This window comes from Sphingomonas sp. PAMC 26621 (assembly GCF_000251145.1).
In the GTDB taxonomy this organism is placed as follows: Bacteria; Pseudomonadota; Alphaproteobacteria; order Sphingomonadales; family Sphingomonadaceae; genus Sphingomonas.
This window is the reverse complement of sequence record NZ_AIDW01000019.1, coordinates 1-57,671: the sequence shown is the minus strand read 5'-3', so window position 1 is coordinate 57,671 and position 57,671 is coordinate 1. Positions and strand designations below refer to the sequence as shown.

The following is a 57,671-nucleotide window of genomic DNA, read 5'->3' as shown; positions in this document are numbered from 1 at the left end:
ACGCCTTTGGTAGCAAGCGCCGGGCCAATGGCGGTTTCGCGCGCTGTCGCGTTACCGGAGATGGTTACCTGTAACTTAACGCGACAGCTTCAGTCGAGCACGCCCTCGAGCGCCAGCACCCGCAGCAACGCCGCGCGCGCGCTGGAAACCGTCTGAACCAACGCCAGATCGGGAGACGTGCCGACGATCTGATCCGGGACGATCGTTTCCGGCCAGTGCTCGGACACGACCGCCGCGATCGAATCGAGCTTCGCCGCGTCGACCAGGAACCGCGGATCGATCGTCTTCGGATCGGCGACCACCCGCAACCGCAGGCACGCCGGACCCCCGCCGTTCGCCATCGACTGTCGCACGTCGACGGTCTCGACCCGGCGGATCGGCCCGTTCCCGGCGAGCATCGTCTCCAGCCATGCCGCCACGCGCGGATGCCCGGCGGCTTCGACTGGAACGATCAACGTCATGACGCCATCGGGTGGCGTGACCAGTTGCGCGTTGAACAGATAGGAGGAAACCGCGTCCGCCAGCGATACGGCGTCGGCGGGTACCTCGACGATCTCGACCCACGGTGCCGCCTGCCGGATCTCGGCGTAAGCGGCGTTGCGATCGGCGAGCGCATGTTCGTGGACGAACAGCACCTGTTCGTTCGCGACCGCGACGACATCATTGTGGAACGCCCCCGCCGCAATCGCATCCGGCGACTGCGCGAGGAACAGCGTTCGCGCGGGGTCGAGCTCATGCGCACGCGCGACCGCCGCGCTTGCCACGCGCGACTGGCGTGCGGGAAAGGCCCCGCCCGACTTGCCGTAGACGAACAGTTCGACCCCGGGCTCACCGTGGCTTCGCGCAAGCCGCATGTGGTTCGCCGCCCCCTCGTCGCCGAACGGCGCGGGGATCGGCGCGTGATGCGCGAAATGCGCCGGGTCGGCAAAGGCGATCGCAAGCTGCCGCGCTGTCTCGTGCGCCTCATGGCTGCGGTGTGGCATCGTCAGCAGGTTCGCGGGCGTGAAGTGGCAGCGCCCGTCGGCGGTGTCGGTGCCGGGCGAGACCGTCGCCGCATTCGCCGCCCACATCGCCGAGGCGGACATTGCCTGTGCGCGCAGCAATGGCGGCGCGCTGGCATAATCGGTCGACAGCGACGCGAGCCAGCGCCGGTTGGGCCGGTCGTGCGGGAGCAGGATCCCCTGCGTCAGCCCAAGCGCGAGATTGGCGCGCATCTTGGCGATCCCCTCAAGCGCGGCATGGCGCGGCCAGGACGTCGTCCCGGCATTCTGCGTCGCGGCGAGGTTGCCCGGGCTGAGGCCTGCGAAATTATGGCTCGGCCCGACGATTCCGTCGAAGTTGATTTCGATTGGCATCACACCCTCGGGACATGGCAGATGGTGGCATCCTCGATGATCTCGAGCGCGCGCGCGACGGTCGGGGAGATCACCACCCCGCCGGTGCACGCGCGCACGTCGCCATAGACGCAGCGGAAGTCGGCCAGCCGTCCGCTCGCGATCAGCGCCTGGTCGCCGCCGTCGAAATCGGTCGCGACCACGGTGGAGGTCTGGACGTCGCGGATCGTGCGGACCGCGTCGGTCTTGGCGATCATCGTCGGGCCTCCATCGAAGATGTCGACGTAATTCTCATACGCAAACCCTTCGTTTTCCAGCATTCTCATCGCGGCCCGGCCCGACGGGTGCGGCAGGCCGATCACCGCGCGCGCGGTTTCGGGGAGCATCGCGGTGTAGATCGGGTGTTTGGGGAACAGGTCGGCGATGAACTGGTGGCCCTGCACCGCATTGAACTGGTCGGCGTCCTGGAAATTCATCCCGAAGAAGCGGCCCGCGAGCCCGTCCCAGAATGGCGAGCCGCCCGCTTCGTCGATGATCCCGCGGAGTTCCGCCAGAACGCGGTCGGCAAAGCGCGCGCGATGCTTGGCGATGAACAGATAGCGGCTGCGCGCGAGCAACAGCCCCAGCCCGCCCGCGCGTTCGCCCGGATGGAGGAACAGCCCGCCGACTTCGCTGCACCCTTCGAGATCGGTCGTCAGCCCGAGCATGTCGGCGCGGAACGTCCGGCCGAGTTCCTTCGAATGCTGCGTCAGCGTGCCCAGCCGATAGCTGTAGAACGGGTAGCTCTGTCCGACATGCGTGAAGATCTGGCAGGTGCCGCGGACCTCGCCGGTCTCGGTGTTCTCCAATACCAGCACGAACAGATCGTCCGCCTTGGTATCGTCGTCGCGCGCGAAGGCGGCGGCGCTGCGTTCGAGTTTTGCGGTCAGCGCGGTCCGGTCAGGCGGAAGATTGGTGAAGCCGCCGCCGGTCAGCTTCGCCATTTCGTATAGCGGCTTGAGGTCGGAGTCGCGCGCGGCGCGGATACGGTAGGTCACAACTGGCCCTTTTCGGCGATACGCAAGATGGCGAGCGCGGACAGCGCCGCACGCTCGGGGAGGGACTCGACGATCAGATATTCGTCCGGGGAATGGATCGCGCCGCCGCGTGCGCCCATCGTGTCGACCACGGGGATGCCACAGGCGGCGATGGTGTTGCCGTCGCACACCCCGCCGGTCGCGCGCCAGCCGATGGCGAGGCCGAGATCCGCGCCGCACGTTTTCACCAGCTCGAACAGGCGAGCCGCGCCCGCGTCAATCGGCTTGGGCGGGCGGTTGAAGCTGCCGTGGAGCGCGATGGTGACGTCATGATGCGCCGCCACTTCCGCGATCGTGGCGTTGAGCAACGCCTGCGCGCGCGCGATCGCGGCGTGATCCGCGGGGCGGAAGTTGATGCGGAGGACGGCGTGGTCGGGAACGACGTTGTTCGGGCCGCCACCCTCGATGCGCGCCGGATTGACCGCGAGCCCATCCCCGCGCGCCGCGTGGAGGCGGACCGCGAGATCGGCGGCGGCGACGATCGCGTTGCGGCCATCCTCCGGGTTGCGCCCGGCGTGCGCGCTGCGCCCGGTGACGACGATCGAGAAGTTGCCGGTGCCCCCGCGTGCGCCCGCGAGCGTGCCGTCGGGGAGCGCGGGTTCGTAGGTGAGCGCGGCGATCTTGCCCTGCGCCATCCGGCGGATCAGCGCAGAGGAGGAGAAGGAGCCGGTTTCCTCGTCGGAATTGATGACGACGTCATAGCCGATCCGCGCCGCGAGCGAGCTCGTCTCTACTGCGACCAGCGCGGCGAGCATTACCGCAAGGCCACCCTTCATGTCTGCGACGCCGGGGCCGTTGAGCGTCCCGTCGTCGCGCATCGTCAGCGTCTGGAACGCGTGGTCGACCGGATAGACGGTGTCCATATGGCCGGTCAGCAGCAGTTGCACGGGCGCTTCCGGGCGAACGCTCAGATGCAGATGGCGACCATGATTCAGGATCGCGACACTTCCGTCAGAGCCTACACTCTCGGCCGTATCCCCTTCAATCAAAACGACTTTCCCTGGAAGCGCACCGAATGCCGCACCCAGCATGTCCGCAACCTCGGACAATCCGGCAAGATTGCGTGTTCCCGAATTGACCGCCGACCATTGCTCGACCTGCCGCAGCATCGGCTGCGCGCGCGCGACCGCGATCGCTGCGCTTTCGTGTTCGTTTAATCCCCTCATCGAAGCAGCCTAGCTTGGGTTTGCGATCGGCTCCAGTCCGTTGCGACGGAAACGATTTACCACCTCAGCCGAGATGGTCTGCAAACACGGCGAGGACCTCGCGGTAGAGCGGCGCCTTGAACGGGACGATGATCTCAGGAAGGGTCGCGGGGTCGACCCACGCCCATTCCTTGAACTCCTCATGTTCGGTAGCAATGTCGATATCGCTGTCCAGGCCCTTGAACCGATACAGAAACCACCGCTGCCGCTGGCCGCGCCACTTGCCCTTCCAGACACGTCCGACGAGGTCTTCGGGCAGATCGTAGAACAGTTCCTGCGGAGATACGGCAATCAGATCGACCTTGTCGGGCGTGATCCCAGTCTCCTCGCGCAACTCGCGCAAAGCAGCGGTTTCGGCATCCTCGCCGTCGTCGATCCCGCCCTGCGGCATCTGCCACGCCTCGACCTTGGTATCGATCCGCTGGCCAACGAAGACCTTCCCTTCGGCGTTCAGGATCATCAGCCCGGCACAGGGACGATAGGGCAGCGTCGTCGGATCGGTCATGCCGCTGCCTGTGCCATCACGCGCTGCGCCTCAGCCTCGGCGATCAGCGCCTTGGCCGCAACGAGCGCCCCGGCGACGTCGCCCGCCGACGACGGGATCGCCTTGCGCAGCGTGACGAAGCCGTGGATGTTGCCGACGGCTTCGCGGAACACGACCGCGACGCCAGCTTCCGCCAGCGCGGCGGCATAGGCCCGGCCCTGATCGCGGATCGGATCGAGGCTTGCGGTGACCACGACGGCGGGGGGCATCCCGGCCAGGCCACCCAAAAGCGGCGAGGCGCGGACATGCTCGGCCTCGGCCTGATAGGCGACGTTGAACCATTCCATCGTCGCGCGGGTGAGCAAATAGCCCTCGGCGAACTGGTCGTAGGATGGGTACGGCTTGCTCGTATCGGTCGCGGGGTAGAAGGGCAAATGCGCGATCACGGGCACCGCCGCAGGCTCGTCCCGCAACGCTGCGGTGACGACGATCGCGAGGTTGCCCCCCGCGCTGTCGCCGCACGGCACCAGCGCAGTGACGCCGCGCCCCAGTTCGGCCGGTCCGCTTGCCGCCCAGCGCGCCGCTGCCTCGCAATCGTCGGGCGCGGCGGGCCAGGGCTGTTCGGGCGCGAGCCGGTAATCCACCGCGAGCACGGGAAGATCGAGCGCGCGCGAAATCTCGGCGCAGAAGCTCGCATGTGTGTCGAGGTCGCCGATCACGAACCCGCCCCCGTGATAGAACAGCACGAGCGGCCCGGGTACGCGGTCCGCCTGCACGTCGAACAGCCGCGCGGGGATCGTGCCCGCCGGACCCGGAATCGCAATATCCCTGATCAACCCGAGCTCGCCGACCGGCGGATCGGCGATGTCCTTCATCGCTGCATAGGCAGCGCGCGCGACGGGGGGCTCCATCTCGTGCGTGCGGGGGCCGGGGAGGTTGTTTAGGAATGCGAGGAAGCCCGCGACGTCCGCGCGAACATAGGGGGTAGGGGTCTCGGGCGGGGTGCTGCTGTCGGTCATGCGGCGCTCTCCATTGGTCTCTGCCAGTCTCGCACCTACCTAGGCAGGATGATCGCGGTCGTCCATCACCCCGCCTATGTCGCTTCGGGACAGGCGAACAACCCCCGCCAGCTCAGCAAGAATGCGGCGATCCGCAATCGTCTCGAGGCGGAAGGGGCAGGGGTCGCGTGGCATGTGCCGGACGCAATGCCGCTCCATTGGCTCGAAGCGGTGCATGACGCCGATTATGTAGCAGAGGTGCTCGAGGCACGTGTCCCCCGCGAGAAGGAGCGACGCATCGGTTTCGCGGTGACCGAGTCGGTCGCGGCGCGCGCGGCGGTGGTGCCCGGCGGCACATGGCTTGCCGGCAAGATGGCGCTGGAGCGGGGGTTCGCTGCCAATACCGCAGGCGGCAGCCATCACGCGCTGGCGGCGACGGGGGCGGGCTATTGCGTCTTCAACGATCTCGCGATCGCGGCGGTTCGGCTTGCGGAGGAAGACGGCCTGCGCGTGCTGGTGGTCGATTGCGACGTCCATCAGGGCGACGGCACCGCCGCGCTGACCGCCGGCTATCCCCAGATCGCGACCTATTCGATCCATGCCGAAAAGAATTTCCCGGTTCGCAAGGCGCGCTCGACGCTCGATGTCGGCCTGCCCGATGCAACCGGCGACGCGGACTATCTCGCGACGCTCGAGTCGACGCTGGGGCCGATGCTCGACGAGGTTCGACCGCAGATCATTCTCTACCAGGCCGGGATCGACCCGCTCGCGAACGACCGGCTCGGGCGGCTCGCACTGACCGACGAAGGACTGGTCGCGCGCGAGAATCTCGTCGCGCGCCTGGCGATCGATCGGGGCATTCCGCTGGCGAGTACGGTCGGTGGCGGCTATGGCGCAGACACGGTCGCGCTTGCCGAACGGCATGTGCGGGCGATCCTGACGCTCGGCGCGGCCTTCGCTGCTGCCGGGTGACCGGAAAGCAGCGGTTGCACCGCCCCTTATTGAAACTACCTTGGCCCTGCGCCGTTCGAGGCATAAGGGCATGACAACGATTACCCGTAGGACAAGACGCTGATGGCGACCGCCGCGCACGAAGTTACCCCCCAAGAAGCCTCCGCCCACCCCACCGCAGAGTCCGTCGTCGTCCGGTTCGCCGGCGACTCGGGCGATGGCATGCAGCTCACCGGGGGGCAGTTCACGCTGTCGACCGCGCTGTCGGGCAACGATCTGGCGACCTTCCCGGATTTCCCCGCCGAGATCCGCGCGCCGCAAGGCACGCTGTTCGGCGTGTCCGCGTTCCAGATCAACTTCGGCTCGACCGCGATCGAAACCGCGGGCGATGCACCCGACGTGCTGATCGCGATGAACCCGGCGGCACTCAAGGTGAACGCGCCCGCGCTCAAGGCTGGTGGCCTGATCATCGCGGACGAAGGCGAGTTCGGCGAACGCAACCTCGCCAAGGCGAAATACGCCGCCAACCCGCTGACCGACGGCAGCCTCGCCAAGTGGCAGCTGCTCAGCTTCAACATCTCGCAGCTGACGCTCGATGCCGTGAAGCCGTTCGGCCTTGGCAACAAGGAAGCGCTGCGCTGCAAGAATATGTGGACGCTGGGGCTCGCGCTCTGGATGTTCGACCGTGACCGCGCGCCGATCGTCGACTGGCTCAAGACCAAGTTCGCCAAGGCCCCCGTGCTGGCCGAGGCAAACATCGCTGCTTTGAACGCAGGCCACGCCTACGGCGAGACCGCCGAGCTGGCGGGCCCGATGAAGCAGCATCACATCGGCGTCGCACCGACCGCGCCCGGTCTGTACCGCACCGTCACCGGTGCTGAGTCGATCTCGCTTGGGCTGGTCGCGGGCGTCCAGCTTGCCGATGTTCCGATGTTCTTCGGCGGCTATCCGATCACGCCCGCCTCGGCGATCCTCCACTTCCTGTCGCGCCTCAAGGAATATGGCGTCACCACCTTCCAGGCGGAGGACGAGATCGCGGCGATCGCTTCGGCGATCGGCGCATCCTATGCCGGGCAGCTTGGCGTCACCTCGTCGTCGGGCCCGGGCATCGCGCTCAAGGGCGAGGCGATGGGTCTCGCGATCATGACCGAGCTGCCGCTCGTCATCGTCAATTCACAGCGTGGCGGCCCTTCGACCGGCCTGCCGACCAAGACCGAGCAGTCGGATCTGTATCAGGCGGTCTATGGCCGTAACGGCGATGCGCCGATGCCTGTCCTCGCCGCGCGTTCGCCGTCGGATTGCTTCGACGTCGCGATCGAGGCGGTGCGGATCGCGGTTCAGTACATGACCCCGGTGATGCTGCTGACCGACGGTTACATCGCCAATGCCGCCGAGCCGTGGCTCGTCCCCGACATGTCGACCTATGCGCCGTTCCCGGTCGAGTATCTGGAAGAAGTGCCCGAAGGCGGCTTCCTGCCATATGCGCGCGACGAGAACCTCAAGCGTCCGTGGGTCAAGCCCGGCACGCCCGGCCTGCTCCACCGCATCGGCGGGATCGAGAAGGCGATCGGCACCGGCAACATCGATTATGGTGCCGAAAACCACCAGAAGATGACCGAAATTCGCCGCGATAAGGTCGCGAACATCGCGGTGCCCGACCAGACCGTCGAGCTCGGTGAGACCTCGGGGAAGCTCGCGATCGTCGGCTGGGGTTCGACCTTCGGGCCGATCCACCAGGCGGTCCGCCGTGCACGTGCCAAGGGCCGTGACGTCGCACACATCCACATCCGTCACATTTGGCCGATGCCTGCAAATCTTGGTGATCTGCTGAAGGGTTACGACACGATCGTCGTTCCGGAAATGAACACCGGGCAGCTCAAGACGGTGCTGCGCGACCAGTTCCTGGTCGACGCCAAGCCGCTCAACAAGGTGTCGGGCCAGCCGTTCCTCATCTCGGAGATCGAGGACGCGATTGACGGCCATCTCCCCGCCGAGGGCGAGCTGCTCCCGGCCGACAACCAGCAACTGACCACCGATCAATCCGGCCATGACGACGGCACGCTGCACGGCCATGCCGACGCGCCACCGTCGCTCGACGCCGTTACCGCCCTGTCCGACAAGGGACCTTTCGCATGAACGACATGACCCCCATCGCCAAGACCACGCCGAAGGACTGGGAAACCGATCAGGAAGTCCGCTGGTGCCCGGGCTGCGGCGATTACGCAGTGCTCAAGGCGGTCCAGCGTACGATGCCCGAAATTGGCGCGCGTCCGGAAAACACCGTGTTCGTCAGTGGCATCGGCTGCTCATCGCGTTTCCCGTATTATATGGAAACCTACGGCTTCCACACGATCCACGGTCGTGCGCCGGCGGTGGCAACCGGTGTCAAGCTGGCGAACCCCGATCTCGATGTGTGGATCATCACCGGCGACGGCGATGCGCTGTCGATCGGCGGCAACCACACGATGCACCTGATCCGTCGCAATCTCGATTGCCAGGTCCTGCTGTTCAACAACGAGATCTACGGCCTGACCAAGGGGCAGTACTCCCCGACGTCGCGGGTCGGCACGCGTACGCCGTCGACTCCGTTCGGCTCGGTCGACACCCCCGCCAACCCCTGCGCCTTCGCGCTCGGTGCAGGCGGCCGCTTTATCGCGCGCGCGATCGACATCCACAAGAATCTCGTCGGCGTCCTGAAGGCAGCACATGCGCACAAGGGCACCGGGTTCGTCGAGATCTTCCAGAACTGCATCGTCTACAACGACGACGTCTTCGCGCCCTTCACCGAGAAGAAGAACGCGGGCGCAAACCAGCTCTGGGTTGAGCATGGCAAGCCGCTGCTGTTCGAGGCCGGCACCAAGGGGCTGGCAATGGATATGGAGCGGCTGGTGCTCAAGGTCGTCGACGTGGTCGACGGCGACTGGGCGGCGGCTGGCGTGATCGTGCATGACCAGACCAACCGTGGGCTCGCGCACATGCTGGTCGAGATGCCCTTCGGGACGTTCCCGATGGCGCTTGGCGTGCTGTTTGACGATCCGCGTCCGACGTTCGAGAGTGCTGTCGTGACGCAGAATGCGGAAGCGGCGAAGGGCAAGACGCCCGACCTGCAGAAGCTGCTATCGCAGGGGCAGACTTGGCAGGTGGAGAAGGAACCGCGAGTCGAGTAAGAGGATCTCGCACGAAGCCACAAAGGCACGAAGAAGGGTGATAGATGCGCGGCGCGCTGGAGGATATTGCCCGGATCTCGGTCGACTGTGGCTTCAAGCTGCATCAAGCGCTTGGGCCGGGACTCCTTGAGTCGGTGTATGAAGTCTGTCTTGCGTCCAGCCTGACGGACCGAGGGCTGGCGGTGGAACGGCAGCGGCCGATCCCCATCCGGTTCAACGGGTTGCATTTCGAGGAGGGGTTCCGGGCAGACATTCTCGTCGAAGGAATGTTGTTGATCGAACTGAAATCCACGGAACGATATTCCCCTGTCCACGCTAAGCAGGTTCTAACCTACCTCAGGTTGATGGACCTGCCGCTGGGCCTGCTGATGAATTTCGGAGCACCGACATTCAAGGATGGCGTGAGGCGGCTCATCAACGATTATGTAAGTCCGTATCCATGATCCCCTGCTTCGTGCCTTTGTGGCTTTGTGCGAGTCACCCTTCTGCTTCGCTGGCTGACTCGAAGTGAGCGACACCGTTTCGCTCCTCTGGCTCCGCCGAGACCTCCGCCTGGCCGACCAGCCCGCTCTCCTTGCCGCGATCAACGAAGGCGCGGTGATCCCGGTCTACATCCTCGACGACGACACCCCGAAAAAATATGCTATGGGCGGTGCCTCGCGCTGGTGGCTGCACAACAGCCTCGAAAGCCTCGATGCGGCGTTCCGCGAGAAGGGCTCGCGCCTCATCCTCCGCCGCGGCACATGCGACCAAGTGCTCCGCGAACTCGCCGAGGAAACCGGCGCGACGCAGGTCCATTGCATCCGCCACTTCGAACCCTGGTGGCGCAATGCCGAACGCGCGGTCGCCAAGCACCTCGACCTCGTCTGCCACCATGGCAACTACCTCGCGCCTCCCGGGTCGATCACGACCGGCACCGGCGGCCAGTACAAGATCTACACCCCGTTCTGGCGCGCGCTGAAGCAACACATGCCGCCCCCCGAGCCGATCCACAAACCCGCCAAGATCCCGTCGCCGTCCAATTGGCCAAAGAGCGACAAACTCGCGGACTGGGGCCTGCTACCGAGCAAGCCCGATTGGTCGACAGGCTTCGCAGACGACTGGACCCCGGGCGAGAACGCCGCGCACGACCGCCTCGACGCCTTCAAAAGTCATGCCGCCAAATACGACGAGACCCGCAACCTGCCGTCGGAAGAGGGCAGCTCGCGCCTGTCGCCGCATCTCCACTTCGGCGAGCTCTCGGCGGCGCAGGTGTGGCACGCCGTTGCCGACGTCGGCGGATCGGTCGATGTCTTCCTGAGCGAAATCGGCTGGCGCGACTATGCGCAGAACGTCATCCTGCAATATCCGGAGTATGGCTCGAAGAACGCCCGCGAGAATATGACGCGATGCCGTGGCGCAGCGGCGAGGATGCCGATGCTGACCTCAAGTCGTGGCAGCAGGGCCGCACCGGTTATCCGATCGTCGACGCCGGGATGCGCCAGCTCTGGAAGACCGGCTGGATGCACAACCGCGTCCGCATGATCACCGCGAGCTTCCTGATCAAGCATCTGCTGATCGACTGGCGCGAAGGCGAGCGGTGGTTCTGGGATTGCCTGGTCGATGGCGATTACGGGTCCAACTCGGTCAACTGGCAATGGACCGCGGGCACCGGAATCGATTCGAACATGTTCGTCCGGATCATGGCGCCACTGGTCCAGTCGCCCAAGTTCGACGCGGCCGCGTACATCCGCCACTGGGTGCCCGAGCTCGCCGACGTGAAGGGCGACGCGATCCACGACCCCGAGGAGGCCGGGTGCCGCCCCAAGGCTTATCCGCCCAAGATCATCGGCCACCGCGAGGCGCGCGAGCGCGCGTTGCAGGCGGTGAAACAGGTGCGCTGAGCGGGTTGGCAACCACGCCCCGGAATGCGAGGGGGGCGCGATGTTTGGGGTATTCGTAAAATCGTTCAACGCCGTGCTCGACCGGATCGATTCCGGTCTGGTCGAGGGATCGCTCGCGGCAACCTTGCCGGGCGGGGGCAAGCGGCTGCTCGGCGGGCGGGCGCCCGGACCCGCAGCGGTGGTCGACCTGCGCCGCTGGCGTGCGTTGGTGCGGCTGGTGACCGGGGGCTCGGCGGGCTGGTACGTCGCCTGGTCCAGGGGTGAGTGGACCAGTCCCGACCCGACCGTGCTGTTCGAGCTGTTCATGCGCAACCGGCGCTCTTTGGGTGGGACGGCGCGGTCGGGTGGAATGATCCGCATGCTGCGCGGCTGGCGCAACGGCCTGCGCCGCAACTCGCGCGCGGGGTCCCGGCGCAACATCCATTTCCACTACGATCTGGGTAACGACTTCTACAGCCTGTGGCTTGATCCGAGCATGATGTACTCGGCCGCTTTGTTCGACGAAGCGGCGATGACGACCGAGGACCTGACGGCGGCACAGGCGCGCAAGAACGATGCGATCCTCGATCGGCTGGAGTTGGCGCCCGGGCAGACCGTGCTCGAGATCGGCTGCGGCTGGGGTGGCTTTGCCGAGGCGGCGGCGTGGCGCGGAGTGCGGGTCGAGGCGATCACGCTGTCGAGCGAACAGGAACGCGCGGTCAACGACCGGATCGCGGATGCCGGCCTGTCGGGCGTGACCGTCTCGCGCACCGATTATCGCGACGTCTCCGGCCAGTATGACGGTATCGCCAGCATCGAGATGGTCGAGGCGGTCGGACAGGACTATTGGGGGACGTATCTCGCCGCCATCGCGCGCGCGCTCAAGCCCGGCGGGCGTGCGGCGATCCAGTATATCACGATCGATGACGCGATCTTCGAGGCCTATGCCGCGAACGTCGATTTCATCCAGCGGTTCGTCTTCCCCGGCGGGATGCTGTTGTCGCAAAGCCGCTTCCGCGCACTCGCCGAGACGCATGGGCTCGCGTGGCGCGACAACCGCAGCTTCGGGCTGCACTATGCCGAGACGCTGCGCCGGTGGCGTGTCGCGTTCGACGAAGCAGCGGCTACTGGGCGTCTTCCGGCGAAGTTCGACAGTAAGTTCATCGCCTTGTGGCGCTATTATCTGATGTACTGCGAAGGCGGGTTCCGCGGGCAGGGGATCGACGTCGCGCAGGTCACGCTGGTAAAGGTCTGACGGCTAGCCGGAAGGTGCGCGGAAACGCGACACCCACGCTGCGCCGGGTTTCTCGGTCACGCTCGAAACGAACGGTCGCGATCAACCCGGCACATCGACCGCCATCAGTGCGGCACCACGCCAAGCTCGAAGCCGGTCTTGTCGTGCAAGGCATAGCGATCGACGAGATCGGCGCTCGCGCGATTATAGCCGATCACCTCGACCGCCGACCCGTCCCGCCGCAACCGGGCGATGATCTTGTCGAGCGCGCCGACCCCCGAAATGTCCCAGAAGTGCGCGTCGCTTACGTCGATCGTCACCGGCGCGCCCTGCTCGGGCAAGAAGGCCTTCGTGACGCGGTCGACCGAGGCAAAGAAGACCTGCCCGCTGACCCGGTAGATCACACCGTCCGCGCCCGTCGTGCGCGCGACGGACACCATCCGCCGGACCTTGCCCGCGAAGAAGATGCCCGACAGCAGCACCCCCGCGAGCACGCCCTGCGCGAGATCATGTGTCGCGACGACGACCGCGACCGTCACCAGCATCACCGCGGAGGACGTCGGCGGATGCCGGCGGAGGTTGCGGATCGAATTCCAGCTGAACGTCCCGATCGAAACCATGATCATCACCGCGACCAGCGCCGGCATCGGGATCCGCCCGACCACAGGGCCGGCTACCGCGAGCAGGAACAGCAGGAACGCGCCGGCGATGAAAGTCGACAGCCGCTTGCGACCGCCCGAGGTCACGTTGATCACCGATTGGCCGATCATCGCGCACCCGCCCATCCCGCCGACCAGCGCGGCGACGATGTTCGCGCCGCCCTGGCCCGCGCATTCGCGGCGCTTGTTGCTTTCGGTGTCGGTCATGTCGTCGACGATCTGCGCGGTGAGCAGCGATTCGAGCAGCCCGACCGCCGCCATCGTCAGCGAATAGGGCAGGATGATCCGCAGCGTCTCCCACGTCAGCGGAACCTGCGGCAGCGCGAAGGACGGCAGCCCGGAAGGCAGGCGCCCCATGTCGCCGACGGTGCGCACCGGCAGCGCGAGCGCAATGCTGATCACCGCGAGCACGACGATCGCGACCAGCGGGGAGGGCACCGCCTTGGTGAGGCGCGGCAGCAGATAGATGATCGCCAGACCGCCCGCGACCAGCGCGAAGCTATGCCAGGTCACTCCCGTCAGTTGCGGCAACTGAGCCATGAAAATGAGGATTGCCAACGCGTTGACGAACCCCGTTATCACCGAGCGGGAAACGAACTGCATCACCAGGTCGAGCCGCAGCACCGCCGCGAGGATCTGGAACACGCCCATCAGGATGGTCGCGGCGAAAAGATACGGTACGCCGTGATCGCGCACCAGCGGCGTCACCACCACCGCGACCGCCGCGGTCGCGGCCGAGATCATCGCGGAACGACCGCCGATGAAGGAGATGACGATTGCGATCGCGACCGAGGCGTACAGCCCGACCTGCGGATCGACGCCCGAGATGATCGAGAAGCCGATTGCTTCGGGAATGAGCGCGAGCGCGACGACGACGCCGGCCAGCGTCTCGCGCCGCACGTCGGCAAACGAGGAGAACCATTGGGTTCGAAAAGTTGAAAATGTCATGAGATACCAAACGCAGGCACATGGCACCGGACCGCTTGCGAGGTCGGTGACGTCGCTATCCATGTGTTCTGTTATCCAGCGGATCGGCGGCTGGAAGAGCCACCCGGATTTGCACCGGGTCCATGCGAGTGGGGTTGCCTTAGCGGCGTATCAGCGAGCGATCAAGCTCGTACCATCCGCTACTACCGTCATTCCCGCAAAGGCGGGAATGACGGCTGAAGGTGGCCCAGCGACGAAAGCCGTCACCCGAAGCGTTCGAAATGCCCCGTTGCGAAATCCTCGGTCAGCAGCGCGACGATCCGCTCCGCCACTACGCTCGGTTCCTTGACCGACTTGGGTTCCTCGCCCGGATAGGCGCGGCGGCGCATGTCGGTGCGGGTCGCGCCGGGGTCGAGGATCGCGGTGCGGATATTGCTGATCCGCTCCATTTCGTCGCCGTATGCCGATACAATCGTCTCGAACGCCGCCTTGGACGCGCCGTAAAGCCCCCAATACGCCCGCGGCTTGCGCCCGACGCTCGAGGTGATGCCGATCACGCGCGCGTGGCTCGACTTGCGCAGCATCGGATCGAACGCCGCGATCAAGGCCGCTTGCGCGCTGACGTTGAGCGTCAGGACGTTCGCCATTTCCTTGGGGTCGATTGCGGGCACGGGTGCCAGTGTCCCGAGCATCGCTGCGTTGAGCACGATAATGTCGAGCGCGGGCCAGCGTTCGCCGATTGCCGAACCCAGCCGCGCGATCGCCTCCGCCTGCGTCAGGTCGAGCGGCGCGATCGTCGCCGACCCGCCCGCATCGAAGATCGCATTCTCGACGCTCTCGAGGCCGGCGCTAGTCCGGGCGGTGAGGACGACATGCGCCCCCGCTGCGCCAAGTGCGATGGCAGTCGCGGCACCGATGCCCTTGGAGGCACCGGTAACGAGCGCGACCCGGTCGGCGAGCGGGCGGTTCCCATCAGTCATCGTCTTGCGATCCTCAGCTGACGCGTTCGGCCAGTAGCGCGAACTGATCGACCGACGAAACATCGTCCTGGTCGGTCAGCGTCGTCGGATAGTCCCCGGTGAAGCAGGCATCGCAATGGCTCGGGCGGATCGCGTTACGCTGCGGCTCGCCGAGTGCCTTGTACAGGCCGTCGATCGAGACGAACGCGAGGCTGTCGGCCTTGATATACGCCGCCATCTCCTCGAGGTTCTTGGTCGCGGCGAGCAGCTTGGCGCGCTCGGGCGTGTCGACGCCGTAGAAGCACGAATGCCGCGTCGGCGGGCTCGCGATCCGCATGTGGACCTCGGCCGCGCCTGCTTCGCGCATCATCTCGACGATCTTGAGGCTGGTCGTCCCGCGCACGATCGAATCATCGATCAGCACGATCTTCTTGCCCGCGATCAGCGCGCGATTGGCGTTGTGCTTGAGCTTGACGCCGAGGTGACGAACCTTGTCGCCCGGCTGGATGAAGGTACGCCCGACATAATGCGAGCGGATGATCCCGAGTTCGAACGGAATGCCCGATTGCTGCGCATAGCCCAGCGCCGCCGGGGTGCCCGAATCGGGAACCGGAATGACGAGGTCGGCATCGACCGGGCTTTCGATCGCGAGCTGTGCGCCGATCGCCTTGCGGACGGTATAGACGCTGCGGTCCTCCGAGATCGAATCGGGGCGCGAGAAATAGACGAATTCGAAGATGCACGGGCGCGCAGACACGGGCGCGAACGGGCGATGCGAGGTGATCTCGCTGCCCTTGACCATCACCAGCTCGCCCGGATCGATCGAGCGGACGAAGGTCGCGCCGACCACGTCGAGCGCGACCGTCTCGGAGGCGAAGATCACCGCCTGGCTGCCGTCCGACTGTTCGATCCGGCCCATCACGAGCGGACGAATGCCGAGCGGATCGCGGCAGGCGATCATGCCTTCGGGGGTCATCACGATCAGCGAATAGGCGCCTTCGACGCGCTTGAGCGCATCGATGAACTTGTCGACGACGGTCCGGTAGTTAGACGTCGCGACGAGATGGATGATCGTCTCGGTATCGCTGGTCGACTGGAAGATCGAGCCGCGCCGGACGAGATCGCGGCGCAACCGCATCGCGTTCGAGATATTGCCGTTATGCGCGATCGCGAACCCGCCCGAGGCGAGGTCGGCATAGAGCGGCTGGACGTTGCGGAGCGCGGTCTCGCCGGTGGTGGAATAGCGCACATGACCGCAGGCGACGGTGCCGCGCAGCGGAACCATGATGTCCTCACGGTCGAAATTGCCAGCGACGTGACCCATCGCACGGTGGGTATGGAATTCGGCACCGTCGAAGCTGGTGATACCAGCCGCTTCCTGTCCGCGATGCTGGAGCGCGTGGAGCCCCAGCGCAACGAGCCGGGCGGCGTCGGCCGCGCCGGAGATACCAAAGACACCGCATTCTTCATGCAGTTTGTCCCCGTTTTCGGGGGCTTCGAACGGATTGGTTGTGAGCATTGGCGCCCTTCGGGGGAGGGTAGAGCTTCGAGCCCGCATATAGGGACGGCGATCGGCTTTGTCGCGCTTTTGTAACATCCTCCGGAGCGATTGGTCGCATTGTTCGTTGCGGCGGCGATCGGGGATCGAATGTTGTTGCGCGCAAGGAGTTGAGCATGGCGAAGGATCACGGGCCGAGTATCAAGGACGACAAACTCTACGAGGATCTGCGCAAGGACGGTGCCTCGCCGGAGAAGGCTGCGCGAATCGCCAACGCGCATGCAGCGGGGACGATCGACCATCGCGGCGGCGGGACGCTCGAGGATCGCACCAAGGACGACCTGCTTGACGAAGCGCGCAAGATCGGGATCGCGGGACGGTCGACGATGACCAAGGACGAACTCGTCGAAGCCATTCGCAAGGGGTGAGCGCACACCCTCACCCCGGGAGGGGCCGGGCCACGGTGCGACAGGCGCCCGGTTGGGCCGGAAAGCCCACGCCGGGGTGACGACGCCCATCTCTCCCGCTACACCGCCCCGCATGGCAGACCTTCGTGAAACCGGCCTCGTGCTCGACCCAAAATATGATGCCGCCGGCCTCATCACCGCGGTCGCGACCGACCGCAATAGCGGCGAAGTCCTCATGCTCGCGCACATGAATGCCGATGCGCTGAAACTGACGGTGGAGACCGGCGACGCGCATTTCTGGTCGCGCAGCCGTGGCGCATTGTGGCGCAAGGGGGAGACGTCGGGGCATGTCCTGCACGTCCACGACATCCGGATCGACTGCGATCAGGACGCGGTCTGGCTGATCGTCGATCCCGCCGGTCCCGCGTGCCACACCGGCGAACGCAGCTGTTTCTACCGGCGGGTGGAAGGCGATGCGCTGGCGCGAGTCGGTTGAAACGCCTGCTGCTCGCGCTGTGCGTCCTCACCGGCTGCCAGAAGGAGAACGCGCCCGGGGAGAAGGCGACCCCGCCAGCCACCGCGCTCGAGGCGGCCGCGATCCAGGCAGGCGTCATTCCCGACCCGAACAGCACTGACATCACGGGTCTTTATGTCCGCGAGGCCGACCGAGTCTGCGTCGTCCCGAGCGCGACCGGATACCGGATCGGCGTCACGGTCGATTATGACGACCGCGAACATTGCGGCGCCACCGGCGTGGTGACCCGCTCGGGCGAAACGCTGCACGTCGCGTTCGACACCAGCCGTGGGGGCGGCTGCAGCTTCGACGCACGCTTCGACGGCGACCGGATCGTCTTTCCGGGGCGTTTGCCCGCCGGCTGCCAGGCGCTGTGCACCGAGCATGCGGCGATCTCCGGGCTTGCACTCGACCGGCTCAGCGAATCGGCGTCGGAAGCGTCCACCTTGCGCGGTCCGCGCGGCACACTGCTGTGCGGAGACGATGTCCATCCATGATGCGCACCGTCTTGACGTTCACGTAAAGGGCAACTATTTGACGGTGCATGAGCACCGGTGCCGCCTATGCCCTCATCGATCGCCACCCGACGCGCGATCATTTCTCCATCTCCGACCTGTCGGCGGAATTCGACGTCACCGCGCGGGCGTTGCGTTTCTACGAGGATGAAGGCCTGATCGCGCCCGAACGGCGCGGGACGACCCGCATCTATTCGCAGCGCGACCGCGCACGGCTGGCGTGGATCCTGCGCGGCAAGCGCGTGGGGTTCTCGCTCGGCGAGATCCGCGAGATGATCGACCTGTACGACATTGGCGATGGCCGGAAGATCCAGCGCCAGACGACGATCGAGCGCTGCCGCGACCGGATTTCGCTGCTGACCGCGCAGAAACGCGACATCGACGCGGCGATCCACGAACTCGACGACTTTGTCACCTTGCTCGAAACCCATGGCTCATCCGGCCAGATGAAGGACTGAACCCATGCCCCAGTATACGCCCCCCGTCCGCGACACGCGCTTCATCCTCGATCATGTGATCGGCCTGCAGAGCCACGCCAATCTCCCCGGCTTCCAGAACGCGACCCCCGACGTGGTCGACGCGGTGCTCGACGAGGGCGGCAAGTTCGTCGCCGAAGTGCTGTTCCCGCTCAACTATTCGGGCGACCAGGAAGGCTGCGTCCGGCATGAGGACGGTTCGGTCACGACGCCCAAGGGTTTCAAGGAAGCCTATCAGGCGTTCGTCGAATCGGGTTGGGGCACGCTCAGCGCACCCGAGGAATTCGGCGGGCAGGCGATGCCGCACGTCGTCTCGACCGCGTTCCAGGAATATATGATTTCCGCCAACATGGCGTTCGCGATGTACCCCGGCCTGACGCACGGCGCGATCGCGGCGTTGCTGGTCAAGGGTTCGGACGAGCAGAAGGCCAAGTACGTCCCCAAGATGGTCAGCGGCGAATGGGGCGGGACGATGAACCTGACCGAGCCGCAATGCGGCACCGACCTCGGCCTGATCCGCACCCGCGCCGAGCCGCAGGCCGACGGCTCCTATGCGATCACCGGCACCAAGATCTTCATCTCGTCGGGCGAGCATGACCTGACCAGCAACATCATCCACCTCGTGCTCGCAAAGACGCCGGGTGCGCCGGAAAGTTCGAAGGGCATTTCGCTGTTCGTCGTGCCGAAGTTCATGGTCGGCGACGACGGGTCGATCGGGGAGCGCAACGCGGTCACCTGCGGTTCGATCGAGCACAAGATGGGGATCCACGCCAATTCGACCTGCGTGATGAACTATGACGGCGCGATCGGCTGGCTCGTCGGCGAGGAAATGAAGGGCCTCGCCGCGATGTTCATCATGATGAACGCCGCACGCTTGGGCGTCGGCCTGCAGGGCCTCGGCGTCGCCGAAGTCGCCTATCAGAATGCAGTCCAATATGCACAGGACCGCCGCCAGGGCCGCTCGCTCACCGGCGCGAAGGAGCCGGGCGAGAAGGCGGACACTTTGTTCGTCCACCCCGACGTCCGCCGCATGCTGATGGAGTCGAAGGCGTTGACCGAAGGCCTCCGTGCATTGTGCCTGTGGGGCGCGCTCCAGGCCGATCTCGAACATGCCGCGGTCAGCGATGAAGAGAAGCAGCTCGCGGGCGATCTGCTCGGGCTGCTCACGCCGGTCATCAAGGGTTATGGCACCGACAAGGGCTATGACATCGCGACCAACGCGCAGCAGGTCTACGGTGGCCACGGCTACATCGCCGAATGGGGGATGGAGCAGTACGTCCGCGATGCGCGGATCGCGATGATCTACGAGGGCACCAATGGCGTGCAGGCGATGGATCTGGTCGGCCGCAAGCTCGCGCAGAACGGCGGACGCGCAGTGCAGTCGCTGTTCAAGGTCGTCGCCGAGGAAGTCGCCGCCGCCAAGGCCGACCCCGCCACCGCGACCTTCGCGGGCGCGCTGGAAAAGGCGAATGGCGAGCTCCAGCAGGCGACGATGTGGTTCATGCAGAACGGCATGCAGAACCCCGACAACGTCGGCGCGGGCGCGCACAGCTACATGCACCTGATGGGCATCGTCGCGGTCGGGCTGATGTGGCTGCGGATGGCGGTCGCCGCGACCAAGCTCAAGGCAGCGGGCGAGGGGGATGTGAAGTTCCTCGACGCCAAGCTGGTGACGGCACGCTACTTCGCCGAGCGCGTGATGCCCGAGGCTGGCGCGCTCCGCCGCAAGATCGAGGGCGGGTCCGAGGCGCTGATGGCGCTTTCGCCGGAGATGTTCGAGGCGGCTTGAGGGTCGCGCTTACCCTTAACCTCGTGTCACCCCGGGCTTGGCCCGGGGTCCACCGGGTCTTGTTCGACCATGCTTGGATGCGCACCGCGGTGGATCCGGCCCGTCGCGGGGATGACGGTGGGGTGACGGAATTCCCTCATTCTGTCCGTCATTCCCGCGCAGGCGGGAATCCATTAGCACCGTCCATCCTGTACTGCGCAGTCAGGCAGTATAGATCCCCGCCGTCGCGGGGATGACGGAAGCGCGGAGGCGTGCCCCTTAAATGTTCGCAACCGACGCATCAGGCTGAACGTCGAAAATTTTTGGAATACCGACGTTTAGGCGCGCGCGGTCTCTCAGTAGGCGTTGGGCAAGACGCCCGGTAAGCGGCAGAGGTGCGAGAAAGCGGCGATTGTCCCGGCGTCGTCTGATCCGTGGCTCTGAAAGTCGACGTTGAGCTCACGGGACACGAAGTTCTGACCCCACCCCATACCGCTCACTCGTCGTAGGAATAGCGCAAACGCCGCAGAGTTGGGGGCAGTCCAAAGGAAATAACTGCGGCCCTGGGCCCGGAGTGGGTATGCCCACGTTCCGGATAACTTAAGGGCCGGTGATATGCCCGATTTCACAGTCGCACTACCGGCAGGATAGACCTCTACGGCAAAGTCCCATGCACCTTTGCGAATTAATTGACATGTCGCGTTGATCCGATCTCCTTTGGGAGAGACCGTACGGAGGTAGTAGCCTCCAGTGGTCGCTCGAATGCTAAAGACATCAAAAAGGCCAGGATTGTTTTGAGCACTGAGCGGCGACGGCGGCAGTGCTATCAGCGCCATTCCCACCGCCATCAACAACAAACGTCCCATGTGACCCGCCTCCATAGGGGCACGGTACTCGGATGCTTAATATCTGCAAATGGGCGTAAGCGGAACTGCTGCATTTTTGGAGTCCACCGGCTATCGGACGATCACTCCAAAGAAAGGTCGCCAATGCCCGCCACTCTCTACGGCATCCCTGCCTGCGACACCGTCAAGAAAGCCCGCACCTGGCTCGACACCAACGGCGTCCCCTACACCTTCCACAACTACAAGACCGCCGGCGTAGACCCCACGCTCCTGCGCGGATGGATCGACCAGCTCGGCTGGGAAACCGTCCTCAACCGCGCCGGCACCACCTTCCGCAAGCTCCCCGACGCCGACAAGACCGACCTCGACGCCGACAAGGCGCTCGCCATAATGCTCGCCAACCCCTCCGCCATCAAACGCCCGATCCTCGTCAAGGAGGACGTGCTGCTGGCAGGCTTCAAGCCCGATACCTATGTTGAGGCCCTCAAGCCCTGACCTGAAGGACCAAGCCCATGCCGACCGCACGCTGGAACGGAACCGTGATCGCCCAGTCGGACGACACCGTGATCGTCGAGGGCAACCATTATTTCCCCGCCGACAGCATCGTCGCGGACCTGTTCGAACCGAGCGCGACGCACTCGCATTGCCCGTGGAAGGGCGACGCGAGCTACAAGACGCTCGTCGTCGACGGTAAGCGCAACGTCGACGCGGCATGGTTCTACCCCGACCCGAAGTCCAAGGCCGCGGAGATCAAGGACCGCTTCGCCTTCTGGAAGGGCGTGACGGTCGACTGACGCCCCCGACTGGCGCGGGGCCTCGCAAGCCGCTATCCCCGCGCCATGTCCACGACCTTCACGATCGACACCGCGACCAGTCGCGCCAACCCCACGCCAGCGCCGATGAAGCGCCTCACCGTCCCCGCGATCCGCGCACGGAAGGGGACGATCGGTGGGGGCAAGGGGGGCGACCCGCTGGTGATGCTCACCGCCTATACCGTGCGCAACGCGCAGCTGTTCGATCCGCATTGCGACATGCTGCTGGTCGGCGACAGCCTCGGGCAGGTGATCTACGGCCTGCCGTCGACCGTCCCCGTCACACTCGACATGATGGCGGCGCATGGTGCCGCGGTGGTGCGCGGCAGCTATCATGCGGTCGTCATCATCGACATGCCGTTCGGCAGTTATGAAGCCTCGCCCGAAAAGGCGTTCGAAAGCGCCGCCTTCCTGCTCAAGCAGACCGGCGCGGCGGGGGTGAAGCTCGAGGGCGGGGTCGCGATGGCGCCGACCGTCCGGTTCCTCAGCGAACGCGGCATCCCGGTCATGGGCCACGTCGGTCTCACCCCGCAGGCGGTCAACACGCTTGGCGGCTATGGCGCGCGCGGGCGCACCGCCGCCGAAGCCGAGAAGATCGTCGCGGATGGCGTCGCGATTGCCGAAGCGGGCGCGTTCGCGCTGGTGATCGAAGGCGTGGTCGAGCCGATCGCGATCGCGCTCACGCAGAAGGTCGCCTGCCCGACGATCGGGATCGGTGCTTCGGCTGAGTGTGACGGGCAGGTGCTCGTCGCGGAGGACATGCTCGGCCTGTTCGAGCGCACCGCGCGCTTCGTGAAGAAATATGACGACCTCGGTGGCCGTATTTCCGCCGCAGCCGCGACCTACGCCGCCGAGGTCCGCGCGCGCACCTTCCCGGGCGCGGAACAGATCTACGCCCCCAAGGACTGATGCCGCTTCCGTTTCCGAACCGTACCATAGCGTAACGTTTGCCCGCTTTCCCTCAGGCGGGTGCGCGGCTAAGGTCCGCAGCTTCCCGCCCCGATCCGATGGAGTTCCCCAGTGGCCGTGCCACCCAACACCGATGCCGCATTCCTCCGGGAAGTCGACGAGGAACTCCGTCGCGAACAGATGGCGACCGCCTGGCGCCGCTATGGGATCGCCGCGATCGCGATCGTCGTGCTGATCGTCCTCGGCTTCGGCGGATGGCAGATCTACCGCGCGCACCAGCAATCGGTCGCGGGCGACGAGGGCGAGGCGCTAAGCAAGGCGTATGAGGATATCGGTGCGCGCCGTCCGGCGGCCGACGGCGAACTCGGCAGTCTCGCGGGTTCCGACGTCAAGGGCGTCCGCGCGCTTGCCATGATGAGCCAGGCGGACCTGCTGCTGCAGAAGAACGACCTGCGCGGCGCTGCCGCCAAGTTCGCCGCGATTGCGGGTGACGCGTCGATCGGCCAGCCGTTCCGCGACCTCGCGCTCGTCCGCCAGACCAGCGCCGAGCTCGATACGATCAAGCCCGACGTCGTCGTCGCGCGGCTGCGCGGGCTCGCGGTGAAGGGCAATCCGTGGTTCGGCAGCGCGGGTGAGATGGTCGCTGCGTCCTATCTGCGGATGGGCCGTCGTGATCTCGCCGGCACCCTGTACGGCCAGATCGCCCGCGAACCCGACGTGCCCGAGACCCTGCGGCAACGCGCGGTTCAGATGGCGGGCGTATTGGGGGTAGATGCCGTGAACCAGCCGAAGGACCAGAAATCGAAATGAAGATGACCAACCGAGTTCTGCTGGTGGCGGTCTCAGCGATCGCGCTCAGCGGCTGCGCGACGTTCAAGGGCAAGAAGAAGACCCCGGTGCTCGGCAATCGCATCGCGATTCTCCAGGGCGAGAATGACGTGGTCGCCGACAAGACGATCGGCGAAGTCCAGGTGCTCGTGCCGCCTGCGACGACCAACGACAGCTGGGCGCAACCCGGCGGCAGCCCGTCCAAGTCGATGGGCCAGCTCGCGCTCGGCAATGCGCTCACCCGCGCGTGGAGCGTGACGATCGACGGCGGCAGCAATCGCCAGCGGCTCGGCGCGGCACCGGTGATCGGCGGCGGCAAGCTGTTCGCGATCGACGTCAACGCCACGGTCCACGCTTATTCGGCCAGCACCGGCGCGTCCGCGTGGGAAGCCAGCATCGCGACGACCGACAAGAAGGCGCGCAGCGCGCGTTTCGGCGGCGGCGTGAGCTTCGACGAGGGCAAGGTCTTCGCGACCGACGGCCTCGGCGACGTGGTTGCGCTCGACGCGACGAGCGGCAAGGAATTGTGGCGGGCAAAGCCTGGTGCGCCTTTACGCGGTGCGCCGTCGGTCGCCAACGGCCAGGTCTATGTGCTGAGCCAGGACAACCAACTCTACGTGCTGTCGCAGGCGGACGGCACCGTCGTGTGGACCGCCTCGGGCTCGATCGAGACGCAGGGCGTGTTCGGCGTCGCGGCACCAGCGGTCAGTCAGGGGACAGTCGTCGCGGGCTTCTCCTCGGGCGAACTCAATGCCTATCGCTACGAGAATGGGCGCACTTTGTGGCAGGACGCGCTGTCGCGCTCGTCGATCTCGACCTCGGTCTCGTCGCTCGCCGATATCGATGCGGACCCGGTGATCGACCGCGGGATCGTCTTCGCGGTCGGGCAGGGTGGCCGCATGGTCGCGCTCGAGATCGTCTCGGGGCAGCGGCTGTGGGAGCAGAATTTCGCGGGCATCTCGACCCCGTGGGTCGCGGGCGAATGGGTCTTCATCGTCACCGACGACGCACGGCTCGTCTGCCTCGCGCGCGCGACCGGCAAGGTGCGGTGGATCAGCCAGCTGCGCCACTTCGGCAGCGAAAAGGTCCAGAAGGACGGCACGATCAAGGACAAGAAGAAGGCCAACCCGATCACCTGGTACGGCCCGGTGCTTGCGGGCGGTCGGCTCGTGCTGACCAACTCGCTCGGCGAGATCGCTTCCGCCTCGGTCGAAACGGGCAAGCTCGGCACGGTGATCGAATCGAAGGCACCGTTCACGCTGCCGCCGGTGGTCGCCAATTCGACGCTGTATGTGCTTGATCAGAAGGGCCGTCTCGCGGCCTATAAGTAACCGCGACACGGCGGGGTGACGAAGACGTGCGCTTGCCCTAAGGGAGGCGCATGTCCAGTCTCCCTGTGGTCGCTATTATCGGCCGGCCGAACGTCGGCAAGTCGACGCTCTTCAATCGTCTCGTCGGAAAGAAACTCGCGCTCGTCGACGATCGCCCTGGCGTAACCCGTGATCGGCGCGAGGGGGCGGCGACGCTCGTCGGCCTCGATTTCCGCGTCATCGACACCGCCGGTTACGAGGACAAGGACGCCGCGTCCTTGCCCGGCCGGATGCGCGCGCAGACCGAGGCCGCGGTCGCGCAGGCCGACGTCGCGCTGTTCCTGTTCGATTCGCGCGCGGGCATCGTCCCGCTCGACGAGGAAATCGCGCGCTGGCTGCGCGGGTCGACCACCCCGGTCATCCTCGTCGCCAACAAGGCCGAGGGCAAGGCTGGTGCCGACGGCATCCTCGAGTCGCTCGCGCTCGGTTTCGGCGATCCGGTGGAATTGTCGGCGGAACACGGCGAGGGTCTCGTCGAACTGTTCGACGCGCTTCTCCCCTTCATCGAACCCGAGAAGGACGCCGCGGGCGACGACATTCCCAACGCGGACGTCGATGAGGAATATGCCCCCGACGCGCCGCTCAAGCTCGCGATCATCGGGCGTCCGAATGCGGGCAAATCAACGCTGATCAACCGCATCCTTGGCGAAGACCGTCTGATTACCGGCCCGGAAGCGGGCATCACGCGCGATTCGATCGCGGTCGACTGGATCTGGCACGATCCCGATCGCGAGCCCGGCGAGGATGCGCGGAAGGTCCGGCTGATCGACACCGCCGGCATGCGGAAGCGCGCCAACGTGCAGGACAAGCTCGAGAAGCTGTCGGTCGCCGATGCGCTCCATGCGATCGATTTCGCCGAAGTCGTCGTGCTGTTGCTGGATGCGACGCGCGGGCTCGAATCGCAGGATCTGCGGATCGCGGACGCGGCGTTGCAGGAAGGCCGCGCGCTGATCGTCGCGATCAACAAATGGGACGTGGCGGAGAATGCCTCCAGCCTGTTCAACGGCATCCGCACCGCGCTCGAGGATGGCCTCAGCCAGATCAAGGGCATGCCGGTGCTGACCGTCTCGGCCGCGACCGGCAAGGGGCTCGACACGATGCTCAAGGTCGCGTTCGACACGCGCGATGCCTGGTCGCGCCGCGTCGGGACGGGCGAGCTCAACCGCTGGTTCGAACGCGCGGTCGAGGCCAACCCGCCGCCCGCGCCGGGGGGCAAGCGGATCAAGCTGCGCTATCTGACGCAGGCGAAGACTCGCCCGCCGGGCTTCGTTCTGTTCGGCACGCGCGTTGACCAGTTGCCGACGAGCTATCAGCGGTATCTGATCAACGGGATCCGGCGGGATCTCGGGTTCGGGGCGGTGCCGGTACGGCTTACGTTGCGGGCGCCGAAGAATCCGTTCGACCGGTAAAGCACCCCCCATCCGTTCGCCCTGAGCGAAGTCGAAGGGTCTTGCGCTGAGCAGGGGGCTTCGACTTCGCTCAGCCCGAACGGATGGTTGCTGGGATACGCTCACCCTCCACCCGTTCGTTTCGAGCGCAGTCGAGGAACCCGGCACAGCGCAGGTTTCTCGACTGCGCTCGAAACGAACGGTCAGGAGTAGGGGCCGGTACCGGTCGCAAGCCCCATCACCCCCAAAACCTCTCGCGCCGCGCGCACGCCGCTGTCGTGCGCCCCATGCGCGGTGCTGAAGTCGACCGGATTGGTCGCCTCGCCAGCAAAGAAGATCCGGTCATCGAACGACTGCGCCAACGTCGTCCGCGCATCCGCACGCCCCGGAAGCGCGCAACTATACGCCCCGCCAATCCGCGGGTCAGCGCTCCACGCCGAGGCGGTGACCGGTCGAAGCGACCGCCGCACGTCCGCCCCGAACAAGGCGACCAGATCGTCGATCGCCCGCGCAAACGCCGCATCGGCCCCCTCGGCCTCCGCCTGCCGCGCGCCGTCGCCGCCCAGGAAGCATTCGACCACCGGCCACCCGAATGGCAGCAGATAGCAGGACGCGCTCGCCGGATCGCCCGGCTTGCCGAGCACCTGCGTCTCGGGTTCGAACGGCGAGGGGCCGTCGACCGCGAGGAACAGCTTCTCGTTGCGCCCGAGCGGCAATTGCGCCGCCGCCGCGCGCCACGGATCGAGCGCGTCTGGCAGGGCGATCGTGTCCCCGGACAGCACGGTGGTCGATACGGTCAGGATCACCGTGCGCGCGTCGATATCCCCCGCAGGCGTCGTCAGCCGCACCCCGTCCGCGGCGAGTGCGATCCGATCGACGGGAGTCGCAAGGCGGTGGGCGACGTCTTGCGGCATGTTCGCCGTGACCAGCGTGCCGTAGCCACGAGGAAGCCGCCAGTTGCAGTCGGTGGCGGCATCCTCATACGCCAGATAGTCCGCGACTGAGATCCGCTCCGGTGTCACGCCACTGATGAAGCCGGTCATCGCCGCGATATGGCCGTTCCATTCGCACTCCGGGAGCAGGGCATCGGACGCCCGGTCGCTCGACGGCGGGGCTTGCTCCATCCGCTCCAGCCAGTGGTCGAACGCGTCCCGCGCCGCCCGCTGGTCCTGCGGCGAAAAGCCGAGATTGCGATATTGCTGCCCCCACGCCGGGGTGCGCCGGTCGATCTCGACGCCCGCGGCTTCGGCGATCCCGGTCCAGGCATTGCGGTCGCCCGAATGCAGCCAGCCGCATCCGAGGTCTAGCGCAAGGTCGTCCCGGACTTCAGTATGCGCACGCCCGCCAAGTCGCGATCCCGCCTCGAGCAGGATCGTCCGCAATCCCGACCCCGCCAACGTGCGCGCGGCGGCGATGCCCGAGGCACCGCCGCCGACGATCACGACATCATATCGACTGTCCATCGATGGTTTCAGGCCACCGGCGGCATCTTGTCGAGCATCTTGTCGAGCGTCACCGGATAGTCGCGAACACGAATACCGGTCGCATTATACGCCGCATTCGCAATCGCAGCGCCGACCCCGCACAGCCCGAGCTCGCCCACGCCCTTTGCCTTCATCGGCGAGGTGGTCGGGTCGGTCTCGTCGAGGAAGATCACGTCCTGATGCGGAATGTCGGCATGGACCGGCACTTCATATTGCGCGAGGTCGTGGTTGACGAAGAAGCCGAACCGCTTGTCGACCGCGAGTTCCTCCATCAGCGCCGAGCCGACGCCCATCGTCATCGCGCCGATCACCTGGCTGCGCGCCGACTTGGGGTTGAGGATGCGACCCGCCGCACAGACCGCGAGCATCCGCCGGATGCGGACTTCGCCCGTATACATGTCGACGCCCACTTCGACGAAATGCCCGGCGAAGGTCGACTGCTGATACTGCTTGGCCAGATCGCCATAGTCGATCGTGTCCTCGGCGGTCAGCCCGGCGTCACCCGCCGCCTCAGCGAGCGAAACGCTGCGGTTTCCCGAGCGCACCTTGCCGTCGGCGAATTCGACGTCACCCGAGTTGAACCCGAGCTTCTGCGCAACCGCCTCGCGCAGCTTGACGCAGGCGGCATAGACGCCCGCAGTCGAGCTGTTCGCGCCCCACTGGCCGCCCGAACCCGAAGACACCGGCGAATCCGAATCGCCGAGCCGCACCACGACGCGGTCCATGTCGACCCCCATCATCTCCGCCGCGGTCTGCGCGATGATCGTGTAGGATCCCGTGCCGATGTCGGTCATGTCGGTATAGACGGTGACGACACCCTTGCGGTCGAGCGAGACCTTAGCGCCCGACTTCATGTTCATGTTGTTGCGGAAGCCCGCAGCCACGCCCATCCCGACTAGCCATTTCCCGTCGCGGACCTGCGCGGGCTTGGCGTTGCGCTTGTTCCAGCCGAACGATTCCGCGCCGACCTGCAACGCCTTGATCAGCTGCCGCTGCGAAAAACGCCGCTCGGGCTTCTCGGGGTCGACCTGCGTATCGTTGGCGATGCGGAACGCGATCGGGTCCATGCCGAGCTTCTCGGCCATTTCGTCCATCGCGATCTCGAGCGCCATCAGCCCCGGAGCCTCGCCCGGTGCGCGCATCGCATTGCCCTCGGGCAGGTCGAGCACGGCAAGCCGCATCGACGTCATCCGGTTTGCGCCTGCATAGAGCAGCTTGGTCTGCGAAACCGCGGTCTCGGGGCCGCCACCGGGCAGATCGCCCGAACCGCTCTCATGCGCGATCGCGGTGATCTTGCCGCTGCGATCGGTGCCGATGCGGATCCGCTGCGTCGTCGCCGGACGGTGCGTGGTGTTGTTGAACATCATCGGCCGCGCGAGCGCGACCTTGACCGGACGCCCAGCCGCGCGTGCGCCGAGTGCCGCCATGATCGCATCGGTCCGCACGAACAGCTTCCCGCCGAAACCACCGCCGACATAGGGCGAGATCAGACGGACATTCTCCTTGGGGATGCCGAGCGTCTTGGCGACATCGCCCTTGCCCCAGGCGATCATCTGGTTCGACGTCCACACCGTCAGCTTGTCGCCGTCCCAGCGGGCAAGCGAAGCATGCGGCTCCATCATCGCATGGCTATGGTCCGGCGTGGTGTAGCGCGCGTCGAGTTTGACCGCCGCCTTGGCGAACGCGCCTTCGAAATCGCCGACCCGGTCGACCGGCGGCGCCTTGCTGCCTTCGCCGCTGTCATTGCCCTTGAGCGGGGCGATCTTGAGAGCCTCGTCGAGATCGAACCGGCCCTTGCCGCGCTCGTAGTCTACGCGGACGAGGTTTGCGGCAGCGCGTGCCTGCTCGAACGTCTCGGCGACGACGATCGCGATCGCCTGGTGGTAATGCTGGATTTCGGGACCGCCGAGCAGCATCGCGGTGTTGAAATCGCCCTTGGTCAGCTTGCCCGCCTCGGCGGCGGTAACGATGGTGATGACACCGGGGGCGGCCTTCGCCTCCGCCAGATGCATCCCGCTGATCCGCCCCTTGGCGATCGCCGCGTGGACGATGTAGCCATAGGCCGGGTTGGCGACGACGTCATGCCGTTCATAGGCATAAGGCGCGGTGCCGGTGGTCTTGAACTTGCCGTCGATCCGGTCGTGCGGCTTGCCGACGACCTTGCCTTGGTCGATCGGATTCTGGCCTGCGGGGGTCGTGAACTTCATGCGCGTGTCTCCGCCAGCACCGCGGCGAGCGTACGCTCGACCAGCGGAACCTTGAATGCATTGTCTTCGGTCGGCCGTGCGCCCGCCAGCAGCGGGGCGACCACTGCCTTGGAGCCATTACGCAACTGCGCATCGGCGGCATCCACCCGCCACGGGCGCGGCGCGATCCCGCCGATCGCGACGCGACCGCTGCCGTCCTTCTGAATGATCGCCGCGACCGAGACGAGCGCATAGGCATAGGACGCGCGGTCGCGCACTTTGCGATAGGTGTGCGTCCCGCCGAGCGGCTTGGGCAACGTTACCGCGGTGATCAGCTCGCCACGCTGCAAGGCGTTCTCGATATGCGGGGTGGTGCCGGGCAACTGATGGAAGTCCGCGATCGGAATGGTCCGTGCTTGGCCGGTCGCGTTGATCGTCTCGATCTTCGCGTCGAGCAGCCGCATCGCGACCGCCATGTCGCCGGGATAGGTCGCGATGCACGCATCGCTCGTCCCGATGATGCCGAGCTGGCGGCTGTAGCCACCGAGCGCCGCACAGCCCGAGCCGGGCTTGCGCTTGTTGCACGCCTGGTTGGTGTCGTAGAAATACGGGCAGCGCGTCCGCTGGAGCAGATTGCCCGCAGTGGTCGCCTTGTTGCGCAACTGGCCCGAGGCCCCCGCGACGATCGCGCGGCTGAGCACGCCGTAATCGCGGCGAACCCGCGCGTCGGAGGCAAGCGCGGTGTTCGACACGAACGCGCCGACCCGAAGACCACCGTCCTGCGTCTGCTCGATCTTGTCGAGCTTGAGCTCCTGGATGTCGATCAGATGCGTCGGAACTTCGATCTCGAGCTTCATCAGGTCGAGCAGGTTGGTCCCGCCCGCGATGAACTTGGCGCCGGGCGTCCGCGCAACCGCTGCGGCGGCAGCGGCGGGGGAGGTGGCGCGTTCGTAAGTGAAGGGCTTCATGCGCGCGTCTCCGCAACTTCGGTCATGGCTTCGAGGATGTTCGAATAGGCACCGCAACGGCAGATGTTGCCGCTCATCCGCTCGCGCATCTCGGCGTTGGAAATGGGGAACTTGGCGTTGAGGTCGCCGGTCACGTGGCTGGGCACGCCTGCACGGATTTCCTCGATTACCGCCACCGCCGAGCAGATCTGGCCGGGCGTGCAGTAACCGCACTGATAGCCGTCATGCTTGATGAATGCGGCCTGCATCGGGTGGAGCTTGTCCGGCGTGCCAAGGCCCTCAATTGTCGTGATCTTGTCGCCCGAATGCATCACCGCGAGGCTGAGGCACGAGTTGATCCGCTTGCCGTCGACGATCACCGTGCACGCGCCGCACTGGCCGTGGTCGCAGCCCTTCTTGGTGCCGATCAAGTGCATGTGCTCGCGCAACGCGTCGAGCAGGGTCGTGCGCGTGTCGACCTCGAGCTCGCGACGCTTGCCGTTGACCGTCATCGCGATCTTCGCCTTGGCCGGCATCGCCTGCCGCGCCGGGGTCTGCGCCTCGACCGCGGGAACCTGAGTCACCGCGACTGCGGCGGCACCGCCCGCCAGAATACCGCGCCGGGAAATCGCTGGGGATCCGCCGTCTGTCATTGCTACGCTCCGTATGTGCCCGGGACCGCTGGTCCCGGCTGCTGATGGTAGAGGATCGCCTCGAGAAAGCGTGGCGACCGCTGAAATTCTGGAAGGACTCCCGGTCCTGAGCCCCTTCGGGCCTCATGCCGCATAACGCCCTGAACCGCACGCGCGTTCCCGGCTGCCCGAAGCAATTGTCGATACGGGATTATACGAAGGCAATTAGATCGGCGAGACGATGATCCGCTGCAGTTCGGAATCGATCAGGCCCCCGACATATCCCGACAGGCCGACATGATCGACATTGGGATCCGAGATCCGCCGGAACCACACCCCATGCCCGATCGCCATGATGAAATCGGCGAGGTGGAGCCGTTGCGGGTCCTTGGTCTCGCCCGGCGCCAGGACCGCCAGCGCGGTCAGGATACTGCCGCGCACGCGGGCGTCGACCCGGTGAACGATCGCTGTCACGCGCAAGTTGCGGGTGGCTTCGGCGATGGTCTCCGCCATCAGCGCGAAATCATCGTCGAGTGTCGAATCGTCCTCGATGAAGCGCCTTATCCATGTCCGAACAAGGTGAAAATCCTGCGCCTCGACCGCCAGGGCAAGCGCCTGCTCGTCCAAAAACACCCCGACGTCGGGTTCGACCAGCGCGGCGATGATGTCCTCCTTGCAAGCGAAATCGCGATACAACTGGCCGACCTTGACGCCCGACTCGCTTGCGATCTGCGCGACTCCGGTGCCGTGGAAGCCATGCCGCGTGAACAATTGCCGCGCTGCAGCAAGAATTTTCCCGCGCCGCTCCTCGGCTTTTTCCAATCTTGATTTCAATGGCTTACGTCCGTCTTTTCGAAGCGGCTGAATGGTCCGGGTCCCTTATAGCACTTGCTCTCGATCAACAGCAGAGGTAAGCGCGGCGCGGCAAACGTGAGTGATCGATCACTCACATTCTAGGCATTGGAAGCAGCGTGCGCAAATCCTCATCCTTCGCGGTCCTGACGGCCACCCTCCTTGCTGGCTGCGGCGGGAATGCCCAGCAGCAGCCCCCGGCGCCGTCCGCGCCGCAGGTCGGCTATGTCACGCTGACGCCCCAGTCGGTGACGCTCAGCACCGAACTCGCCGCGCGCACCGCCGCCTTTGAAACCTCCGAGGTTCGCCCGCAGGTCAACGGCTTGATCACTGCGCGGCTGTTCACCGAGGGGGACGAGGTCCGCGCCGGGCAACCGCTCTACCGGATCGACTCGCAGCCCTACCAGGCGCAGGTCGCCAGTGCGCGCGCGGCGCTGTCACGCGCAAAGGCGGCGATCGCCTCGAACGACGCGCTCGCGCGGCGTTATGGCGAGCTCGTCAAGATCAACGCGATCGCCAAGCAGGATTACGAGAACGCGATCACCACCGCCCAACAGGCGCGCGCCGACGTCTCGGCACAGGAAGCCGCGCTCCGCACCGCGACCATCGATCTCGGGCGTACCACCGTGCGCGCGCCGATCTCGGGGCGGATCGGCCGCTCGGCGGTGACGACCGGCGGTCTTGCGACGGCTTCGCAGACGACTGCGCTGAGCACGATCCAGCGACTCGACCCGATCTATATCGACATCACCCAGTCGAGCGCGGCGCTGCTCAAGCTGCGCCAGCAGCTGCTCGCGGGTCAGCTCTCGCGCGGCGCTGGCGCGGCGCGGGTGCGGCTCAAGCTCGAGGACGGAACGACCTACCCGATCGACGGCGTCGTCAAGTTCGCCGACGTGACGGTCGATCCCGCGACGGGCAGCCAGACGATCCGTGCGCAGTTCGCCAATCCCAACCGGTTGCTGCTGCCGGGCATGTACGTCACCGCGCAGTTCATCGAGGGCACGCAGGCCAATGCGCTGCTCGTCCCGCAGCGCGCGGTGAGCCGCGACGAAAAGGGCAATCCGGTCGTGATGATCGTCGGCCCCGGCGACAAGGTCCAGCCGCGTACGCTGACGGCACCGCGCACGATCGGCGACAATTGGCTCGTCACCGCCGGACTCAAGGCGGGTGACCGGATCATCGTCGAAGGCGCGCAGAACCTCCAGCCGGGGACGCCGGTCAAGCCCGTCCGCTGGCAGGCCAAGGCCGCGAAACCCGATGCTGCGGCTGCCGCCGCCAAGGGGCAGTAAAGCGCATGTCACGTTTCTTCATCGATCGACCCATTTTCGCGTGGGTCGTCGCGATCATCCTGATGGTCGCAGGGCTGATCGCGATCCGCAGCCTGCCGATCGCGCAATTTCCCTCGATCGCGCCGCCCTCGGTCAGCATTACCGCCACCTATCCGGGGGCCGACGCGCAGACGCTCGAAAACACCACGACCCAGATCATCGAGCAGCAGATGAAGGGGATCGACAACCTTCGGTATTTCTCGTCGTCGTCGAGCTCGGCCGGCACGGTCACGATCACGCTGACCTTCGAGCAGGGGACCGACCCCGACATCGCGCAGGTCCAGGTCCAGAACAAGCTCCAGGCGGCGACTCCCCTGCTCCCGCAGGAAGTCCAGCAGCAGGGCATTCAGGTCGCCAAGGCGACCGCCAATTTCCTGCTGATCCTCGGCGTCTATTCGGCCAATGGCCAGCATAGCGCGTCCGATCTTGCCGATCTGCTCGCCTCCAAGGTCCAGGACCCGCTCAGCCGGGTGAACGGCGTCGGCGATACCCAGTTGTTCGGCGCGCAATATGCGATGCGCGTGTGGATCGATCCGCTCAAGCTCAATGGCTATCAGCTGACGATCTCGGACGTCACCGCCGCGCTCCAGTCGCAGAACGCCCAGGTTTCCGCCGGACAGCTCGGCGCGCAGCCCGCGCCCGCGAGCCAGATGCTCAATGCGACCGTCTCGATCCAGTCCCGCCTCAACACGCCCGAGCAGTTCGGCAACATCCGGCTCAAGACCGACGTAACCGGCGCGGTCGTCCGCCTGCGCGACGTCGCGCGGGTCGAGCTTGGGGCCGCCGACTATGGCTTCAGCACGCTTTACAATGGCAAGCCCGCCGCCGGAATCGGGATCAAGCTTGCCCCGGGGGCGAATGCGCTTGGCACCGTGGATGCGGTCAAGGCGCGCATCGCCGAGATGCAGAAGACCTTTCCGGCCGACGTGAAGGTCATCTACCCGTACGATTCGACCCCGTTCGTGCGGCTGTCGATCGAACAGGTCGTCCACACGCTGATCGAGGCGGTCGTGCTCGTCTTCCTCGTCATGTACCTGTTCCTGCAGAACTGGCGCGCGACGCTGATCCCGACGATCGCAGTGCCGGTCGTGCTGCTCGGCACGTTCGGCGTCCTGGCGCTGGCGGGCTATTCGATCAACACGCTGACGCTGTTCGGCATGGTGCTGGCGATCGGTCTGCTCGTCGATGACGCGATCGTCGTCGTCGAGAACGTCGAACGCCTGATCACGACCGAACATCTTTCGCCCAAGGAAGCCGCGCGCAAGTCGATGGACGAGATCAGCAGCGCGCTGGTCGGCATCGCGCTCGTGCTGTCGGCGGTGTTCCTCCCGATGGCGTTCTTCGGCGGGTCGACCGGTGTGATCTATCGCCAGTTCTCGATCACGATCGTCTCGGCGATGGTGCTGTCGGTGCTGGTCGCGTTGATCCTGACACCGGCGCTCTGCGCAACGATCCTCAAGCCGCACGATCCCGAAAAGGCCGAGGGGAAGGGCCCGCTCGCGCGCTTCTTCCGCTGGTTCAACAAGACGTTCGATCGCGGCACCGCGCGGTACGAAAAGGGCGTCAAGGCGACCGCGCACCGCTGGGGCCGGTCGATGATCGTCTTTGCGCTGATCGCCGGCGTGATGGCACTGCTGTTCGTTCGCCTGCCGACAGGCTTCCTGCCCGACGAGGATCAGGGCACCGTGATCGCGCTGGTGCAGGGTCCGTCCGGCGCCACCACCGCGCGCACCGACGAGGGGCTTGCGCAGGTCCGCGACTATTTCATGAACACCGAGAAGGCGAACGTCGAAGGCGTCTTCACGATCAGCGGCTTCAGCTTCGCGGGTGCGGGGCAGAATGCGGGCCTTGCGTTCGTTCCGCTGAAGAGCTGGGACAACCGGTCGGGTGCCGCCAACAAGGCGCAGGCGATCGCCGGGCGTGCGATGGGGACGTTCTCGCAATTCCACGACGCGATGATCTTCGCGATCGTCCCGCCTGCGGTGCAGGAACTCGGCAATGCGACCGGCTTCGATCTCCAGCTCGTCGACACATCGGGCATGGGGCACGAGAAGCTCGTCCAGATGCGCAACATGCTGCTTGGCATGGCGATGAAGGACAAGCGGCTCGCGCAGGTCCGCCCGATGGCGCTGGAGGATGCGCCACAGCTCAAGATCGACGTCGATCAGGACAAGGCCCGCGCGCTCGGGCTCGATCTGGGCGAGGTCAACAGCACCATCTCGACCGCCTGGGGCAGCCAGTATGTGAACGATTTCATTGACCGCGGCCGCGTCAAGCGTGTGTTCGTCCAGGCCGATGCGCCGTTCCGCCTCAAGCCCGAGGACCTCGACAAATATTACGTCCGGGGGACGAACGGCGCGATGGTCCCGTACAGTGCCTTCACGACGCTGCGCTGGACGCAGGCGCCGGTGCAGCTGACCCGCTACAACGGCCAGCCCGCCATGGAATTGCAGGGCGGCTCCGCACCCGGCGTCAGCAGCGGCGCCGCGCTCGGCGCGATGGCGGAACTCCAGGCCAAGCTCCCACCGGGCACGTCACTCGAATGGACCGGACTGTCCTATGAAGAGAAGCTTTCGGGCGGTCAGGCACCTGCGCTGTACGGCTTGTCGCTGCTGATCGTCTTCCTCTGCCTTGCGGCGCTGTACGAAAGCTGGTCGGTGCCGATCTCGGTGCTGCTGGTGGTGCCGCTGGGCGTGGTCGGCGCGTTGCTCGCGGCGATGCTGACGGGACTCAACAACGACATCTACCTGCAGGTCGGGCTGATCACGACGATCGGCGTATCGGCGAAGAACGCGATCCTGATCGTCGAATTCGCCGAGGAACGGATGCGCGAGGGGATGAACGCGTTCGACGCCGCGATCGCCGCGGCACGAATCCGGTTGCGACCGATCCTGATGACCAGCCTCGCGTTCATCTTCGGCGTGATGCCGCTGGCGATCTCGACCGGCGCGGGCGCTGGCGGACAGAATGCGATCGGTCGCGCAGTCGTCGGCGGGATGCTGAGCGCGACCGTGCTCGGGATCTTCTTCATCCCGATGTTCTTCGTCGTGGTCCGCGCGCTGTTCGCGGGCCGCAAGAAGAGGTCGTCGGACGACCCGGAGCGGCGCGGGGACGAGGACACGGCCAATGGCCCGCCCGCCCCGAACACCGCCCCGAACACTGCCCCTAACACTGGGCCGCAGGGAGCATGAGCATGACGATCACGATCCGCACCGCCGCCGCGCTGCTCGCCAGCGTCGCGCTGGCAGGCTGCAACCTCGCGCCCGACTATGCCCGGCCGCACGGTGCGATCCCCGCTACCCTGCCGCAGGGCGGGCCGTATCCTGCTGCACCGACCGATGCGCCGGACGTCAGCAAGATCGGCTGGAAGACGTTCTTCACCGACCCGAAATTGCGCGACGTGATCGCGCTTGGGCTGGAGAACAACCGTGATCTGCGGCTGGCGGCGGCGAACGTCTTGCAGGCGCGCGCGCAATATAAGGTCCAGCGCGCAGACCAGTTGCCGACGGTCAACGCCAACGGCTCGGCCTATTACGCCAACGCCCTGGGCGCTTCGACGTCTGGTGCCGGCGGGGTCGGCGGGGTCGGAACGGGAACCGGGACCGGCACGGGGACCGGCACCGGCGCTACGACGACAAGCAGTTCGAACCTGGAATTCTATTCCGCGAACGTCGGCATTTCGTCGTTCGAGCTCGATCTGTGGGGGCGGTTGCGCAACCTCAGCCAGGCCGCGCTCCAGCAATATTTCGCGACCGAGGAAGCGCAGCGCTCGACCCGGATCAGCCTGATCTCCGAAATCGCCTCCGCTTATCTGACGCTGGCGTCGGACCAGGAGTTGCTCGCGGTCTCGGAGGAGACGCTCAAGAGCTTCGACCAGTCGCTCCAGCTCACCCGCGCGCAGTTCCGGATCGGCACCCAGTCCGAACTGGTCGTGCGCCAGGCCGAGACCAATTACGAAGCCGCCGCGAACGACATCGCCACGCGCCGCGCGTTGATCGCGCAAGATCGCAATGCGCTCGACCTGCTCGTCGGCACGACCACGCCCGCCAGCCTGCTGCCGGGCACGCTTGGCACGGTCGACCGGACGTTGAGCGTCATTCCGGGGAACGTGGAGTCCACCGTGCTGCTGCGCCGCCCCGACGTGTTGCAGGCGGAGCATCAGTTGATCGCGCAGAACGCCAACATCGGCGCGGCGCGCGCGGCGATGTTCCCGACGATCTCGCTCACGACCAGCTTCGGCACCGTCAGCAGCGCGTTGACCGGCCTGTTCGGCAACAACACGCAAAGCTGGTCGATCGCCCCCGGCGCGACGCTGCCGATCTTCGATTTCGGACGGCGCAAGGGCAACCTCGAGCTTGCGCGCGCGCAGGAACTCGGCGCGGTCGCGACCTATGAGAAGACGCTGCAGACCGCGTTTCGCGAAGTCGCGGATGCGCTGGCGACGCGCGGCACGATCGACGCACAGCTCGGTGCGCGGACCCGGCGCGCAGAAGCGGCGCAGGTCGGTGCGCGGCTGTCGGATGCGCGGTACCGGGCGGGGGTGGATTCGTTCCTGACGACGCTCGATGCGCAGCGCACATCCTACAGTGCACGGCAGGACCTGGTGACGACCCGGCTCGCGCGCGCGACCAATCTGGTGACGGTGTACCGCGTGCTCGGCGGCGGGCTGAACTGACGGCGAGGGACGGCAAGGCGCCAATAGCGGGAGAACCATTGGCCGGGTGAGTCGTTGAGATTGCGACCCACCCCAGCACCGAGGTTCCCATGACCGAGACAGACCTGTCCCACGCCCGCGCCGTCCGGATCGAACGTTTCGGTGGTCCCGAGGTGATCGACCTTGCCGACGTTGCGGTCCCGGCACCCGGCGCGGGGGCGCTGCTCGTTCGTACGGCGTTCGCGAGCGTCAACCCGGTCGACTGGAAGATCGCCGAGGGTAAATACCCGCCGCTTGGCAAGGACAAGCTGCCGATCGTCCTCGGCCGCGACCTGTCCGGGACGGTCGTCGCGGTCGGCGCGGGCGCAGACGCCCAGATCGGCGATCGCGTCTGCGCGTTCATCGATACCGATCGCGGCGCGCAAAGCACGCTCGTGATCCTCAAACCAGGGGAAGCGGTCGCGGTCCCCGAGGGCGTGTCGTTCGAGGATGCCGGCGCGGTGCCGCTCGCCGCGATGACCGCGTGGCAGGGGCTGTTCGATCATGGCGGGCTCGAGGCGGGCCAGTCGGTGCTGATCCACGGCGGCGCCGGCGGCGTCGGGCACATCGCAGTTCAGCTCGCCAAGTGGAAAGGCGCGCGCGTCATCGCGACCGCCTCGGCCAAGGACCTCGATTTCGTCCGGTCGCTCGGCGCCGATCAGGTCGTCGATTACAAGGCCGAGCGGTTCGAGGATGTCGCTCACGATCTCGACATGGTGTACGACACGCAGGGCGGCGAGACTCAGGATCGTTCGTTTGGCGTCCTGCGCAAGGGCGGCATCCTCGTCTCGACGCTCGACCCGGACGCGGCCAAGGCCGAGGCGATGGGCGTCCGCACGGTGCCGCGCTGGCACGCCTCGCCTGACGCGGCGGCGTTGCGGCAGGTGATCGACCTCATGGCGGCGGGGACCGTCAAGGTGACGATCGCCAAGGCATTTCCGCTCGACGCGATCCACGACGCGCAGGCGTTCGCGCAGCACGAGCATCCGCGGGGCAAGGTCATTCTCACGGTCGCGCCGGACTGATCGCGCCAGCTCTAACGATCCCGCCGCACCGCCCCCATATGCGATCAATGCAAGACCTGACGATCTGGTTCGATGGAGGATGCCCGCTGTGCCGGCGCGAGATCGCGCTGATGCAGCGGCTCGACCGCGCGGGTGCGATTCATTTCGTTGACGTGGCGGGGGCGGAACCCGCGAGCTGCCCGATCGACCGCGACGCGCTGCTCGCGCGGTTCCACGCGCGGGAGAATGGCGTCATGCTGTCGGGCGCGGCGGCCTTCGCCGCGATGTGGCGCGCGATCCCGGTGCTCCGCCCGATCGGCCTAGCTGCGCGCTCCCCGCTCGTGCTGGCACTGCTGGAACGGACCTACCGGGTCTTCCTGCGGATCCGCCCCCGACTCCAACGCGCCGCGCGCCGGCTCGACCGCTGACATGAAGGACCCCAAGTGAGCGACGATCGCACCAAGGGCCGCGCCGTCCCGAGCGGACGACTGGCCCGCCTCGGCATTTTCGGGCGGATGGCGGGCGGGGTTGCCGGCAATGTGGTCGCGGAAGGCGCGCGTCGCCTCGCCAGCGGCGAGGTCCCCAAGATGGGAGACCTGCTCCTTACCCCTGCCAACGCCGTGCGCGTCGCGGATCAGCTGTCGCATCTGCGCGGCGCGGCGATGAAGCTCGGGCAGATGATCTCGATGGACGCGGGCGACATGCTCCCGCCCGAACTCGCGACGATCCTCGGGCGGTTGCGCGACAATGCCAACCACATGCCGCCACAACAGCTCGATGCGGTGCTCACCAAGGAATGGGGCAAGGACTGGCGGCGTCGCTTCGCGCACTTCCAGGCGCATCCGATCGCGGCGGCATCGATCGGCCAGGTCCACCGCGCGCGGATGCCCGACGGGCGTGAGCTTGCGATCAAGGTGCAATATCCCGGTGTGCAGGGAAGTATCGATTCGGACGTCGACAATGTCGCGACGCTGCTCCGGGTGTCGGGCGTGCTCCCCAAGACGCTCGACATCGCGCCGCTGCTTGCAGAGGCGAAGCGCCAACTCCACGAGGAAGCCGACTATCTGCGCGAGGGCAGCATGCTCGCGCGCTATGGCGAATTGCTCGGGGGGTCGCCGCAGTTCGTCGTCCCGGGGCTCCACGAAGACCTGACCACGTCGCACGTGCTCGCGATGGATTACGTCGCGGGCGTCCCGATCGAATCGCTCGAGACCGCGCCGCAGGCGATGCGCGACCGGGTGATGGGGCAATTGATCGACCTCGTTCTGCGCGAATTGCTCGACTGGGGGCTGATGCAGACCGATCCCAATTTCGGCAACTACCGCTGGCAGCCCGAAACCGAGCGGCTGATCCTGCTCGACTTCGGCGCGGCACGGGCGGTGCCGGCGGCGACCGCGGACGGCTATCGCGCGCTGCTCGTCGCTGGACTTGCGAGCGACGGCGATGCGGTGCGCGACGCTGCGGTCGCCGCCGGGTTCCTCGGCCCGGCGGCGGTGGCGGCGCATCGGCCATTGGTCGACCGGATGATCGGCGTCATCATTGGCGAACTGGGGAAGGCGGGGCCGTTCGACTTCGGCGACCGCGCGTTCGTCGGCGTGCTGCGTGACCAGGGGATCGACATGGCGCGCGACCGCGCGACCTGGCACATCCCGCCGGTCGATACCCTCTTCGTCCAGCGCAAGATCAGCGGCACCGCGCTGCTCGCGGCGCGGCTCAAGGCGCGGGTCGACGTGCGCAGCTTGGCCGAGGGGTATCTCGCACGTCCGGCCGGGTGAGGGAACGGAACGCGCGCGAAGCCGCTTCACACCGAGCAACCCCGATGATGGCGAGGCCCTAAGATGACGCAGGATGACGAAAAGTGGATGCGGCACGCGATCGAGATCGCACGATCCAAGGGTTCCGATCCGTCGACCTCACCGCTCGGCTCGGTGATCGTGCTCGACGGCAAGATCATCGCCGGGGAACGCAACCAGACGCACGAACTCCCCGATGCGACCGCGCATGCCGAAATGATGGCGATCCGCCGCGCGTGCGAGGCGACCGGCGAGCTCGAGCTGCGCGGCGCCACGCTCTATTCCACGCTTCAGCCGTGCGGCATGTGCACGATGGCGTCGATCTGGTCGAAGGTCGGGCGCGTCGTCTATGGCGCGGAAGCTGCGGACGTCCATCCGATGTATTTCGAGGCGCGGCATACCGACACGCTCGATTTCGTTCGCAACGCCTATCGTGACGATATCGTGTTCGAGGGCGGATGCCTGCGTGCGGAATGCGCCGAACTCTACTACGGACCAGACGATGACCTGCCCGAGGACGAGCAGGCCAACCTGTAATCCTCCTGCCGACCGGACGCATCGATGGAACCCGCTGACGCCAAGGACCTGATCGACGAAGCGATCGAACGCGCCGAGGAGAATGCGAGCGCCGCCGGACGCGTCGAACGCGATCGCGAGCGCCGGTTTCGCGACCGGATCTCGCTGATGGTCGGCGGCTTTGCGGTCGCGCTCGCGATCGTCCACATGGGCGCAGCGGGGGCGCAACGCGACAGCCTGCTCCAGGGCATCGCCGCGTCGGACAGCTTCGCCTATATGCAGGCCAAGATCGTCCGCGAAACCGTCCTCAAGACCGCCGCCGCGCAACCCACCGCCGCCGCCGCCGACCGCGTGGCCTGGGCGCACGAGGCGACGCGCCTGCGCACGCCGGATGCGGCGGGGCATGCGATCGGCCAGCTTGAAACCGCCGGTGCGCGCCAGCGCGAAGCGGGCGAGATCGCGGCGCGGCGCGGCGAAGGGTTCGAGCTCGGCGAAACGGCGTTGCAATTGGCGATAGTGTTGCTGTCGATCGCGATGGTCGCACGCTCCAAATGGATCGCGGGCGGGGCAAGCATCGTGGCGGCCGTCGGGGTGGTGCTGGCGGTTGCGGCGAGCTTGGGGTTTTTGCTGTAACGGGCGGGACGCACCGTTGGCGGGGATTGCCGGTGCCTCGCTAGGCGCGGGTAGGCTGTCCGATCTGCCCGAGACGCCAAGCATCAAGCCCTATCGGCTGGCACCTCGGCCCGAACGCGCCCGCGACCGCCACCGTCCGATCTCGACCGTCCACTGATCCGGGTGACTAGCAGGAACGTTGTCGCCTATCCCAGCCACTCCAGAAAGTTCGACAACTCGGTCCGGCGATGCGCCTCGATCGCGAACTCACGGTCGATCCCGAGCGTCCAGTAGAGCGACCGGCGCTCCGGTTCGGCCTGCAATGCGTCCAGCTCGTCGGCGCGTTGCAGCACCGCTGCCTCGCTGCTGGCGAGCCCCGCTTCGATCAGGTCCGGCACCTGTCGCCGCAACGCCACGGCGATCTCGCCCGGTGCCAGTTCGGGGTGATATTGCACGCCCCAGAAGACGCCGCCGTCATGGCGGATCTCCGCTGCCTGAACCGTCGTCACGGCGTTGCTCGCGAGCAGCGTCGCATCGTCGGGTAGCTGCTCGACCTCGTCGCCGTGGATCGCGGGCGCATCCCAGCTCGGCGCGCGCCCGGCGAGCAACGGATGCGCGCGGCCCGCTTCGGTCGGGGTGATCCTGCGCGCGATCCCCGCCTCCATCCGCTCGGGCATCCTGCGGACCTTGCCCCCGGCGGTCGCGACCGCGAGCTGCAGGCCGGCGCACGATCCGAACGACGGCGTGGTCGAGGCGAACACTCGTCGCATGAACGCGATCTGCCGCGTGACTTCGGGCGTGTCGTCATAGACGTGCAGCGGCGACCCGGTGACGAACACCGCGTCGAATGCGCGCAACGCCTCGACCGAATAGTGCGGCGCATCGTCGTCGGCGGGGGCGACGATCGTGATTTCCGCGTCGGGGCGAAGCTGCCGCAGCGTCGCGGCATAGCTTTCCCCCGCGCTCTTGCCCGCATGCGCGCGGCGGGCTTCGCGTTCTTCGACCGTTTCACTCTCGGCGACGAGGACCTTCAACAACGGCTATCCTTCCGGGGACCAGGGCAAATCAGGCGCGACGGCGCGCCAGCAGGATTGCGGCGAGACCCGCCACCCCCGCCAGTGCGACCGCACCCATTGCGGCGGGGTGGCGTTCGGCGGCGGCATAGAGGCTAGTCTGGCGACCCGGCTGAACCCCGGACCGCTCCTGGCCCGGCTGGACCGGCTCGAACAGCGTGGTGGAGCGCGTCCTGGGTCGGGTCTTGTCCGACAGCATCGGGATCATCAGTCCGCCGATCCGGTCCAGCATCCCCGGAAAGTGCGTTCCCAGCAGCACCTGCAGACGCCCGCCGCCGCCGACCGTGATGTCGCGCCGGACGTGTTGCGCGGCGTCGAGGATCGCGATCGCTACCAGCGCGGGGTCATAGATCGGGGCCGGGATCATCGCCTCGCCGTCGACATGGTTGGCGGCATGTTGCGCGATCGGCGTGTCGATCCCGGACGGCTTCACCAGCGTCACCGCGATCGGCAGCGCATCGGCGGTCAGTTCCATCCGTAGCGCATCGACGAACCCCTTCACCGCATGCTTGGACGCGGCATAGGCGCTGAGGATCGGGGAGGGGATGTCCGACGCGATCGACCCGATCGTGATGATCGCCCCACCGCTGTCGCGCAGATAGGGCACTGCCGTCAGCGCGCCATGGACCGCGCTGAAGTAATTGGTGCGAAACAGCTTTTCATGCTCGTCGAGCGGTGTCTCGATCAGCTTGCCGTAGATGGCGGTGCCGGCATTGTTGACCCAGGTGTCGATCCGCCCGTAGCGCGTCTTCGCCGCGGCGGCCGCCGCGCGGACCGCCTTGATGTCGCCGACATCGGCAACCGCGAAGATCGCGTCGCCGCCGTTGGCGGTTATCTCCTCGACCGCCTTGCGCAGCGAAGCTTCGTTGCGGGCAACCAACACCACCTTCGCGCCCTGTTCGGCGGCGCTCTTGGCAGTGACGAGACCGATCCCCGAACTGGCACCGGTGATGACGATGACCTGGTCGGCAATCGGTTTGAGCGTGATTTTCATGGCGCGGGCAGGCTCCGACGGGGGCGATGATGGGGGGCGATGATGGACTGGCAAACGGTTGGCAGTTGGTTCGGGTCCGCGCGCGCGTGTGATAATGCCGCGCCGGCTTGGCGCGGTAGCGGGGTTGCTTCGCGCGGGCGCTTCATGGCAGCGTGCCGCTTTGGCGCGGTGCGCCGGGCGAAAATAAGTGGGGGCGGGATGAAATATCGGGTCACGGCGGTTCTGGCCGCAGCGTTACTGGCAGGCGAGCTTTTCGCGCAGGCGAAGCCAGCCCCCGCCGCGAAAGCCGCGCCCGAACAGACGCAAGCGCCGGAGAATGAGATTACCGAACCCACGCGTCCGGCGACCATCACCACGCCGCCGACGCAACAGACCAACCCCGCGCCCGTCCGCGCCGCCGTCGCCGCGAAAAAGCCACCGAAGTGGAACGTCGAGGCGCCGACCGGGCTGCGCACGCACGAAGTCCCGATCAAGGTCGACAATGGCACCTGGATGAACGTCGACGTCTCGCGCGACGGCAGGCTGATCGCGTTCGACCTGCTCGGGGACATCTATACCATGCCGATCGCGGGCGGCACGCCGACGCGGATCGCGTCCGGCCTGTCCTACGAACACCAGCCGCGCTTTTCGCCCGATGGCAAGCGGATCGCCTTCACCTCGGATCGGGGCGGCGGCGACAATATCTGGATTATGAACGTCGACGGCAGCGACAAGCGCCAGTTGACCAAGGAAGATTTCCGCCTCCTCAACCAGCCGACCTGGTCGCCCGACGGTCGCTTCATCGTCGCCAAGAAGCATTTCACGACCGGGCGTTCGCTGGGCACGGGCGAGGTGTGGCTGTACCACGTCTCGGGCGGGGCGGGGGTCCAGCTCGTCAAGCGCGCGAGCGAGACGCTCCAGAAGGAACTCGGCGAGCCGATCTATGCGCCCGACGGCAAGGGGATCTATTACACCCGCAACGTCTCGCCCGGCCCGATCTTCGAATATGCGCAGAATTCGCGGACTGACCTGTTCAATATCGAGCGCTACGACATCGACACCGGGGAAGTGACCACGGCCGTTTCGGGCGTCGGCGGATCGGTGCGGCCGACGCCGTCGCCCGACGGTAAGCGGATCGCCTTCGTCCGCCGCGATCACGGCAAGACGACGTTGTGGGTCAAGACGCTCGCGACCGGCGACGAGCGTCGCCTCTATGACGCGCTCGACCGTGACGTGCAGGAAACCTGGGCGGTCACTGGGGTCTATCCGAACATGGCGTGGACCCCCGATAACAAGACGGTGGTGTTCTGGGCCGGCGGCAAGCTGAACCGCGTCGGCGCGGACGGCGGCACCGCGCAGCAAATCCCGTTCCGGATCGACGATACGCGCGTGGTGATCGATGCGGTCCACCCGCAGATCACGGTCGCGCCTGACCGTTTTGCCACCAAGATGCCGCGCTGGGCGACGGTATCGCCCGACGGCCGAACGGTAGTGTTCGAAACGCTCGGCAAGTTGTGGACCAAGCCGGTCGCGGACGGCGCCGCGCGCCGGCTCGTCAAGGGTGACGAGGCGAGCATGGAATTGTGGCCGAACTGGTCGCGCGACGGGAAGACGATCGTCTTCGTCGACTGGACCGACGCGGGGCTGGGAACGATCCGCACGGTCGCCGCGGGCGGCGGCGCGGCGCGGGTGGTGACGAGTGCGGCGGGGCATTATGCGCGGCCGACCTTCTCGCCCGACGGCAAGACGATCGCATTCGAGCGTGGCGGCGGCGGCTATCTGACCGCACCGCGCGGCGGCGGGGATAGCGGCGTGTACCGCGTCGCGACGACCGGCGGGGCGATCACGCGCGTGTCGAAGGACGGCAGCGAGCCGCAGTTCGGCGCATCGAACGACCGCCTTTTCATGCTGATGAAGGACAAGGAAAAACGCCAGCTGGTCAGTACCGATCTGACCGGCGAGGCGAAGCACGTCCATGCGACCGGCGAGCTGGTCAACGACTATATCGTCTCGCCGAGCGGCGAATATGTCGCGTTCCGCCAGAATTACCAGGGCTTCGTCATGCCGCTGCTCCCGGGCACGCAGGGCGTGGAGGTCGACAAGAAGGGCGGTCCGCTTCCGGCGACGCAGGTGAGTTCGGAAGGCGCCGACTTCCTCAACTGGTCGAACGACGGGTCGCAGCTTCACTGGAGCATGGGGCCGACGCTCTACACCGCGCGCACCGCCGATCTGTTCCGCATTGCCCCGGCGGACGAGGATGCGCCGAAATATCCCGCGCCCAGGACCGGGGTCTCGTTGTCGATGGATGTCGCGGCCGACAAGCCGACCGGCACCGTTGCGCTCGTCGGCGCGCGGATCGTGTCGATGGCGAGCAAGGACGGTGGCATCATCGACGATGGCGTGATCGTCATCCGCGGCGACCGCATCGTCGCGGTCGGGCCGCGCGCGTCGGTGCCGGTTCCGGCGGGCGCGAAGGTCGTCGACGTCGCTGGCAAGACGATCATCCCCGGGCTGGTCGATGCGCACGCGCACGGTATCCAGGCGGAGGACGACCTGATCCCGCAACAGAACTGGTCGTCGATCGTCAATCTCGCGATGGGCGCGACGACGATCCACGATCCGTCGGCGCGCGCGGCGGAGATTTTCGTCGCGTCCGAGATGCAGCGCACCGGCAAGATCATCGCCCCCCGCATCTTCTCGACCGGCGAGATCATCTACGGCGCGAAATCCCCCGAGGTCTATGCCGAGATCAACAGCTACGAGGATGCGCTGGCCGACGTGAAGCGGCTGAAGGCGGAAGGCGCGCACAGCGTCAAGAACTACAACCAGCCGCGTCGCGAACAGCGCCAGATGGTCGTCGCGGCGGCGCAGGCGGAGCAGATGGAAGTCGTCCCCGAGGGCGGCTCGCTCTACGCGATGGACGTGTCGCTGATCCAGGACGGCAATGCCACGGTCGAGCACAATATCCCGGTTGAGCATTTCTACGACGACCTCGTCAGCCTGTGGAGCCAGACCAAGACCAACTACACGCCGACGCTGGTCGTGACCTATGGCGGTCCGGCGGGCGATCCGTACTGGCGGCAGCATATGGACGTGTGGAAGCATCCGCTTCTGTCGCGGCATGCGCCGCCCGCGTTGCTCGAGGCGCAGAATGCCCGGCGGACGATGGCGCCCGAGGAGGATTACGTCGACGGTGACAGCGCACGCGAGGCGAAGAAGCTCGCGGATCGCGGGATCCAGGTGTCGATCGGCGCGCATGGCCAGCAGGCCGGGCTTGGCCCGCATTGGGAGATGTGGAGCTTCGTCCGCGGCGGCTGGTCACCGATCGAGGCGCTGCGCGCGGGGACGATCATGTCGGCGACGTCGCTTGGATACGCAAAGGACGTGGGCTCGCTCGAGGTCGGGAAGCTCGCCGATCTGGTCGTGCTCGATGCCGACCCCACGGTCGACATCCGCAACAGCGACAAGATCAACCGCGTGATGCTGGGCGGGCGGCTGTACGATCCGCTGACGATGGACGAGGTCGTCACTGGCACCCGCAAGCGCGCGCCTTACTGGTGGGCAGGGACGAACGGCAGCGCGACGGGCTCGGCGTATACGATCGGGGACAGCGTGACGGGGGGCGACTGAGCGATCGATTGGCTCGGTGCGGCGTCACCCCGGTTGTGTGCCGGGGTGACGGACCCTCTCGCCCAGGTTTTCCCGTCGTAAAGCCAGCAACGGGCGTAACGCTCTTTCGCCGATCCCTACCGCTTCGTCTCTTGCGTAATCGCCTTCCGCGCCTCCAGCCATCCGCCGTCCGCCAGCCAGTCGTTCAACCGGTCGGGCCAGTGCAGGATCGAGATCCGGTTCGACTCATCGAGATTGAACGCATGCCCGCTGTCCGCGAACATGTGGAGTTCCGCCGAGACGCCCGCCTTGCGCAACTGCTCATACAAAGCGACCGACGGCGTGGCGCAGCACGGGTCCTTGCTGCCCGCGACGATGAACGCAGGCGGTGCCTGCGCAATGGCGGTGGCGGGGATGCCGCGCGGTCCGGGGAACACCAGCACCTGAAAGTCGGGCCGCGCGGATTGGCGGTCGATCGCGTCGGTGACCGGGCGCCCCGCCGGCTCGGGATTGTCCGCGACCAGCGACACCAGTTCGCCGCCCGCAGAGAACCCCATCACCCCGACCCGGTGCGGATCGATGCCATAGTCCGCGGCATGCGCGCGGACCCAGCGCAGCGCGCGGCGCGCATCGTCCGCCGCATCGCCCTCCACCGAAAAGGGCGAGCCGGGTTCGTTCGCGAGCCGGTATTTGAGCACGAATGCCGACACCCCCATCCGGTTGAGCGCGCTCGCGACCTTGGTGCCCTCGTTGGTCCACACCAGCAACTTGTGCCCGCCGCCCGGGAAGATCACGACCGCCGCACCGGTGTTGTGCGCGGGCTGCGCGGGGAAGGCGAGCAGCGACGGCTGGCGGATGTTGCGCACCCAGTAATCGCGCCCGATCTCCGCCGCTGGCGGGCGCGTGTCCTTGCCCGGCGCGCCGTTCGGCCACAGCTTGATCGTGGTCAACTGTGCGGGCTTTTCGGGTTCCGGGTCCTGTGCGTGCGCACCCCCCGCGAGCAAAAGCAGCAGGCCAAGCGTCGCTATCCGTTTCATCGCACCACCATTTCGAAAGGACCAGCGGGGAGCGCTGCGTCATCGACCAGATTGACCGCGGGGGAGTCCGCCCAGGCATAGCGCACCCGGCTTGCCGGTTTGCCGTCCCCGGCGAGGGTCACGCGATTGCCGGTGATCGTCGCGGCGGCATAGCGGCACGATCCCGCTGCCGGTCCGCACAGTTCGAACCCGATCGGCTGCGCCGCGCCGCGCGCATGGAGCGCGCCGGTGACACCCGCGAACGTAACCGTCGCCCCACCCCCGGCATCGCGCACCACGCCCGAGACTTGCGGTCCGGAGGCAGGCGCGGTCTGACCGTAAGCCAGCGCCCCCATCGCCCGCGCGAGCCTGCGGCCGACTTCGTGCTTCTCGCCGGGATGGATATCGAGCGGGTCGCCAAGGTCGATCGCAAGCGCGACCGCCGCATGCCCGTCCGCCTGCGCCGCGCGGCGCTGATCGTCGCGGACCTGCGCCCAGCCGCTTTCGCCGGGCGCGATGGCGGGCGTCCCGAACCCCGCCAGCGACGCGATCGCGAAGGGGAGTTGCGGGACTGCGACCTGATGACGCCATTCCGCCATCAGCGCCTTCATCCGGTCGGCATAGCCCGGGATCGCGGTGTCGCTTTCCCCTTGATACCATGCGACCCCGGCGAGCGCGGTCTGCCCGAGCGGCGCGATCATCGCGTTGTAGATCGTCCCCGCGCCGGTGATGTCGTCCCACGGCACGCGCGGGGATGTGCCTTCGATCCGCTTGGCGACCGCATAGCGCCAGCCTTCCGCGATCGGCACGCTGCTGCCATCCGCGAAGGTCAGCCGCATCGCGTCCGCCGGCCCGGGCATGCCCCCGGTCGAATAGGCGTTTTCCACGTTGATCGTGAGGACGTTGCGCCCGGCCTGCAAGGTGCCCGCAGGCACCGTATACATCCGTACGTCCCAGCCGCCGCGACCGCCGACGGGCTTGCCGTTGATCCAGGTGCGGTCCGCATCGTCGATCGCGCCGATCGCGATCGTCGCCATCTGGCGCGCCTGCGCGGCGGTCAGCGTGATCGTCTTTTGATACCACAGCATCCCGAGGTAGGATTCGAGCACGGGGACGCCCCAATGTTCGTAGAAATCGATCTTCGGTACTGCTTGCCAGTCGAGCGCGGCGTCGGGTTGCCACGGTTCGCGTCCCGGCTGGTCGCCCGACCGGTCGCGCCACCAGCGTTCCCATTCGAGGCCGGCCGCGCGCGAGGCGGCGGCGGGATCGCGCGCATAGAGCTTGAGCAGATCGGCTTGCGCGCCACGCCCGGCGGCGCGTTGTGCGTCCTCGCCCATCCATGCGGCGATCTGCGATCCGCCCCAGCTCGAGTGGATCGCGCCGACCGGCACCTTGCCGGTCTTGCGCAGTTCCTGCGCCATGTAGAAACACGCCGCAGAGAAGCTGCCCGTCGTCTTCGGTCCCGCTGCCGCCCATTCGGGTTGCGTGCCGAAGCGGTCGAGCGGGACGGGCGAGGTCGCCTTGGCGACCGTGACGAGCCGGAGCTGGTCGTCGGTCGAACCCATGATCGCCCCGATCGCATCCTGCGCGCGCTCGACGGGGAGTTCCATGTTGCTCTGGCCGGAGCAGAGGAACACGTCGCCGACCAGCACGTCGTGGATCTGCGACGTCCCGCTCGGCGCGATCAGCAGCATCTCATACGGTCCGCCCGCAGGCAGCGCGGGAAGCGAAACGCGGAACTGTCCGCCGCGCCCCGCCTTGGTCTGCGCCGAAGTACCCGCGACGACGACCGTGACCGCTTCGCCAGCCACCGCCGTTCCGGTGACGACCACCGGCTGGTTGCGCTGGAGGACGGCATGATCGCCTAGGGTGCCGGTGACCTTGGGGGCGGCGACCGCCCCGGTGGCGGTGGATACGGCGAGAAGCCCGAGCCCGAACGCGATCCCGCGCTTCACCGGGCTTTCACCGCGAAACGGTAAACGATCTGGTTGTGATAGGTCTGCCCGGGGTCGAGCCGAGCCGATCCGAACGCAGGCTGGTTGGGCGTGTCGGGGAACACCTGAGGCTCGAGCGCGATGCCGTCGCCCTGGCGATAGGCGTGCCCGGACTTGCCGACCGCGGTGCCATCGAGGAAGTTGCCGGTATAGAGCTGGACCCCGGGCTGGTTGGAGAGCACGTCCATCGTCCGCCCGCTGACCGGATCCTCGACCCGCGCGTTGAGCCGCGGCGTCCTGGCGACATCGCGCGCGATCACGTAATTCTCGTCATAGCCCTGGCCGTAGACGATCTGCGGGTCACTCGCGTCGCGGATCCGGCTGCCGATCACCATCGGCTGGCGGAAATCGAGCGGGGTCCCAGCGACGGGACGGAACTGCCCGTTCGGGATCAGCGACGCGTCGACCGGGGTGGTCGTCTCGGCGGGGATGGTCAGCACCGCATCGTAGATCGAACGCTGCGACGCTTCGCCGCCAAGGTTAAAGAAGCTGTGGTTGGTGATGTTGACGATCGTCGGCTTGGTCGTCGTCGCGCGATAGTCGATCGACAGCTCGTTCGCGTCGTTGAGCGTATAGGTCGCGGTGACGCTCAACGCGCCGGGATAGCCTTCCTCGCCATCCGCGCTGGTATAGGACAGCGTGACGTGCGCGGTCGTACCGCCCTTCGCCTCGACGATCCGCCACAGCCGCTTGTCGAACCCCTGGACCCCGCCGTGCAGTGCGTTGGTCTTGTTGTTGAGCGCGAGGCTGTACGCCTTGCCGTCCAGCGTGAACTTCCCAGCCTTGATCCGGTTGGCATACCGCCCGACGGTCGCGCCGAAGTAATTCGGCGCCTCGAGATAGCCGCGCATGTCATTGTAGCCGAGCGTGACGTCGGCGACCTTGCCGTCGCGGTCGGGGACTTCGACCGCCTGCAGGATCGCGCCATAGCTCAGGATGCGCGCGCGCATGCCCTTGGCGTTGGTCAGCGTTACGACGTCGACGGCCTGGCCATCGGCGAGCGCCCCGAAACGGGAGCGTTCGGCGCTGGCGGCATGGGCGGACGCCGGAGCGAGGAGGCAAAGCGAAAACGTCGTGATTGCGATGGCCTTGAACATGAAAGTCCTTCTCCAGGGCCGTGGTGCCGGCACCGATCATGCGCCGTTGACGTCACGGCTTGCCACTTATACTCAGACAATATCGGTCAAAGAGCAACCCCTCGAGCAAGGGTGTCGCAACGAATCGGAGAAGGATTTTCACCATGCTACGCCACGTTCGTCTTGCGCTCTGCTTGGGTGCCGCCAGTCTTCCCGCCATCGCCCTCGCGCAACAGGCCGCGCCCGAAGGTGCCACCGCGACGATCCACGCCGACCAGCCCGGGCCACGGATGAACCGCCAGGTGTTCGGCCAGTTCGCCGAGCATCTCGGCCACGGCATCTATGGCGGCATCTGGGTCGGCGAGACGTCGAAGATCCCCAACGACCACGGGTATCGCCGGGACGTGCTCGACGCGCTCAAGGCAATCAAGGTGCCGATGGTGCGCTGGCCCGGCGGGTGTTTCGCGGATGAATATCACTGGCGCGACGGGATCGGCCCGCGCACCAAGCGCCCGGTCAAGATCAACACCAACTGGGGCGGGGTGGACGAGGACAACGCCTTCGGCACCAACGAATATATGGGCTTCGTCGAACGGCTTGGCGCGGACTCCTATGTCTCCGCCAACGTCGGCAGTGCATCCCCGGGCGAGACGGCGGCGTGGGTCGAATACATGACCTCGCCGAGCGGTTCGACGCTGGCGAAGGAGCGCGCCGCCAACGGCCATCCCGCACCATTCAAGCTCGACTATCTCGGGATCGGGAACGAATTGTGGGGCTGCGGCGGCAACATGCGCGCCGAATATGCCGCCGACTTGACCAATCGCTACGCGCAATTCGCCAAGGCGAGCGGCAAAACCAAGATGCTCAAGATCGCGAGCGGGCCGAGCGATTCGAACTACGAATGGACCGACACGATGATGCGGCTGTCGGGCAAGAATATCGACGGCCTCGCGCTGCATTATTACACCCGCCCGCACGACACGAAGTGGGAAGACAAGGGGCCGGCGCTCGGCTTCTCCGAAAACGACTGGGCCGCGACGATGGCACACACGCTCCAGATGGACGAGTTCGTCACCAAGCATTCGGCGATCATGGACAAATACGATCCCGCGAAGAAGACGTGGCTGGTCGTCGACGAATGGGGCACCTGGTATGACCCAGCGCCGGGCAGCAATCCCGGCTTCCTCGTCCAGCAGAACAGCGTCCGCGATGCGGTGGTGGCGGGGATCAACCTCAACATCTTCGCGCACCATGCCGACCGCGTGAAGATGGCGGCGATCGCGCAGATGGTGAACGTGTTGCAGGCGATGCTGCTCACCGACGGCGCGCGGATGGTGAAGACCCCGACCTACTGGGTGTTCGACCTGTACAAGCCGTGGATGGACGCGACCGTCCTGCCGATCGACGTCAAGACGCCGTGGTACCACAAGGACGCGTTCGCGCTTCCGGCGATCCATGCGTCGGCCGTCCGCGATACTGCCGGGCAGGTCCATGTCGCGCTGGTCAACCTCGATCCGAACCGCGCGGTTCCGGTGTCGGTCGCGCTGACCGGGCTGTCCGCGACGGGCGTTTCGGGGCGGGTCGTCACCGGTCCGACGATGGACGCGCACAACAGCTTCGAGCAGCCCGATGCCGTCAAGCCGGTGGCGTTCACCGCAGCGCAGGTAGCGGGTGGCACGCTCACGGCGACCGTTCCGGCAATGTCGGTCGTCGTGCTCGACCTGCGCTGATCCGATCTACCAAGGGAGACCGCCGATGCGTCGCACCGTTTCAAAATGCCTGATCTCCCTCGGGCTGGGGATCGGTGCGTCGCTCGCGGCAGGCACCGCGCTGGCGGACGACCTGACGCCAACCGGTCGCTGGACGGCTAACACCGACGGCAGCGCCAAATTGCCGCCGATGGGGTGGAACAGCTGGAACGCGTTCGGCACCGATGTCAGCGAGGAAAAGGTGATCGCCTCGGCGAAGATCATCGCCGACACCGGGTTGCAGGCGAAGGGCTATCGCTACATCGACATCGACGACGGCTGGTGGCTCAAGCGGCGCCAGACCGACGGGCGGATGATCATCCGCACCGCGACTTTCCCCTCCGCGGCCGGGGCAGGGCCGGGCGGCGAGACGAGCTTCCGGCCATTCACCGATCGGCTCCATGCGATGGGGTTCAAGGCCGGAATCTATTCGGATATGGGCCGCAATTCGTGCGGGCAGGTTTATGCCTCGACCGCGCCCAACCAGCCCGAGGGGACGGTCGCCGAGCGGGAAATCGGGCTGTACGGCCATGTCGACCAGGACATCCGGCTGTATTTCGCCGAATGGGGGTTCGACCTGATCAAGGTCGACGGTTGCGGCCTCCGCGCGCTGCCAGCGACGAGCCCGCTGGTCCAGTCGGGCAAGTATCGCGAGTTCGCGCCGATCATCGATCCCGACTCGCTCGGGCGGACCGACATCGCTGCGGTGCGCGGGCTGTATCAATCAGTCGGTACGGCGCTGAAGCGCTACAATCCCGACATGGATTATCTGTTCTCGATCTGCCTGTGGGGATCGGCGGACGTCCGCGCCTGGGCCAAGGACCTCGGCAACATCTCGCGGACCAGCGAGGACATCTCGGCCAACTGGTCGCGGATGCTGCACAATTTCGACACCGTCTCGCGGCGTGCGCTCTATGCGCATCCGGGTTCGTGGAACGATCCCGACATGCTGTTCGTCGGGACCGGCGACTTCGACGCGGCGCACATGGCCGAGGCGCGCAGCCACTTCGCGCTGTGGGCGATGGAGAATGCGCCGCTGTTCATCGGCTATGACCTGCGCAAGGCGCCGCCGGGGTTGATCGACCTGCTCGGCAACACGCGCCTCATCGCGCTCAACCAGGACCCCGCGGGGAATCAGGCGGTGCTGGCGTATGATACCGACGACGTCCAGATGCTGGTCAAGACGCTTGCCTCGGGGGACAAGGCGCTCGCGATCTTCAATCGCAATGCAACGCCCATCGAAGTCGTGCTCACCGCCGCGCATCTGAAATATACCGACGCGGGCGAGATCGCGCTCGAGGATCTGTGGACCGGGCAGAAACAGCGCTTCCGCGGCGAGACCAAGCTGACGCTCGCGCCGCACCAGACGCTGGTCTTCGCCACGCACGGGACGCGATTGCTGCCGGGCGGGCTGTATCTGTCGGAACAGCCGGGCAATGTGAACCCCGCGGTCGATGGCGTCACCGTGCCCGAGCACGAGCCGATCAGCCATCGCGCCGTCTCGGCCTGGGCGTCGACCCGCGGGGTCGGGGATCGCCCGCGCTATGGCGGCTGGGGCGGCGCGCAGGCCGACAGCACGCCGTATGGCGAAACGCTGCAAGTCGCGGGCAAACGTTTCGTGACCGGGATCGGGGTGCTCGCCAACTCGCGGCTCGAGGTCCGCAACGCCGGGTTCAATACCTTCACCGCACAGGTCGGCATGGACGATACCGCGCGCGATCGCAGTCAGCCGGTAGGCTTCGCGGTCTATGGCGACGGGAAACTGCTGCGCCAGTCCGCTTTGATCGGGTTCGGCGATGCGGCGGTGTCACTGTCGGTCGATATTCGCGGGGTGAAGCTCATCGAACTGGTCGTGCGGACGGCAAAGCCGACGCGTTTTCCGGATCCGGTGACGTGGGGCGAGGCGGCACTGACCCGGTAAGGCAGGATCGCCGTCCGATCGGGTCCCGTGCGCTTGGCCCGCGACCCATCATGGCTTGCGGTCTCAACGCGTCGCGGTAGCGGCACGCGGCGGAAGTGACGAAGCAAGTTCCTGATTACCTCTTTGTTCCGCACCATAATGCGCGATCGTGGAGCAGAAGGCGCGCACCTGCCGGGAATGCGTCACCGTCAAAACGCCTTGTCCCGTCGTCGCAATTCGCGCGCCGAGCCGGTCGAGCACACGCCGCTCGGTTGCCGGGTCAAGCCCCTCGGTCGGCTCGTCGAGCAACAGCCACGCGGCGCGGGACAGAAAAGCGCGGGCGAGTGACAACCGCCGCCGCTCACCGCCCGACAGGCGCGCGCCATTCTCGCCGATCCAGCCGTCCAGTCCGCCCGGAAGCGCCGCCACGCGGTCATCGAGCGCAGCGTCGTGGAGCGCCTGCCACAGTCGGCTGTCCTCCGCCTCCGGGTCCGCCAGCAGCAGATTGTCGCGGACCGTTCCCGTCAGCAACGTTGCATCCTGCGGCGCGAGCGCGAAGAGCGACCGAAGTCGCGCCGGCGTAATGTCGGCGATATCCACGCCGCCGATCCGGATCCCGTCGCGCTCCACGGGGCGCAGCGCGAGCAGCGTTTCGATCAGGCTGGTCTTGCCGCAGCCGGAGGGGCCGAGGATCGCGACACGGTCGCCCGGTTCGAACGGCGCGGCCGCTAGCGCCCTGAACCATAAGGTCGGTGCGGTTGGGGACAGGTCCACCACGGCGGCGGCAAGAGCCGGCTGCAACGCCAGGATTGCATCGAGCCGCGCGGTCGCCGCGGCGACGCTCGCGCGCTGCGCGATGTCGCGGATCAGCGGCGCGGCTCCGTCCACCCCCATCGCCGCCGCAAGCGCGGCAAGCGCCGCGATCGATGCGCCCGCCGGGATCGCCAGCGTGAACGCAACCCCCGCGGCAACCGCGATCGCGGTTGCCTGCAACAGGTCGAGCCAACTGGCGGCGTCCGCGCCGGCAAGCTGCGCGGTGGCGAGCGCGGCGCTGGCCCGCTCGATATCGGCAACGGCACGCGCTTCGAGCGCGTAGCAGCGCAATTCGGGCGCGGCAGCGCCATAATCCGCGAGCCGTTCCTTCAGCACCCCGTTCGCCTCGAGCGCGACCCGCGCGGGGAACCGCATCCGCCATGCAAGGAGCGTCGCTGCCCCGACCGTCGCGGCAATCACGCCTGCAACCGCGACCATGACGCCAGGTCCGCCCAGCACCGCCAGCAAGGCCGAGCACGAGACCGCACCGCCCAGCGCCCAGCGCGCAGACCGCCGCGCCACCGCCGCTTCGACGACGGCGACATCCTGCACCAGCCGTGCGCTCGCTTCGCCGGTCGAGAACCGCACCGCATGCCCCGGCGCGGTGGCGGCGATTGCGCCGAACAGCGCGGGACGGATCTCCGCGAGCATCCCGAGTGCTGCATCATGTGCGCTGAGCCGTTCGCCATAGCGCGCGCCGGTGCGGACGATCGCGAGCAGCCGGATGCCGACCGCCGGGAGCATATAGTTGAAGACATGCGCCGCACCCGTCACGGCAGCCAGCGCGGCGGCCGTGAGGAACCAGCCCGACAGGCCGAGCAATAGCACGGTCGCGGCGGCGACCGCGAAGCCGCACGCAGCGGCATAGCGCAGGTTGCGGGCATGACCGCGCGCGGCGATGGCGAGCAGGCGGGCGAGGGGGCCTGGCATCATCGTTCGTCCAGCCGGATGATGCGATCCGCGATTGCCGCAAGCGCCGCGCTGTGGGTCGCGATCACCGTGGTCCGCCCACGGCAGGCGTGTCGAAGGGTCGCAATCAACGCCGCTTCGGCGGGTGCGTCGAGATGCGCGGTCGGTTCGTCGAGCAGCAGTAGCGGCGCAGGCTTGAGGATCGCGCGCGCCAGCCCGATGCGGCGACGTTCCCCGCCCGACAGGCCGCTCCCGCGCGCATCGATCGTCGCATCGAGCCCGCCCGCGCGCCGCGTCAGCGCGGCGGTCAGCCCGGCCGCGGCTGCC

47 protein-coding genes, 1 pseudogene and 1 other annotated feature are annotated in these 57,671 nt (G+C 66.7%); of the genes and pseudogenes, 28 read left to right on the top strand and 20 right to left on the bottom strand.

Going from position 1 to position 57,671, the window contains the following annotated elements; genetic code table 11:
• Positions 1–89: 89 nt before the first annotated feature.
• The 5 genes from RI03_RS10170 to RI03_RS10150 all read right to left on the bottom strand — a co-directional run bounded on the left by RI03_RS10170 (position 90) and on the right by RI03_RS10150 (position 5,118).
• Positions 90–1,355: an N-succinylarginine dihydrolase gene (locus tag RI03_RS10170; protein WP_010217117.1), complete on the bottom strand. Its 1,266-nt coding sequence runs from the start codon at positions 1,353–1,355 to the stop codon at positions 90–92.
• Positions 1,355–2,371, bottom strand: a complete 1,017-nt coding sequence (locus tag RI03_RS10165; RefSeq protein ID WP_010163928.1) for an arginine N-succinyltransferase — start codon at positions 2,369–2,371, stop codon at positions 1,355–1,357. Before RI03_RS10165 ends, RI03_RS10170 begins: the two co-directional genes overlap by 1 nt.
• Entirely contained in the window at positions 2,368–3,576 is a 1,209-nt protein-coding gene (locus RI03_RS10160) for a hydrolase (protein ID WP_010217113.1), read from the bottom strand. Before RI03_RS10160 ends, RI03_RS10165 begins: the two co-directional genes overlap by 4 nt.
• Positions 3,577–3,640: 64 nt before the next feature.
• On the bottom strand, positions 3,641–4,120 hold the full coding sequence (locus tag RI03_RS10155) for an RNA pyrophosphohydrolase (RefSeq protein WP_010163922.1): 480 nt from the start codon (positions 4,118–4,120) through the stop codon (positions 3,641–3,643).
• Positions 4,117–5,118, bottom strand: coding sequence for an alpha/beta hydrolase (locus RI03_RS10150; RefSeq protein ID WP_010217108.1), 1,002 nt, complete (start codon positions 5,116–5,118; stop codon positions 4,117–4,119). Before RI03_RS10150 ends, RI03_RS10155 begins: the two co-directional genes overlap by 4 nt.
• A 48-nt stretch (positions 5,119–5,166) precedes the next feature.
• On the opposite strand from RI03_RS10150, the gene RI03_RS10145 reads away from it, so the two are divergent.
• The 6 genes and pseudogenes from RI03_RS10145 to RI03_RS10120 all read left to right on the top strand — a co-directional run bounded on the left by RI03_RS10145 (position 5,167) and on the right by RI03_RS10120 (position 12,332).
• Positions 5,167–6,069, top strand: coding sequence for a histone deacetylase family protein (locus RI03_RS10145; protein ID WP_010217107.1), 903 nt, complete (start codon positions 5,167–5,169; stop codon positions 6,067–6,069).
• A gap of 102 nt (positions 6,070–6,171) precedes the next feature.
• Complete coding sequence (locus RI03_RS10140) at positions 6,172–8,184, top strand: 2-oxoacid:acceptor oxidoreductase subunit alpha (RefSeq protein ID WP_010217104.1); 2,013 nt, start codon at positions 6,172–6,174, stop codon at positions 8,182–8,184.
• A complete protein-coding gene (locus RI03_RS10135) occupies positions 8,181–9,215 on the top strand; it encodes a 2-oxoacid:ferredoxin oxidoreductase subunit beta (RefSeq protein WP_010217102.1) in 1,035 nt (344 codons plus the stop codon). The genes RI03_RS10140 and RI03_RS10135 overlap by 4 nt, the downstream gene beginning before the upstream one ends.
• A gap of 44 nt (positions 9,216–9,259) precedes the next feature.
• The gene (locus RI03_RS10130) at positions 9,260–9,658 is read left to right on the top strand and encodes a GxxExxY protein (RefSeq protein WP_010217101.1); all 399 of its coding nucleotides are present in this window, start codon (positions 9,260–9,262) and stop codon (positions 9,656–9,658) included.
• 64 nt (positions 9,659–9,722) lie between these two features.
• A pseudogene (locus tag RI03_RS10125) lies at positions 9,723–11,098 on the top strand (cryptochrome/photolyase family protein).
• 40 nt (positions 11,099–11,138) lie between these two features.
• On the top strand, positions 11,139–12,332 hold the full coding sequence (locus tag RI03_RS10120) for an SAM-dependent methyltransferase (protein ID WP_010217099.1): 1,194 nt from the start codon (positions 11,139–11,141) through the stop codon (positions 12,330–12,332).
• Between the two features lie 104 nt (positions 12,333–12,436).
• Here RI03_RS10120 and RI03_RS10115 read toward each other — a convergent pair whose 3' ends face one another.
• The 3 genes from RI03_RS10115 to purF form a co-directional block, all read right to left on the bottom strand.
• Positions 12,437–13,918, bottom strand: a complete 1,482-nt coding sequence (locus RI03_RS10115) for a SulP family inorganic anion transporter (RefSeq protein ID WP_026046623.1) — start codon at positions 13,916–13,918, stop codon at positions 12,437–12,439.
• A 69-nt stretch (positions 13,919–13,987) separates the two neighbouring features.
• Positions 13,988–14,043 (bottom strand) — a sequence feature (sul1 is cis-regulatory element that is thought to sense ions involved in sulfur or methionine metabolism; They are found in Alphaproteobacteria).
• 117 nt (positions 14,044–14,160) lie between these two features.
• Entirely contained in the window at positions 14,161–14,877 is a 717-nt protein-coding gene (locus tag RI03_RS10110; RefSeq protein WP_010217096.1) for an SDR family NAD(P)-dependent oxidoreductase, read from the bottom strand.
• 13 nt (positions 14,878–14,890) lie between these two features.
• Positions 14,891–16,375: an amidophosphoribosyltransferase gene (purF, locus tag RI03_RS10105; protein WP_010217095.1), complete on the bottom strand. Its 1,485-nt coding sequence runs from the start codon at positions 16,373–16,375 to the stop codon at positions 14,891–14,893.
• Positions 16,376–16,530: 155 nt separating this feature from the next.
• On the opposite strand from purF, the gene RI03_RS10100 reads away from it, so the two are divergent.
• From RI03_RS10100 to der, 11 genes are all read left to right on the top strand, one after another.
• Entirely contained in the window at positions 16,531–16,782 is a 252-nt protein-coding gene (locus RI03_RS10100; protein ID WP_026046622.1) for a Rho termination factor N-terminal domain-containing protein, read from the top strand.
• A 112-nt stretch (positions 16,783–16,894) separates the two neighbouring features.
• Complete coding sequence (hisI, locus tag RI03_RS10095; protein ID WP_010217092.1) at positions 16,895–17,257, top strand: phosphoribosyl-AMP cyclohydrolase; 363 nt, start codon at positions 16,895–16,897, stop codon at positions 17,255–17,257.
• Positions 17,254–17,772: a hypothetical protein gene (locus RI03_RS10090; RefSeq protein WP_010217090.1), complete on the top strand. Its 519-nt coding sequence runs from the start codon at positions 17,254–17,256 to the stop codon at positions 17,770–17,772. The genes hisI and RI03_RS10090 overlap by 4 nt, the downstream gene beginning before the upstream one ends.
• Before the next feature lie 47 nt (positions 17,773–17,819).
• On the top strand, positions 17,820–18,248 hold the full coding sequence (locus RI03_RS10085; RefSeq protein WP_010217089.1) for a MerR family transcriptional regulator: 429 nt from the start codon (positions 17,820–17,822) through the stop codon (positions 18,246–18,248).
• Positions 18,249–18,252: 4 nt separating this feature from the next.
• Positions 18,253–20,055, top strand: a complete 1,803-nt coding sequence (locus RI03_RS10080; protein ID WP_010217087.1) for an acyl-CoA dehydrogenase C-terminal domain-containing protein — start codon at positions 18,253–18,255, stop codon at positions 20,053–20,055.
• Positions 20,056–21,023: 968 nt separating this feature from the next.
• A complete protein-coding gene (locus RI03_RS10075) occupies positions 21,024–21,374 on the top strand; it encodes an ArsC family reductase (protein ID WP_010217086.1) in 351 nt (116 codons plus the stop codon).
• 17 nt (positions 21,375–21,391) lie between these two features.
• Positions 21,392–21,673 (top strand): DUF427 domain-containing protein, encoded by a 282-nt coding sequence (locus RI03_RS10070; protein WP_010217085.1) that lies wholly within the window; start codon positions 21,392–21,394, stop codon positions 21,671–21,673.
• Positions 21,674–21,718: 45 nt separating this feature from the next.
• Positions 21,719–22,600: a 3-methyl-2-oxobutanoate hydroxymethyltransferase gene (panB, locus tag RI03_RS10065; protein ID WP_010217083.1), complete on the top strand. Its 882-nt coding sequence runs from the start codon at positions 21,719–21,721 to the stop codon at positions 22,598–22,600.
• Positions 22,601–22,711: 111 nt separating this feature from the next.
• Positions 22,712–23,410 carry a tetratricopeptide repeat protein gene (locus RI03_RS10060; protein ID WP_010163899.1) on the top strand — a complete coding sequence of 233 codons (699 nt, stop codon included), beginning with the start codon at positions 22,712–22,714 and terminating at the stop codon, positions 23,408–23,410.
• Positions 23,407–24,759, top strand: a complete 1,353-nt coding sequence (locus tag RI03_RS10055; RefSeq protein ID WP_010217082.1) for an outer membrane protein assembly factor BamB family protein — start codon at positions 23,407–23,409, stop codon at positions 24,757–24,759. The genes RI03_RS10060 and RI03_RS10055 overlap by 4 nt, the downstream gene beginning before the upstream one ends.
• 50 nt (positions 24,760–24,809) lie before the next feature.
• On the top strand, positions 24,810–26,207 hold the full coding sequence (der, locus tag RI03_RS10050; RefSeq protein WP_026046621.1) for a ribosome biogenesis GTPase Der: 1,398 nt from the start codon (positions 24,810–24,812) through the stop codon (positions 26,205–26,207).
• Between the two features lie 182 nt (positions 26,208–26,389).
• On the opposite strand, the gene RI03_RS10045 is transcribed toward der, so the two are convergent.
• From RI03_RS10045 to RI03_RS10025, 5 genes are all read right to left on the bottom strand, one after another.
• Positions 26,390–27,649, bottom strand: coding sequence for a flavin monoamine oxidase family protein (locus tag RI03_RS10045; protein WP_037515144.1), 1,260 nt, complete (start codon positions 27,647–27,649; stop codon positions 26,390–26,392).
• 8 nt (positions 27,650–27,657) lie between these two features.
• Complete coding sequence (gene paoC, locus RI03_RS10040; protein WP_010163893.1) at positions 27,658–29,877, bottom strand: aldehyde oxidoreductase molybdenum-binding subunit PaoC; 2,220 nt, start codon at positions 29,875–29,877, stop codon at positions 27,658–27,660.
• A complete protein-coding gene (locus RI03_RS10035; protein ID WP_010217080.1) occupies positions 29,874–30,824 on the bottom strand; it encodes an FAD binding domain-containing protein in 951 nt (316 codons plus the stop codon). The genes paoC and RI03_RS10035 overlap by 4 nt, the downstream gene beginning before the upstream one ends.
• Positions 30,821–31,456 (bottom strand): aldehyde dehydrogenase iron-sulfur subunit PaoA, encoded by a 636-nt coding sequence (paoA, locus tag RI03_RS10030; RefSeq protein ID WP_010217079.1) that lies wholly within the window; start codon positions 31,454–31,456, stop codon positions 30,821–30,823. The genes RI03_RS10035 and paoA overlap by 4 nt, the downstream gene beginning before the upstream one ends.
• 204 nt (positions 31,457–31,660) lie before the next feature.
• On the bottom strand, positions 31,661–32,269 hold the full coding sequence (locus RI03_RS10025) for a TetR/AcrR family transcriptional regulator (RefSeq protein ID WP_026046620.1): 609 nt from the start codon (positions 32,267–32,269) through the stop codon (positions 31,661–31,663).
• Between the two features lie 137 nt (positions 32,270–32,406).
• Here RI03_RS10025 and RI03_RS10020 point away from each other — a divergent pair, with 137 nt between their 5' ends.
• From RI03_RS10020 to RI03_RS09985, 8 genes are all read left to right on the top strand, one after another.
• A complete protein-coding gene (locus tag RI03_RS10020; RefSeq protein ID WP_010163889.1) occupies positions 32,407–33,576 on the top strand; it encodes an efflux RND transporter periplasmic adaptor subunit in 1,170 nt (389 codons plus the stop codon).
• 5 nt (positions 33,577–33,581) lie between these two features.
• A complete protein-coding gene (locus tag RI03_RS10015; protein ID WP_010217076.1) occupies positions 33,582–36,806 on the top strand; it encodes an efflux RND transporter permease subunit in 3,225 nt (1,074 codons plus the stop codon).
• A complete protein-coding gene (locus RI03_RS10010; RefSeq protein WP_010217075.1) occupies positions 36,803–38,290 on the top strand; it encodes an efflux transporter outer membrane subunit in 1,488 nt (495 codons plus the stop codon). The genes RI03_RS10015 and RI03_RS10010 overlap by 4 nt, the downstream gene beginning before the upstream one ends.
• 89 nt (positions 38,291–38,379) lie before the next feature.
• Complete coding sequence (locus RI03_RS10005) at positions 38,380–39,333, top strand: NADP-dependent oxidoreductase (protein ID WP_010217074.1); 954 nt, start codon at positions 38,380–38,382, stop codon at positions 39,331–39,333.
• 47 nt (positions 39,334–39,380) lie between these two features.
• Positions 39,381–39,740: a thiol-disulfide oxidoreductase DCC family protein gene (locus RI03_RS10000; RefSeq protein WP_010217073.1), complete on the top strand. Its 360-nt coding sequence runs from the start codon at positions 39,381–39,383 to the stop codon at positions 39,738–39,740.
• A gap of 15 nt (positions 39,741–39,755) precedes the next feature.
• Positions 39,756–41,087: an ABC1 kinase family protein gene (locus RI03_RS09995; RefSeq protein WP_010217072.1), complete on the top strand. Its 1,332-nt coding sequence runs from the start codon at positions 39,756–39,758 to the stop codon at positions 41,085–41,087.
• Between the two features lie 63 nt (positions 41,088–41,150).
• On the top strand, positions 41,151–41,642 hold the full coding sequence (locus RI03_RS09990; protein ID WP_010163880.1) for a nucleoside deaminase: 492 nt from the start codon (positions 41,151–41,153) through the stop codon (positions 41,640–41,642).
• A gap of 24 nt (positions 41,643–41,666) precedes the next feature.
• Positions 41,667–42,254 carry a DUF4337 family protein gene (locus tag RI03_RS09985; RefSeq protein ID WP_010217071.1) on the top strand — a complete coding sequence of 196 codons (588 nt, stop codon included), beginning with the start codon at positions 41,667–41,669 and terminating at the stop codon, positions 42,252–42,254.
• Positions 42,255–42,439: 185 nt separating this feature from the next.
• Here RI03_RS09985 and RI03_RS09980 read toward each other — a convergent pair whose 3' ends face one another.
• Together RI03_RS09980 and RI03_RS09975 are read right to left on the bottom strand one after the other, a co-directional pair.
• The gene (locus RI03_RS09980) at positions 42,440–43,270 is read right to left on the bottom strand and encodes a type 1 glutamine amidotransferase (protein ID WP_010217070.1); all 831 of its coding nucleotides are present in this window, start codon (positions 43,268–43,270) and stop codon (positions 42,440–42,442) included.
• A gap of 28 nt (positions 43,271–43,298) precedes the next feature.
• Positions 43,299–44,300 carry an SDR family oxidoreductase gene (locus tag RI03_RS09975; RefSeq protein ID WP_010217069.1) on the bottom strand — a complete coding sequence of 334 codons (1,002 nt, stop codon included), beginning with the start codon at positions 44,298–44,300 and terminating at the stop codon, positions 43,299–43,301.
• A 198-nt stretch (positions 44,301–44,498) separates the two neighbouring features.
• Between RI03_RS09975 and RI03_RS09970 the strand changes: the two genes are divergently transcribed.
• The gene (locus RI03_RS09970; protein WP_010217068.1) at positions 44,499–47,909 is read left to right on the top strand and encodes an amidohydrolase family protein; all 3,411 of its coding nucleotides are present in this window, start codon (positions 44,499–44,501) and stop codon (positions 47,907–47,909) included.
• A gap of 116 nt (positions 47,910–48,025) precedes the next feature.
• Here the strand turns inward: RI03_RS09970 and RI03_RS09965 are convergent, their stop codons facing one another.
• Genes RI03_RS09965 through RI03_RS09955 form a run of 3 tightly spaced genes read right to left on the bottom strand, consistent with a single transcriptional unit; the run spans position 48,026 to position 51,995 of the window.
• Complete coding sequence (locus tag RI03_RS09965; protein ID WP_010217067.1) at positions 48,026–48,925, bottom strand: alpha/beta hydrolase; 900 nt, start codon at positions 48,923–48,925, stop codon at positions 48,026–48,028.
• Positions 48,922–50,859: a sialate O-acetylesterase gene (locus RI03_RS09960; protein WP_010217065.1), complete on the bottom strand. Its 1,938-nt coding sequence runs from the start codon at positions 50,857–50,859 to the stop codon at positions 48,922–48,924. The genes RI03_RS09965 and RI03_RS09960 overlap by 4 nt, the downstream gene beginning before the upstream one ends.
• Entirely contained in the window at positions 50,856–51,995 is a 1,140-nt protein-coding gene (locus RI03_RS09955; RefSeq protein WP_010217064.1) for an aldose epimerase family protein, read from the bottom strand. Before RI03_RS09955 ends, RI03_RS09960 begins: the two co-directional genes overlap by 4 nt.
• A 143-nt stretch (positions 51,996–52,138) precedes the next feature.
• Here RI03_RS09955 and RI03_RS09950 point away from each other — a divergent pair, with 143 nt between their 5' ends.
• On the top strand, positions 52,139–53,704 hold the full coding sequence (locus RI03_RS09950) for an alpha-N-arabinofuranosidase (protein ID WP_026046616.1): 1,566 nt from the start codon (positions 52,139–52,141) through the stop codon (positions 53,702–53,704).
• Between the two features lie 25 nt (positions 53,705–53,729).
• The gene (locus RI03_RS09945; protein WP_010217062.1) at positions 53,730–55,643 is read left to right on the top strand and encodes an NPCBM/NEW2 domain-containing protein; all 1,914 of its coding nucleotides are present in this window, start codon (positions 53,730–53,732) and stop codon (positions 55,641–55,643) included.
• Between the two features lie 63 nt (positions 55,644–55,706).
• Here the strand turns inward: RI03_RS09945 and RI03_RS09940 are convergent, their stop codons facing one another.
• Complete coding sequence (locus RI03_RS09940; protein ID WP_010217061.1) at positions 55,707–57,368, bottom strand: amino acid ABC transporter ATP-binding/permease protein; 1,662 nt, start codon at positions 57,366–57,368, stop codon at positions 55,707–55,709.
• The coding region (locus RI03_RS09935; RefSeq protein WP_010217060.1) for an ATP-binding cassette domain-containing protein at positions 57,365–57,671 on the bottom strand (307 nt) is incomplete at its 5' end. The genes RI03_RS09940 and RI03_RS09935, both read right to left, overlap by 4 nt.

Coding starts and splice junctions, on each gene's coding strand:
- RI03_RS09955 (WP_010217064.1), bottom strand. CDS start 51,995: ATGTTCAAGGCCATCGCAATCACGACGTTTTCGCTTTGCCTCCTCGCT.
- hisI (WP_010217092.1), top strand. CDS start 16,895: ATGGCAGACCTTCGTGAAACCGGCCTCGTGCTCGACCCAAAATATGAT.
- RI03_RS09940 (WP_010217061.1), bottom strand. CDS start 57,368: ATGATGCCAGGCCCCCTCGCCCGCCTGCTCGCCATCGCCGCGCGCGGT.
- RI03_RS10115 (WP_026046623.1), bottom strand. CDS start 13,918: ATGACATTTTCAACTTTTCGAACCCAATGGTTCTCCTCGTTTGCCGAC.
- panB (WP_010217083.1), top strand. CDS start 21,719: ATGTCCACGACCTTCACGATCGACACCGCGACCAGTCGCGCCAACCCC.
- RI03_RS10160 (WP_010217113.1), bottom strand. CDS start 3,576: ATGAGGGGATTAAACGAACACGAAAGCGCAGCGATCGCGGTCGCGCGC.
- RI03_RS09985 (WP_010217071.1), top strand. CDS start 41,667: ATGGAACCCGCTGACGCCAAGGACCTGATCGACGAAGCGATCGAACGC.
- RI03_RS09945 (WP_010217062.1), top strand. CDS start 53,730: ATGCGTCGCACCGTTTCAAAATGCCTGATCTCCCTCGGGCTGGGGATC.
- RI03_RS10110 (WP_010217096.1), bottom strand. CDS start 14,877: ATGACTGATGGGAACCGCCCGCTCGCCGACCGGGTCGCGCTCGTTACC.
- RI03_RS10140 (WP_010217104.1), top strand. CDS start 6,172: ATGGCGACCGCCGCGCACGAAGTTACCCCCCAAGAAGCCTCCGCCCAC.
- RI03_RS10045 (WP_037515144.1), bottom strand. CDS start 27,649: ATGGACAGTCGATATGATGTCGTGATCGTCGGCGGCGGTGCCTCGGGC.
- RI03_RS09990 (WP_010163880.1), top strand. CDS start 41,151: ATGACGCAGGATGACGAAAAGTGGATGCGGCACGCGATCGAGATCGCA.
- RI03_RS10055 (WP_010217082.1), top strand. CDS start 23,407: ATGAAGATGACCAACCGAGTTCTGCTGGTGGCGGTCTCAGCGATCGCG.
- paoA (WP_010217079.1), bottom strand. CDS start 31,456: ATGACAGACGGCGGATCCCCAGCGATTTCCCGGCGCGGTATTCTGGCG.
- RI03_RS10070 (WP_010217085.1), top strand. CDS start 21,392: ATGCCGACCGCACGCTGGAACGGAACCGTGATCGCCCAGTCGGACGAC.
- RI03_RS10035 (WP_010217080.1), bottom strand. CDS start 30,824: ATGAAGCCCTTCACTTACGAACGCGCCACCTCCCCCGCCGCTGCCGCC.
- purF (WP_010217095.1), bottom strand. CDS start 16,375: ATGCTCACAACCAATCCGTTCGAAGCCCCCGAAAACGGGGACAAACTG.
- paoC (WP_010163893.1), bottom strand. CDS start 29,877: ATGAAGTTCACGACCCCCGCAGGCCAGAATCCGATCGACCAAGGCAAG.
- RI03_RS10000 (WP_010217073.1), top strand. CDS start 39,381: ATGCAAGACCTGACGATCTGGTTCGATGGAGGATGCCCGCTGTGCCGG.
- RI03_RS10150 (WP_010217108.1), bottom strand. CDS start 5,118: ATGACCGACAGCAGCACCCCGCCCGAGACCCCTACCCCCTATGTTCGC.
- RI03_RS10170 (WP_010217117.1), bottom strand. CDS start 1,355: ATGCCAATCGAAATCAACTTCGACGGAATCGTCGGGCCGAGCCATAAT.
- RI03_RS09965 (WP_010217067.1), bottom strand. CDS start 48,925: ATGAAACGGATAGCGACGCTTGGCCTGCTGCTTTTGCTCGCGGGGGGT.
- RI03_RS10120 (WP_010217099.1), top strand. CDS start 11,139: ATGTTTGGGGTATTCGTAAAATCGTTCAACGCCGTGCTCGACCGGATC.
- der (WP_026046621.1), top strand. CDS start 24,810: ATGTCCAGTCTCCCTGTGGTCGCTATTATCGGCCGGCCGAACGTCGGC.
- RI03_RS10100 (WP_026046622.1), top strand. CDS start 16,531: ATGGCGAAGGATCACGGGCCGAGTATCAAGGACGACAAACTCTACGAG.
- RI03_RS10085 (WP_010217089.1), top strand. CDS start 17,820: ATGAGCACCGGTGCCGCCTATGCCCTCATCGATCGCCACCCGACGCGC.
- RI03_RS10155 (WP_010163922.1), bottom strand. CDS start 4,120: ATGACCGATCCGACGACGCTGCCCTATCGTCCCTGTGCCGGGCTGATG.
- RI03_RS09970 (WP_010217068.1), top strand. CDS start 44,499: ATGAAATATCGGGTCACGGCGGTTCTGGCCGCAGCGTTACTGGCAGGC.
- RI03_RS10135 (WP_010217102.1), top strand. CDS start 8,181: ATGAACGACATGACCCCCATCGCCAAGACCACGCCGAAGGACTGGGAA.
- RI03_RS10010 (WP_010217075.1), top strand. CDS start 36,803: ATGAGCATGACGATCACGATCCGCACCGCCGCCGCGCTGCTCGCCAGC.
- RI03_RS10005 (WP_010217074.1), top strand. CDS start 38,380: ATGACCGAGACAGACCTGTCCCACGCCCGCGCCGTCCGGATCGAACGT.
- RI03_RS10080 (WP_010217087.1), top strand. CDS start 18,253: ATGCCCCAGTATACGCCCCCCGTCCGCGACACGCGCTTCATCCTCGAT.
- RI03_RS10130 (WP_010217101.1), top strand. CDS start 9,260: ATGCGCGGCGCGCTGGAGGATATTGCCCGGATCTCGGTCGACTGTGGC.
- RI03_RS09950 (WP_026046616.1), top strand. CDS start 52,139: ATGCTACGCCACGTTCGTCTTGCGCTCTGCTTGGGTGCCGCCAGTCTT.
- RI03_RS10145 (WP_010217107.1), top strand. CDS start 5,167: ATGATCGCGGTCGTCCATCACCCCGCCTATGTCGCTTCGGGACAGGCG.
- RI03_RS10075 (WP_010217086.1), top strand. CDS start 21,024: ATGCCCGCCACTCTCTACGGCATCCCTGCCTGCGACACCGTCAAGAAA.
- RI03_RS09975 (WP_010217069.1), bottom strand. CDS start 44,300: ATGAAAATCACGCTCAAACCGATTGCCGACCAGGTCATCGTCATCACC.
- RI03_RS10015 (WP_010217076.1), top strand. CDS start 33,582: ATGTCACGTTTCTTCATCGATCGACCCATTTTCGCGTGGGTCGTCGCG.